The 55,751-nt window shown below is 69.2% G+C and carries 57 protein-coding genes and 1 tRNA gene (2 of these 58 only partly in view); 29 read left to right on the plus strand and 29 right to left on the minus strand.

What is annotated here, in order from left to right:
* Positions 1–186, plus strand: partial view of an enoyl-CoA hydratase/isomerase family protein gene (locus ABZS61_RS08285; RefSeq protein ID WP_356417349.1) — the 3' portion only. It extends 873 nt beyond the left edge of the window; 186 of the gene's 1,059 nt are visible here — the last part of the coding sequence; its start codon lies beyond the left edge, outside the window; the stop codon is at positions 184–186.
* Between the two features lie 33 nt (positions 187–219).
* Here ABZS61_RS08285 and ABZS61_RS08290 read toward each other — a convergent pair whose 3' ends face one another.
* The 4 genes from ABZS61_RS08290 to rhaI all read right to left on the minus strand — a co-directional run bounded on the left by ABZS61_RS08290 (position 220) and on the right by rhaI (position 6,570).
* Positions 220–1,674, minus strand: a complete 1,455-nt coding sequence (locus tag ABZS61_RS08290) for an L-fucose/L-arabinose isomerase family protein (RefSeq protein ID WP_356417350.1) — start codon at positions 1,672–1,674, stop codon at positions 220–222.
* Positions 1,667–3,211, minus strand: coding sequence for a rhamnulokinase family protein (locus ABZS61_RS08295; RefSeq protein ID WP_356417351.1), 1,545 nt, complete (start codon positions 3,209–3,211; stop codon positions 1,667–1,669). Before ABZS61_RS08295 ends, ABZS61_RS08290 begins: the two co-directional genes overlap by 8 nt.
* 80 nt (positions 3,212–3,291) lie before the next feature.
* Complete coding sequence (locus tag ABZS61_RS08300) at positions 3,292–5,337, minus strand: bifunctional aldolase/short-chain dehydrogenase (protein ID WP_356417352.1); 2,046 nt, start codon at positions 5,335–5,337, stop codon at positions 3,292–3,294.
* A 66-nt stretch (positions 5,338–5,403) separates the two neighbouring features.
* Positions 5,404–6,570, minus strand: coding sequence for an L-rhamnose isomerase (gene rhaI / locus ABZS61_RS08305; RefSeq protein ID WP_356417353.1), 1,167 nt, complete (start codon positions 6,568–6,570; stop codon positions 5,404–5,406).
* A 199-nt stretch (positions 6,571–6,769) separates the two neighbouring features.
* Between rhaI and ABZS61_RS08310 the strand changes: the two genes are divergently transcribed.
* Positions 6,770–7,531 carry a metalloregulator ArsR/SmtB family transcription factor gene (locus ABZS61_RS08310; RefSeq protein ID WP_356417354.1) on the plus strand — a complete coding sequence of 254 codons (762 nt, stop codon included), beginning with the start codon at positions 6,770–6,772 and terminating at the stop codon, positions 7,529–7,531.
* An 85-nt stretch (positions 7,532–7,616) separates the two neighbouring features.
* On the opposite strand, the gene ABZS61_RS08315 is transcribed toward ABZS61_RS08310, so the two are convergent.
* On the minus strand, positions 7,617–7,847 hold the full coding sequence (locus ABZS61_RS08315; protein ID WP_329204330.1) for a hypothetical protein: 231 nt from the start codon (positions 7,845–7,847) through the stop codon (positions 7,617–7,619).
* Positions 7,848–7,928: 81 nt separating this feature from the next.
* Positions 7,929–8,426, minus strand: coding sequence for a hypothetical protein (locus ABZS61_RS08320; RefSeq protein ID WP_356417526.1), 498 nt, complete (start codon positions 8,424–8,426; stop codon positions 7,929–7,931).
* 171 nt (positions 8,427–8,597) lie between these two features.
* Between ABZS61_RS08320 and ABZS61_RS08325 the strand changes: the two genes are divergently transcribed.
* The gene (locus tag ABZS61_RS08325; protein ID WP_356417355.1) at positions 8,598–9,452 is read left to right on the plus strand and encodes a pentapeptide repeat-containing protein; all 855 of its coding nucleotides are present in this window, start codon (positions 8,598–8,600) and stop codon (positions 9,450–9,452) included.
* A 36-nt stretch (positions 9,453–9,488) separates the two neighbouring features.
* Here ABZS61_RS08325 and ABZS61_RS08330 read toward each other — a convergent pair whose 3' ends face one another.
* Both ABZS61_RS08330 and ABZS61_RS08335 read right to left on the minus strand, forming a co-directional pair.
* Positions 9,489–10,034, minus strand: a complete 546-nt coding sequence (locus tag ABZS61_RS08330; RefSeq protein WP_356417356.1) for an SRPBCC family protein — start codon at positions 10,032–10,034, stop codon at positions 9,489–9,491.
* A gap of 321 nt (positions 10,035–10,355) precedes the next feature.
* Positions 10,356–11,207 (minus strand): LysR family transcriptional regulator, encoded by an 852-nt coding sequence (locus ABZS61_RS08335; protein WP_356417357.1) that lies wholly within the window; start codon positions 11,205–11,207, stop codon positions 10,356–10,358.
* Between the two features lie 95 nt (positions 11,208–11,302).
* Between ABZS61_RS08335 and ABZS61_RS08340 the strand changes: the two genes are divergently transcribed.
* The 4 genes from ABZS61_RS08340 to ABZS61_RS08355 all read left to right on the plus strand — a co-directional run bounded on the left by ABZS61_RS08340 (position 11,303) and on the right by ABZS61_RS08355 (position 14,545).
* Positions 11,303–12,034, plus strand: a complete 732-nt coding sequence (locus ABZS61_RS08340) for an SDR family NAD(P)-dependent oxidoreductase (protein WP_356417358.1) — start codon at positions 11,303–11,305, stop codon at positions 12,032–12,034.
* A 340-nt stretch (positions 12,035–12,374) separates the two neighbouring features.
* Positions 12,375–12,560 (plus strand): hypothetical protein, encoded by a 186-nt coding sequence (locus tag ABZS61_RS08345; protein ID WP_356417359.1) that lies wholly within the window; start codon positions 12,375–12,377, stop codon positions 12,558–12,560.
* 276 nt (positions 12,561–12,836) lie between these two features.
* Positions 12,837–13,640 (plus strand): alpha/beta hydrolase, encoded by an 804-nt coding sequence (locus ABZS61_RS08350; protein WP_356417360.1) that lies wholly within the window; start codon positions 12,837–12,839, stop codon positions 13,638–13,640.
* A gap of 203 nt (positions 13,641–13,843) precedes the next feature.
* Positions 13,844–14,545, plus strand: coding sequence for an SDR family oxidoreductase (locus ABZS61_RS08355; protein ID WP_356417361.1), 702 nt, complete (start codon positions 13,844–13,846; stop codon positions 14,543–14,545).
* Between the two features lie 59 nt (positions 14,546–14,604).
* Here ABZS61_RS08355 and ABZS61_RS08360 read toward each other — a convergent pair whose 3' ends face one another.
* A complete protein-coding gene (locus tag ABZS61_RS08360; protein WP_356417362.1) occupies positions 14,605–15,435 on the minus strand; it encodes an NAD(P)-binding domain-containing protein in 831 nt (276 codons plus the stop codon).
* A 15-nt stretch (positions 15,436–15,450) separates the two neighbouring features.
* On the opposite strand from ABZS61_RS08360, the gene ABZS61_RS08365 reads away from it, so the two are divergent.
* The 3 genes from ABZS61_RS08365 (at position 15,451) to ABZS61_RS08375 (ending at position 18,325) form a co-directional block, all read left to right on the plus strand.
* On the plus strand, positions 15,451–16,002 hold the full coding sequence (locus ABZS61_RS08365) for a glycoside hydrolase family 25 protein (protein ID WP_356417527.1): 552 nt from the start codon (positions 15,451–15,453) through the stop codon (positions 16,000–16,002).
* A gap of 211 nt (positions 16,003–16,213) precedes the next feature.
* Positions 16,214–17,944, plus strand: coding sequence for a cytochrome c oxidase subunit I (ctaD, locus tag ABZS61_RS08370; protein ID WP_356417363.1), 1,731 nt, complete (start codon positions 16,214–16,216; stop codon positions 17,942–17,944).
* A 39-nt stretch (positions 17,945–17,983) separates the two neighbouring features.
* Complete coding sequence (locus ABZS61_RS08375; RefSeq protein WP_356417364.1) at positions 17,984–18,325, plus strand: hypothetical protein; 342 nt, start codon at positions 17,984–17,986, stop codon at positions 18,323–18,325.
* Between the two features lie 50 nt (positions 18,326–18,375).
* Here ABZS61_RS08375 and ABZS61_RS08380 read toward each other — a convergent pair whose 3' ends face one another.
* Entirely contained in the window at positions 18,376–18,753 is a 378-nt protein-coding gene (locus ABZS61_RS08380) for a VOC family protein (protein WP_356417365.1), read from the minus strand.
* A 68-nt stretch (positions 18,754–18,821) separates the two neighbouring features.
* Between ABZS61_RS08380 and ABZS61_RS08385 the strand changes: the two genes are divergently transcribed.
* Entirely contained in the window at positions 18,822–19,328 is a 507-nt protein-coding gene (locus tag ABZS61_RS08385; protein ID WP_356417366.1) for a DinB family protein, read from the plus strand.
* Between the two features lie 36 nt (positions 19,329–19,364).
* Here the strand turns inward: ABZS61_RS08385 and ABZS61_RS08390 are convergent, their stop codons facing one another.
* The 3 genes from ABZS61_RS08390 to ABZS61_RS08400 all read right to left on the minus strand — a co-directional run bounded on the left by ABZS61_RS08390 (position 19,365) and on the right by ABZS61_RS08400 (position 23,376).
* Positions 19,365–21,218: an FUSC family protein gene (locus tag ABZS61_RS08390; RefSeq protein ID WP_356417367.1), complete on the minus strand. Its 1,854-nt coding sequence runs from the start codon at positions 21,216–21,218 to the stop codon at positions 19,365–19,367.
* A 141-nt stretch (positions 21,219–21,359) separates the two neighbouring features.
* Positions 21,360–22,946 carry a sigma-70 family RNA polymerase sigma factor gene (locus tag ABZS61_RS08395; RefSeq protein WP_356417368.1) on the minus strand — a complete coding sequence of 529 codons (1,587 nt, stop codon included), beginning with the start codon at positions 22,944–22,946 and terminating at the stop codon, positions 21,360–21,362.
* Between the two features lie 235 nt (positions 22,947–23,181).
* Complete coding sequence (locus ABZS61_RS08400) at positions 23,182–23,376, minus strand: antitoxin (RefSeq protein ID WP_356417369.1); 195 nt, start codon at positions 23,374–23,376, stop codon at positions 23,182–23,184.
* 328 nt (positions 23,377–23,704) lie between these two features.
* Between ABZS61_RS08400 and ABZS61_RS08405 the strand changes: the two genes are divergently transcribed.
* Positions 23,705–24,508: an SAM-dependent methyltransferase gene (locus ABZS61_RS08405; protein ID WP_356417370.1), complete on the plus strand. Its 804-nt coding sequence runs from the start codon at positions 23,705–23,707 to the stop codon at positions 24,506–24,508.
* A 55-nt stretch (positions 24,509–24,563) separates the two neighbouring features.
* Positions 24,564–25,889, plus strand: a complete 1,326-nt coding sequence (locus ABZS61_RS08410) for an FAD-binding protein (protein WP_356417371.1) — start codon at positions 24,564–24,566, stop codon at positions 25,887–25,889.
* Between the two features lie 24 nt (positions 25,890–25,913).
* Here ABZS61_RS08410 and ABZS61_RS08415 read toward each other — a convergent pair whose 3' ends face one another.
* The 3 genes from ABZS61_RS08415 to ABZS61_RS08425 form a co-directional block, all read right to left on the minus strand.
* Positions 25,914–26,909, minus strand: coding sequence for an MASE1 domain-containing protein (locus ABZS61_RS08415; RefSeq protein WP_356417372.1), 996 nt, complete (start codon positions 26,907–26,909; stop codon positions 25,914–25,916).
* Between the two features lie 63 nt (positions 26,910–26,972).
* Entirely contained in the window at positions 26,973–27,806 is an 834-nt protein-coding gene (locus tag ABZS61_RS08420) for a PP2C family protein-serine/threonine phosphatase (RefSeq protein WP_356417373.1), read from the minus strand.
* Positions 27,807–27,899: 93 nt separating this feature from the next.
* Entirely contained in the window at positions 27,900–28,379 is a 480-nt protein-coding gene (locus tag ABZS61_RS08425) for a MarR family transcriptional regulator (RefSeq protein ID WP_356417374.1), read from the minus strand.
* A gap of 111 nt (positions 28,380–28,490) precedes the next feature.
* Between ABZS61_RS08425 and ABZS61_RS08430 the strand changes: the two genes are divergently transcribed.
* Positions 28,491–28,901 (plus strand): organic hydroperoxide resistance protein, encoded by a 411-nt coding sequence (locus tag ABZS61_RS08430; protein WP_356417375.1) that lies wholly within the window; start codon positions 28,491–28,493, stop codon positions 28,899–28,901.
* A gap of 71 nt (positions 28,902–28,972) precedes the next feature.
* On the opposite strand, the gene ABZS61_RS08435 is transcribed toward ABZS61_RS08430, so the two are convergent.
* Positions 28,973–29,045 (minus strand) — tRNA-Trp (locus ABZS61_RS08435).
* A gap of 163 nt (positions 29,046–29,208) precedes the next feature.
* Here ABZS61_RS08435 and ABZS61_RS08440 point away from each other — a divergent pair.
* On the plus strand, positions 29,209–29,370 hold the full coding sequence (locus ABZS61_RS08440; protein ID WP_356417376.1) for a hypothetical protein: 162 nt from the start codon (positions 29,209–29,211) through the stop codon (positions 29,368–29,370).
* 141 nt (positions 29,371–29,511) lie between these two features.
* Positions 29,512–30,144 carry an SGNH/GDSL hydrolase family protein gene (locus ABZS61_RS08445; RefSeq protein ID WP_356417377.1) on the plus strand — a complete coding sequence of 211 codons (633 nt, stop codon included), beginning with the start codon at positions 29,512–29,514 and terminating at the stop codon, positions 30,142–30,144.
* A gap of 181 nt (positions 30,145–30,325) precedes the next feature.
* On the opposite strand, the gene ABZS61_RS08450 is transcribed toward ABZS61_RS08445, so the two are convergent.
* Positions 30,326–30,883 carry an ATP-binding protein gene (locus ABZS61_RS08450; RefSeq protein WP_356417378.1) on the minus strand — a complete coding sequence of 186 codons (558 nt, stop codon included), beginning with the start codon at positions 30,881–30,883 and terminating at the stop codon, positions 30,326–30,328.
* A 205-nt stretch (positions 30,884–31,088) separates the two neighbouring features.
* On the opposite strand from ABZS61_RS08450, the gene ABZS61_RS08455 reads away from it, so the two are divergent.
* Both ABZS61_RS08455 and ABZS61_RS08460 read left to right on the plus strand, forming a co-directional pair.
* Complete coding sequence (locus ABZS61_RS08455) at positions 31,089–31,325, plus strand: DUF397 domain-containing protein (protein WP_356417379.1); 237 nt, start codon at positions 31,089–31,091, stop codon at positions 31,323–31,325.
* A 97-nt stretch (positions 31,326–31,422) separates the two neighbouring features.
* A complete protein-coding gene (locus ABZS61_RS08460) occupies positions 31,423–32,322 on the plus strand; it encodes a helix-turn-helix transcriptional regulator (RefSeq protein ID WP_356417528.1) in 900 nt (299 codons plus the stop codon).
* Between the two features lie 35 nt (positions 32,323–32,357).
* Here ABZS61_RS08460 and ABZS61_RS08465 read toward each other — a convergent pair whose 3' ends face one another.
* Entirely contained in the window at positions 32,358–33,173 is an 816-nt protein-coding gene (locus ABZS61_RS08465; protein WP_356417529.1) for an SAM-dependent methyltransferase, read from the minus strand.
* A 426-nt stretch (positions 33,174–33,599) separates the two neighbouring features.
* On the opposite strand from ABZS61_RS08465, the gene hemC reads away from it, so the two are divergent.
* Positions 33,600–34,535, plus strand: coding sequence for a hydroxymethylbilane synthase (hemC, locus tag ABZS61_RS08470; protein ID WP_356417380.1), 936 nt, complete (start codon positions 33,600–33,602; stop codon positions 34,533–34,535).
* 157 nt (positions 34,536–34,692) lie between these two features.
* Entirely contained in the window at positions 34,693–36,183 is a 1,491-nt protein-coding gene (locus tag ABZS61_RS08475) for an FG-GAP repeat protein (RefSeq protein ID WP_356417381.1), read from the plus strand.
* A gap of 207 nt (positions 36,184–36,390) precedes the next feature.
* Here the strand turns inward: ABZS61_RS08475 and ABZS61_RS08480 are convergent, their stop codons facing one another.
* On the minus strand, positions 36,391–36,978 hold the full coding sequence (locus ABZS61_RS08480) for a TMEM175 family protein (protein ID WP_356417382.1): 588 nt from the start codon (positions 36,976–36,978) through the stop codon (positions 36,391–36,393).
* Positions 36,979–37,283: 305 nt separating this feature from the next.
* Here ABZS61_RS08480 and ABZS61_RS08485 point away from each other — a divergent pair, with 305 nt between their 5' ends.
* Positions 37,284–37,727 carry an SRPBCC family protein gene (locus ABZS61_RS08485; RefSeq protein WP_356417383.1) on the plus strand — a complete coding sequence of 148 codons (444 nt, stop codon included), beginning with the start codon at positions 37,284–37,286 and terminating at the stop codon, positions 37,725–37,727.
* Positions 37,728–37,758: 31 nt separating this feature from the next.
* Here the strand turns inward: ABZS61_RS08485 and ABZS61_RS08490 are convergent, their stop codons facing one another.
* The 4 genes from ABZS61_RS08490 to ABZS61_RS08505 all read right to left on the minus strand — a co-directional run bounded on the left by ABZS61_RS08490 (position 37,759) and on the right by ABZS61_RS08505 (position 41,421).
* Complete coding sequence (locus ABZS61_RS08490) at positions 37,759–38,961, minus strand: right-handed parallel beta-helix repeat-containing protein (protein ID WP_356417384.1); 1,203 nt, start codon at positions 38,959–38,961, stop codon at positions 37,759–37,761.
* Between the two features lie 69 nt (positions 38,962–39,030).
* Positions 39,031–39,462 (minus strand): VOC family protein, encoded by a 432-nt coding sequence (locus tag ABZS61_RS08495; protein WP_356417385.1) that lies wholly within the window; start codon positions 39,460–39,462, stop codon positions 39,031–39,033.
* A gap of 192 nt (positions 39,463–39,654) precedes the next feature.
* A complete protein-coding gene (locus ABZS61_RS08500) occupies positions 39,655–40,740 on the minus strand; it encodes a tyrosine-protein phosphatase (RefSeq protein WP_356417386.1) in 1,086 nt (361 codons plus the stop codon).
* A gap of 189 nt (positions 40,741–40,929) precedes the next feature.
* Positions 40,930–41,421 carry a MarR family winged helix-turn-helix transcriptional regulator gene (locus tag ABZS61_RS08505; RefSeq protein ID WP_356417387.1) on the minus strand — a complete coding sequence of 164 codons (492 nt, stop codon included), beginning with the start codon at positions 41,419–41,421 and terminating at the stop codon, positions 40,930–40,932.
* A gap of 78 nt (positions 41,422–41,499) precedes the next feature.
* Here ABZS61_RS08505 and ABZS61_RS08510 point away from each other — a divergent pair, with 78 nt between their 5' ends.
* Entirely contained in the window at positions 41,500–41,868 is a 369-nt protein-coding gene (locus tag ABZS61_RS08510) for a DoxX family protein (RefSeq protein WP_356417388.1), read from the plus strand.
* A gap of 174 nt (positions 41,869–42,042) precedes the next feature.
* On the plus strand, positions 42,043–42,861 hold the full coding sequence (locus ABZS61_RS08515) for a maleylpyruvate isomerase family mycothiol-dependent enzyme (protein WP_356417389.1): 819 nt from the start codon (positions 42,043–42,045) through the stop codon (positions 42,859–42,861).
* A 48-nt stretch (positions 42,862–42,909) separates the two neighbouring features.
* Here the strand turns inward: ABZS61_RS08515 and ABZS61_RS08520 are convergent, their stop codons facing one another.
* Positions 42,910–44,457 carry a PH domain-containing protein gene (locus ABZS61_RS08520; protein ID WP_356417390.1) on the minus strand — a complete coding sequence of 516 codons (1,548 nt, stop codon included), beginning with the start codon at positions 44,455–44,457 and terminating at the stop codon, positions 42,910–42,912.
* Positions 44,458–44,844: 387 nt separating this feature from the next.
* Here ABZS61_RS08520 and ABZS61_RS08525 point away from each other — a divergent pair, with 387 nt between their 5' ends.
* The 3 genes from ABZS61_RS08525 to ABZS61_RS08535 all read left to right on the plus strand — a co-directional run bounded on the left by ABZS61_RS08525 (position 44,845) and on the right by ABZS61_RS08535 (position 46,927).
* Positions 44,845–45,273, plus strand: a complete 429-nt coding sequence (locus ABZS61_RS08525) for a pyridoxamine 5'-phosphate oxidase family protein (protein ID WP_356417391.1) — start codon at positions 44,845–44,847, stop codon at positions 45,271–45,273.
* 152 nt (positions 45,274–45,425) lie between these two features.
* Positions 45,426–45,938 (plus strand): DUF4396 domain-containing protein, encoded by a 513-nt coding sequence (locus tag ABZS61_RS08530; protein WP_356417530.1) that lies wholly within the window; start codon positions 45,426–45,428, stop codon positions 45,936–45,938.
* 404 nt (positions 45,939–46,342) lie between these two features.
* Positions 46,343–46,927: a TerD family protein gene (locus ABZS61_RS08535; RefSeq protein WP_351174759.1), complete on the plus strand. Its 585-nt coding sequence runs from the start codon at positions 46,343–46,345 to the stop codon at positions 46,925–46,927.
* Positions 46,928–47,249: 322 nt separating this feature from the next.
* On the opposite strand, the gene ABZS61_RS08540 is transcribed toward ABZS61_RS08535, so the two are convergent.
* On the minus strand, positions 47,250–47,693 hold the full coding sequence (locus tag ABZS61_RS08540) for an Lrp/AsnC family transcriptional regulator (protein ID WP_356417392.1): 444 nt from the start codon (positions 47,691–47,693) through the stop codon (positions 47,250–47,252).
* A 102-nt stretch (positions 47,694–47,795) separates the two neighbouring features.
* Between ABZS61_RS08540 and ABZS61_RS08545 the strand changes: the two genes are divergently transcribed.
* Complete coding sequence (locus tag ABZS61_RS08545) at positions 47,796–48,761, plus strand: SMP-30/gluconolactonase/LRE family protein (RefSeq protein WP_356417393.1); 966 nt, start codon at positions 47,796–47,798, stop codon at positions 48,759–48,761.
* A gap of 157 nt (positions 48,762–48,918) precedes the next feature.
* Positions 48,919–49,740: a MerR family transcriptional regulator gene (locus ABZS61_RS08550; protein WP_356417394.1), complete on the plus strand. Its 822-nt coding sequence runs from the start codon at positions 48,919–48,921 to the stop codon at positions 49,738–49,740.
* Positions 49,741–50,186: 446 nt separating this feature from the next.
* Here the strand turns inward: ABZS61_RS08550 and ABZS61_RS08555 are convergent, their stop codons facing one another.
* Positions 50,187–50,981, minus strand: coding sequence for an integrase (locus ABZS61_RS08555; protein ID WP_356417395.1), 795 nt, complete (start codon positions 50,979–50,981; stop codon positions 50,187–50,189).
* A 361-nt stretch (positions 50,982–51,342) separates the two neighbouring features.
* Here ABZS61_RS08555 and ABZS61_RS08560 point away from each other — a divergent pair, with 361 nt between their 5' ends.
* On the plus strand, positions 51,343–54,291 hold the full coding sequence (locus ABZS61_RS08560) for a family 16 glycoside hydrolase (RefSeq protein WP_356417396.1): 2,949 nt from the start codon (positions 51,343–51,345) through the stop codon (positions 54,289–54,291).
* Positions 54,292–54,428: 137 nt separating this feature from the next.
* Here ABZS61_RS08560 and ABZS61_RS08565 read toward each other — a convergent pair whose 3' ends face one another.
* A complete protein-coding gene (locus ABZS61_RS08565; RefSeq protein WP_356417397.1) occupies positions 54,429–54,800 on the minus strand; it encodes a hypothetical protein in 372 nt (123 codons plus the stop codon).
* Positions 54,801–55,030: 230 nt separating this feature from the next.
* Positions 55,031–55,751, minus strand: partial view of a low temperature requirement protein A gene (locus tag ABZS61_RS08570; protein WP_356417398.1) — the 3' portion only. It continues 563 nt past the right edge of the window; the window shows 721 of its 1,284 coding nt (coding positions 564–1,284); its start codon lies off the right edge, out of view; its stop codon occupies positions 55,031–55,033.

Genomic DNA, 55,751 nt, shown 5'->3' on the forward strand with positions numbered 1-55,751 from the left:
GAGTTCCGGGTCTCCTGCCGGGCCTTCGCCGGGCCCGATCTGGTGGAGGGCGTACGCGCCCAGATCATCGACAAGGACCGTCGTCCGACGTGGCACCCGGCCGAGCCGGGCGACGTCACCGACGCGGACGTCGCCCGCCACTTCGAGCCGCTCGGTGAACTCGAACTCGGGCTGGCCTCAGGCTGAACCGGCGTCACCTCCGAGCGGTACGAACGCCGCTCAGAGGTCGCCCGGCCCGGTGACCGCGCGGAAGGGAATGCCGAGAAGTCCGGCGGTCGCCTTGAAGTCCTTCGCGCGGTGACCCGTGCAGAGGGTCCAGTGGTGCCCGATGCCCGTCGAGGACCAGGCGTCCGTCCACTCACCTGGGTCGAAGCCGAAGTCGACACGGGACGTCGTGTTGCCGATCTTCAGCAACGGGCCCGGGACGACCTCGCCCTCGGAGACGACGAACACGAACGAGCCGTCCGCCTCCTGCCCGATCCCGAACGTGGTCACCGGGCCGTGCTTCACGTCGCACTCGACACTGACGCCCCAGCCGCGCTTCCCGTGGTAGACGCCGAGTCCCCGCAGCAGGGGGTCCTCGGCGCTGATCGCCAGATGGGCCGGGCCGTCGTGGCCCATCTCGACGACTCCGTCACGGAAGTTCAGGGCCTGCAGTTCGGTGAAGGACCCGCCGGCGCCGAGCGTGTCCGCTATCAGCATGGCGAGGCTGGTGCGGAGCTCGTACTCACCGGCGACCGGGACGCCGCGGGCGGTGAGAAGGGAAGCGCCGAGGATCATCCCGGCACCGAGCCGCTCGTGGATCTCACCGTCGAGGCCGCGATGGTAGTAGGCGAGGCTGTCGAGCGAGAAGTCCTCGACGAGACGGTCCAGTCCCACGGACACCCGGGCAGCCCAGTCGAGATCACCCTCGTCGACGGACTCGTCGAGGGTGAACACACGCCGGGCCAGCGCGACGCGCTCGGCAGCCTCCTCATCGGTCACTGCCGCGACCCGTACCCGCAGGTCATCGAACTCCAGCACCTCGACATGGCCGCCGAACCGGGAGGACACCAGCGTCATGTCCGTCGACACATCGAGCATCCCCGGATAGAGATGGCCCATCAGCCCGTGCCGGCCATGGCGCATCGCACCCCGTACACCTGCCGCGGAGATCCACCGGCGGATCCGGTTCCACGCGTTCTCGTCCCGCAGATGTCCGGAGACCGAGCGGAAAGCGATCCCGCTGCGGCGGAACACGTTGGCGACCTCGGGCAGCGGGCACTGACCGCAGTAGGCAAGCCACTTCCCCGTGTCGGTGTTCGAATGGTCCATCGCCTCGGTCGGCTGAAGATCGATGACCAGCACCGGCGTGTGGGTGCGCTGGGCGATCGGCAGCACCATCGAAGCGGTCAGATAGGTCGTCAGGAACGTGACGACGATGTCGCAGTCGGCCCTGCGGAGCTGCTCCGCCGCGTCGGCCGCCTCCTGGGGATCGGAGATGAAGCCGGCGTTGACCACCTCGCATCCCATGGCCTCGAACCGCTCGGTGACGTAGCGAGCCGAGTCCCGGAGCTGGTCCAGGAGACCAGGGAACTGCGGCCAGTAGGCGGCCAGCCCGCCGGAGACCAGGCCCACGCGGGTACGGCGGCGTGCGGTGCGGACGAGAGTGGCGTCGAGTGCTTCGTCAGCCATCGGTATTCCTTCCATCGTCTTCTGCGGAGCGGTCGGCGGCGGTCGGGGTACCCGCCGCACGCGTCGCATCCAGGCGGTCAGCGGCCCGGTCCCAGCCCGCCTGGTCCCCCTGCGGGCTGTAGTGGCGCAGTTCCTGGGTGCGCGCGACGAGCCGGCGCATATCGGTCAGGCTGCCCACCAGGCCGTGGGCCCGCGCCTGGAGCAGCACGTTGCCGAGCGCGGTCGCCTCGGCAGGACCCGCGGTGACCGGCAGACCGGTCGCGTCGGCGGTCCACTGGCACAGCAGTTCGTTGCGTGAACCACCCCCGACCAGATGGATGCGGGTCAGCTCACGGCCCGCCAGCCCGGCGGCCTGCCGCAGTGTTCGGCGATGCGCCAGAGCGAGACTCTCCAGCACACAGCGCACGTACCCGCCGGGGCCGTCCGGCGGCGCCTGCCCGGTCCGGATGAGAGCGGAGTCGATGCGCGAGGGCATGTCACCCGGGGCGAGGAACGCCGGATCGTCGGGATCGATCACCGCGGCGAACGGCCGGGCTCGGACCGCGTCCGCGAGGAGCTGCGGCAGGCTCGGGGACCGGCCGTCCCGCTCCCAGGTACGCCGGCACTCCTCCAGCAGCCACATGCCCATGATGTTGCGGAGATAGCGGACGGTGCCGTCGACCCCGCGCTCGTTGGTGAAGTTCGCGGCCCGCGACTCCTCCGTCAGAACCGGCGTGTCCAGTTCCAGACCGGCCAGCGACCAGGTACCGCACGACACGTACGCGAACCCGGGTTCGGTGGCCGGGACCGCGGCGACGGCCGACGCCGTGTCGTGCGAGGCGACCGTCGTCACGGGCGTGCCCGCGGGCAGACCGGTGAATTCGGTGACGTGCGGCAGCAGCGTCCCCGCCGGGTCACCCGGTTCGCGCAGCGCGGGGAACAGCGAACGCTCCAGCCCCAGTCGCCCGATCAGGGCATCGGACCAGCCCCCGGTACGGGCGTCGAACAGTCCGGTCGTCGACGCGTTGGTCACCTCCGCGCCCACCGTGCCGGTCAGCCAGTACACCAGCAGATCAGGCATGAGCAGTAGCGTCCGCGCCGCCTCCCACTGTGCGGTGGAACGATGGGCGGCGAGCTGGAAGACGGTGTTGAACGGCAGATGCTGCAATCCGCTCACGCCGTACAGCTCCTGTGCCCCGACCCGGGCCAGCACCTCGTCGGCAACCCGGACGTTACGGCTGTCCCGGTAGTGGAACGGCACTCCGAGCAGCGCCCCGTCGGAGTCCAGGAGACCGTAGTCCACGGCCCATGTGTCGATGCCGACAGAGGCGAAAGGCCCGCTGCGCGCCGCTTTCCGGAGTCCGTCCAGCATGCCCTGGTACAGGGCGAGCACGTCCCACAGAAGCCCGTCGGGCAGCCGGACCGGAGTGTTGGCGAAGCGGTGCGCCTCGGTCAGCACCAACGCGTCGGCACCGACCCGGCCGGTGATCACCCGGCCGCTGGTGGCACCGAGGTCGACCGCGGCGAACACCGGGTCGTGTCGTGAAGTCGCAGACATGGCAATCTCATCCGATCCGGGCGGGGCCGTGGCCCGCCCGCGTGCAGAGCAGACGGGGCGAGACACGGCTCATCGCGTGGTCAGCGCAGGAAGGCCGCCGCCACACCGGCGTCGACGGGAATGTGAAGGCCGGTGGTGTGGGTGAGATCCCCACCGGTCAGCGCGAAAACGGCGTTGGCGACGTGCTCGGGAAGAACTTCCCGCTTGAGGAGCGTGCGCTGGGCGTAGAACTCGCCGAGCTTCTCCTCCTCGATGCCGTACGTCGCCGCGCGCTGGGCGCCCCACCCCGCGGCGAAGATCCCGGAACCGCGCACCACCCCGTCGGGGTTGACGCCGTTGACCCGGATACCGTGCTCGCCGAGCTCGGCGGCCAGCAGTCGCACCTGGTGGGCCTGGTCGGCCTTGGTCGCCGAGTACGCGACGTTGTTCGGACCGGCGAACACGGCGTTCTTCGACGCGATGTAGATGATGTCGCCGCCGAGGTTCTGGGCTTGCATCGTGCGGGCGGCCTCGCGCGACACGAGGAAGGAACCGCGCGCCATGATGTCGTGCTGGAGGTCCCAGTCCCGCGCGGTGGTCTCCAGCAGCGGTTTGGAGATGGAGATCCCGGCGTTGTTCACGACCAGGTCCACGCCGCCGAAGGCGAGCACCGCCGACCTGAACGCCTCGGCGATCTGCTCCTCGCTGGTGACGTCGACCGTCACCGCGACGGCTCTGTCCGGCCCGCCGAGCTCGTCGGCGACCACCGCCGCGTTCTCGGCGTCGAGGTCGGCGACGACGACACAGGCACCCTCCGCGACCAGCCGGTGCGCGATGGCCTTGCCGATGCCGGACCCCGCGCCGGTGACCAGGGCGACCCGGGTGGCGAGCGCCTTCGGCGGCGGCATACGGCGGAGCTTGGCCTCCTCCAGTTCCCAGTACTCGATGCGGAACTTCTCGGACTCCTCGATCGGAGCGTAGGAGGAGACGGCCTCCGCACCCCGCATCACATTGATCGCGTTGAGGTAGAACTCTCCGGCGACCCGAGCGGTCTGCTTGTCCTTGCCGAAGGAGAACATGCCCACACCGGGCACCAGCACGATGGCCGGGTCCGCACCCCGCATCGCGGGGGACTCGGGTGTCGCGTGACGGTCGTAGTAGGCGCGGTACGCCCCCCGGTACTTCTCGTGGAGCATCTCGAGGCGGGCGACCGCCTCGTCGAGCGGGGCGTCGGCCGGCAGGTCGAGGACCAGCGGGCTGACTTTCGTACGGAGGAAGTGGTCCGGGCAGGACGTACCGAGTGCGGCGAGGCGCGGGTGCTCGGCGCGGGAGAGGAAGTCCAGCACCGGTTCCGCGTCGGTGAAGTGCCCCACCTGCGGACGGTCCGTGGACGCCAGACCGCGGATCACCGGAGCCAGCGCCGCGGCCCGCTCCCGGCGTGCCTCCCGCGCCAGTGCCCCCCGTCCGGGCAGTACGGGGCCGAACGGCTCCGCCCTGCCGTTGACTTGGAGGAACGTCTCAGCCGTGCGGATCATCCAGAGGGCGTTGCGCTCGCACTCCTCGGAGGTGCTGCCCCAGGCTGTGATTCCGTGGCCGCCCAGGACGACGCCGACCGCCTGAGGGTTGGCCTCCTTGACGGCCGCGATGTCGAGACCGAGCTGGAAACCGGGCCGGCGCCAGCCCACCCATGCGACCTTCTCCCCGAAACACTCCGCGGTGAGCTTCTCGCCGTCGGCCGCGCACGCCAGGGCGATACCCGAATCCGGATGCAGGTGGTCGACATGCGCGGCCTCGACCAGTGCGTGCATCGCGGTGTCGATGGACGGGACGGCGCCGCCCTTGCCGTGCAGGCAGTAGTCGAACGCCGAGACCATCTCGTCCTCGCGCTCCACCCCCGGGTACACGTCCTTGAGCGCGCGCACCCGGTCCAGCCGGAGCACGGCGAGGCCGGCCTCGGTGAGCGTGCCGAGGTCACCGCCCGAGCCCTTGACCCAGAGCAGCTCGGCCTCGCCGCCGGTGACCGGATCGGTCCCGGTCGCCTTGGCCGAGGTGTTGCCGCCGGCGTAGTTCGTGTTGCGGGGGTCGGAGCCGATCCGGTGGGCGCGCTCCAGGAGCGCGGCGACTTCGGCGTGCGTCGCGGACGTCATGAGGGTTCCTTCGGGGTGGTGGCGGGCGGGTTCCGGACGGTGCGCGGGACGAGAGGAGCGACGGGCTCAGGCGCCCCAGCCGGCCTGCTCGCCGCCGACCCTGTCGGCGGCGATGCGCCCCTGGTTGCCGGAGGCGAGGTAGGCGGCGAACGGGTCGCGGGCCAGGCCGAGCTCCTCGCGAACGTTCGCGAGCAGCGGTCGTACGTCGGTGTTGTACGCGTCCATCAGTGCGCCGTTGGCTGCGAGGACGTCGCCGGAGCGCTGCGCGGCGGCGAGTGCCTCGACATCGATGAGCAGCGCCTTCGCGGTCGCTTCCTGCACGTTGGTGACCGAGCGGATGACTGCCGGGATCTTGGCCTCGATGTTGTGGCACTGGTCGAGCATGAAGTTCACGTTCGTCTCGGGCTTCATACCGCCGTTCCGGACCACTTCGTACATGATCCGGAAGAGCTGGAACGGATCGGCGGCGCCCGCCATCAGGTCGTCGTCCGCGTAGAAGCGGGAGTTGAAGTCGAACGCGCCGAGCTTCCCCTCGCGCAGCAGGAACGCCACGATGAACTCGATGTTGGTGCCCGGCGCGTGGTGGCCGGTGTCCACGACGACCTGGGCCTTCGGGCCGAGCTTGAGGCAGTGGGCGTACGAGGTGCCCCAGTCGGGGACGTCGGTGGTGTAGAACGCGGGCTCGAAGAGCTTGTACTCCAGCAGCATCCGCTGGTCGTCGCCGAGCCGCTCGTAGACCTCGGCAAGCGCCTCGGCCAGTCGGTCCTGGCGGCCCGAGATGTCGTCCTGACCGGGGTAGTTGGTGCCGTCCGAGAACCACAGCTTGAGGTCGGGGGAACCGGTGGCGTCCATGATGTCGACGCATTCGAGCAGGTGGTCGGTGGCCTTGCGGCGGACCTTGGGGTCCGGGTGGGTGACCGAGCCCAGCTTGAAGTCGTCGTCCTGGAACACGTTGGAGTTGATGGCGCCGATCCGCAGCCCGAGCCCTTCGGCGTACCGGGTCAGTGCCGCGTAGTCCTCGACCCTGTCCCACGGAATGTGCAGCGACACCTTCGGGGCGACCCCGGTGAAGCTGTTCACCTGCGCCGCGTCCGCAAGCTTCTCGAACGGGTCGCGCGGGACTCCGGGCTGGGCGAAGACCTTGAAACGGGTCCCGGAGTTGCCGTAACCCCAGGACGGCGTCTCGATGACCTGAGACTTCAGGGCTGCCTTGACGGCCGACACATCGGACATGAACACCTCGTAATCAGAGTCATCCGGCGACCGGTCAGGATCGAGGATGTGAATCGTTTCATCCAGGACGTACGCTAGGTTCGGCCGATGCTGCCAGTCAAGCAGCTAGTCAAGTTTCTTGTTGATTGAATCAATTCACCGAAAGCGCTTGCTGTTCTTGCGTTTGACAGGTGACCAAAAGGTCACATATTTTGGATTCATGGACGCGGTGTTCAAAGCCCTGGCAGACCCGACGCGGCGCAGTCTGCTCGACGAGCTGTTCCGTGACGACGGGCAGACACTGAGTGCGCTGGAAGCCCGGTTCGAGATCACGCGGTTCGCCGTGATGAAGCACCTCAAGCTGCTCGAGGCGGCGGGTCTCGTCGTCACCAGGCGGCGAGGCCGGGAGAAGCTCCACTTCCTGAACCCGGTGCCCATCCGGCTCGTCCACGACCGGTGGGTGAGCAAGTATGCGGAGCCCTGGGCCGCAGGGCTCAGCGGCCTCAAGAGCCGACTGGAGAGTCCCATGGAGAAGATCTTCGAGATTTACATCCGCACCACTCCCGAGCGCCTCTGGGAAGCCATCACGGACCCCGACATCAGGAGCAAGTACAACTTCGGTGCCCGTGTCACCTCGGACTGGACGCCGGGATCGCGTTTCGAGATGGGTGCCCCGGGCGCCCCCGGCCCCCTCGGCGAGGGGCAGAACCTCGAGGTGGACCCGCCACGCAAGTTGGTCCAGAGCATGGTGGCGCTCTGGAGTGAAGAGGTGAAGAACGAGGGGCCGACCCGCGTCACGTGGGAGATCGAGCCCGTCGGTGACTCCTGCCGGCTGACCGTCACCCATGACGAGCTGCGCGACGGCGCCAACGACGAGCTCTACGGCGGTTGGCCGATGATCCTCTCCGGCCTGAAGACCTGGCTCGAGACGGGTGAGCTGCTCACCACGCCGGGCTCCCTCATGTACACGGGCAACAGCTAGGGGAACACCCCGCCGAAACCGCCGCACGACGGATGCCGCGCTCCCTGCCGGGGAGCGCGACATCCACCGTGAGAGCCCCCAGTGGTCAGCGGCCGGACGAACCGGTCAGACTCGGCTGAAGCGCCCGCACGAGAGCGAAGAGCCTGTCCTCGTTGCCCGAGAGGCCCGCGCTCCGCAGCGCCTCGTCGGCCTCCTCGATCGGGGAGGCGAGCAGCGGCATGTACAGCGGGGCGTCAGCCGGGTCCGCGAGCGCGGCGCGGGTGGCCGCAAGTAACCGGACGTACGCCTGGGCCGCGGCGATCTCGTCATTGCGCATCTCAGCATCTCCTGGTCAGAGGTGTCGGACCGTCAAGCATCCCCCATGGGTCTGACAATGCTCGCCCGAGCCCTGGGGCGATCAGGATCGGACGTCCGGCGTGCGAGGGCCTGAGGCCGGTGGTTCGACCTCCAGGAAACGCCGCCGGCGCGGACCGCGGTACGACAGAGCTGTCCAGCCCAGGCGCGACAGCACGGTGACGCACCCGGCCAGAGCGCGCTCCTCCTCATGGGCGGCACCGCTGCCGGGCGGGCCCACCCACTCCACTCGTACGGAGCCGGGGGACTCGCCCTCGCACACTCGGTACCCCGTGGACGTGCGCTCCCCGGACGATCCGATCGCCGAGGCGGCTACGTCCGCGGCCTCCAGAGCCAGTGCCACGGCCCGGACCGGCCGGTGCAGCTCCCACTGGGCGGGTACTCGCTCGGGATCCGTGCGGCCCGTATTGGTCAGCCGCCGGATCTGCAGCATCCCTTCGAACGCGGTGCGCACCACGCCCGCACGCTCGCTGACAGGTACGGACAGCGGCGGCAGGTCCCCGGTGAGAGGCTCGAACGCGGCTTCCCGCGAGGCGCCCATATATATCCCCTTCGCCGGTGCGGTGGAGCGCACCGCGGTGCACAGCAGTGCTCCACGGTGCTCTGCGGCCAAGTGTGCGTCGCCCCACTGACAACCGCGGCCGGGCCGGGAGTTGTCAGGCATCGGTAGGCTCGGCATACCCGCCTGCTCCCCCCGGAGGAATCACGTACCGTGCCCGACCATGAGTCAACCGGCGTTCCGGCCACCGAGCGGGAGGACCTGCGCGCCGACTGTGCGAACTGCTTCGGTCTCTGCTGCGTCGCGCTGACGCTGACAGCGTCAGCGGACTTCGCGATCAACAAGGACGCCGGGGAGCCCTGTCGCAATCTGCAGGACGACTTCCGCTGCGGCATCCACACGCAACTGCGGCCCAAGGGGTTCTCCGGATGCACGGTGTACGACTGCTTCGGCGCCGGGCAGAAAGTCTCCCAGGAAACCTATGAGGGCCGGGACTGGCGTGCCTCTCCGGACACCGCCCAGCAGATGTTCCAGGTCTTCCCCGTGATGCGCCGGCTCCACGAACTGCTCTGGTACCTCACCGAGGCCCTCGCACTGCCTGCCGCCGGGCCCCTGCACACGGAACTCCGCAGCGCCCTCGACGGCACGGAGCGCCTCACCCGCGGCCCGGCCGAAGTCCTCTCGGAACTCGACGTGTCGGCACACCGCGACGAGGTCGCGTCGTTGCTGCTGCGCACCAGCGAGCTCGTACGGGCCGTTGTTCCCCGGCGCAAGAAGCGCAACCACCGAGGTGCCGACCTCATCGGATCCCGCATGCGGGGCGCCGATCTGAGGGGTGCGGACCTGCGGGGGGCCTACCTCATCGCCGCAGACCTGCGTGGGGCCGACCTGCGGCTCGCCGACCTGATCGGCGCGGATTTCCGAGACGCCGAACTGTCGGGCGCGGACCTCACCGGAGCCCTGTTCCTCACCCAGGCCCAGCTCAACGCGGCGAAGGGCGACATTGCCACACGGCTTCCGCCGTCCCTGACGCGTCCAGCGCATTGGTCCGGCCCGGGCACGGCGTAGGGCTGAACACCCTGGTGATCGCCGTCCCGCCCGGGTTCACGCGGGGTGCGGGCCGTCTTCCCCGTGTGCGGCGGCAGCCGCACCGTCCTGCTCCAGCGCAGTCTTCAGCCGTTCCAGCGTGGTGTGGATGTTGCCGCGCTGGAACTCCGCGAACGTCTGCCCGCGTGTGGCGATCCGGTCGAACGTGTTGGCCAGCAGATCGGGCCATGACCGCCGGTCGTCCGTCCAAATCTCCGTGACCCGGGTGGAGCCCTCGACCGCCTCGAAGCGGTACTCCCACGTGGCGATCGGCCCGCGCAGCCGTGGCCGCCTGGCCCCGATGGCGTGGACGCGGAACGCGAACCGCTCGCCCTCATCGGCGGCTGTGACCGTGCACTTCGTCGTCCAGCGGAAGGCTCCGCGCTTGTTGCGACCCTCGAAGACCATGCCGACGTGGGCGCCCCGGTGTTCCCCGAGCACCGTCGCGCCCCTGTTCTCCGGGCTCCAGCGCCCCATCGCTGTGGGGTCGCTGAGCTGTTCGTACACGGCCGAGGGGGCCGCGTGGATCACGATGCTGTCCGACACGGACATGGTGCGGGGCATGGGGGACTCCTTGTCCACGGCCGTCCTGGGAAACCTTCCGCAGGCCGGGCGGATCGCGGGCGAGCGGATGGCGTTGGTCGTTCGTCGAACAGTGTGGACTACACGCGGAACCGACCGGGACACCGGACCCGATGTGACTCGTAGCGGTAGTTGTCACTTCGCAGCGGTATCCGCCACGGGCCGTCGGGAGTCGCCAATTCATACGGTGTGACTCTGCGGGCCCAACTGTCGCGTCAGCATGGAATCCGTTGTCCAGGACGGGCTATGACCTCAAATGATCAGCCAGGACACGGTAGTGGAACCTGGCCAGGCGCAGGAGAACTACCGGAGACGGGTCGCAGTCCGGACGAGGTCGGATACGGCTCTGGAGCGACTGTGCGGCGGCCAGGCGATCACGGTGGTGACTTTCGGCGCGTCCAGTACGGGCACGGCGGCGAGGTCGCCGTGCAGTTGAGCTCGGCACGACTCCGGTGAGACGGCGCAAGCACGGCCGAGCGCGACGAGCTGCAACAACTGCGCGTGGTCGCGCACCTGCGGGCCGGGGCCGGGCGGATAGGTGCCGTCGGGGTCGGGCCAGCGTGGCAGGGGGAGGCCGGGCAGCCCGGTGATATCGGCCATGTGCACATGGGTCTGGCCGGTGAGCGGATGCCCGGCCGGCAGGATCACAACCTGGCCCTCCGTGCTGAGTTCTTCGGTGTCGACCCCGGCCGTCGAGTCGAACGGCCGGTGCAGTAGCGCCACGTCGGCCCGGCCCTCGCGCAGATGTCGTCCCTGCTCGGCCGGGCCGCAAAGAATGACCTCGACGGGGACCGCGCCGGGTTCGGCGGCGTACGCGTCCAGCAGGGTCGCCAGCAGTTCGCGGGACGCGCTGGCCTTCGTGACCAGGACCAGGCCAGGACGGCCGTTCGGGGGAAGGGCGGCGCGGCGGGTCCGGCGCTCGGCCGCTTCGACCGCGTCGAGGGCTGCCTGGCCCTCGGCCAGCAGCACCGAGCCGGCTTCGGTCAGCGTGACGGTGCGGCTGGTCCGATCCAGCAGCGCTGCCCCGAGTCGGCGTTCGAGCTGCTGGATCGCCCGTGACAGAGGCGGCTGTGCGATCCCGAGCCGCTGCGCGGCGCGCCCGAAGTGCAACTCTTCGGCGACAGCGACGAAATAGCGCAGTTCCCTGGTCTCCATCCGGCCAGGATACTCCGGATCAATACCTGGAAGGTATCGTTGCCCACCCAATCGGTCTTGGACCCCCGCCGGGGTCCGAGAGCAGCATGGTCCCCATGAGCGAACGAACGACTGCGCTGGTCACCGGCGCAAACAAGGGAATCGGCTACGAGATCGCCGCAGGCCTGGGAGCCCTCGGCTGGAGCGTCGGGGTCGGCGCCCGCGACGATCAGCGTCGCAAGGCCGCGGTGGAGAGACTGTGCGCGGCCGGCGTCGACGCGTTCGGCGTACCGCTGGACGTGACCGACGACGCGAGCGCGACTGCCGCCGCACGGCTGATCGAGGAACAGACCGGGCGCCTCGACGTGCTCGTCAACAACGCCGCCATCACAGGCGGCATGCCCCAGGAACCCACCCGAGTCGACACCGCCACCATCCGCACGGTCGTGGAGACCAACGTCATCGGCGTCATCCGCGTCACCAACGCGATGATGCCGCTGCTGCGCCGTTCTGCCTCACCGCGGATCGTGAACATGTCCAGCAGTGTCGGCTCCCTCACCCGGCAGTCAGGGACCGCTGGTGAGCTGACCAGCGGTCCGGTGGCCGTGGCGTACTCGCCGTCCAAGACGTTCCTGAATGCCGTCACCCTCCAGTACGCCCGGGAGCTGAGCGGCACGAACATCCTGATCAACGCAGGCTGCCCCGGCTACGTCGCGACCGAACTCAACGGCTTCCGGGGCGTGCGCACCCCCGACCAGGGCGCGGCCATCGCCATCAAACTCGCGACCCTGCCCGACGACGGCCCGACGGGCCAGTTCTTCGAGGACGCCGGCGTAGTGCCCTGGTGATGTGCACGGGTTCTCCTGGTCGAAAACCGATCTACCAGGGGCTTCATCCGTCCGCCAGGCCAATTGGCCATCCAACAGGAGAGATTGACAACAGCTCACCGTACGGCTGGCCGCCGCCCCGGCCCGCCCCGGCCCGCCCCGGCCGGTGAAACTACGTACTCGACTACGTAGTTCTACTGGCGCCTCGGGAAGGCAGAGTTGGGAGACTCACCCCATGAGTTTCCTGACCGAGCCGTGGTGTCACGCCAGGGAGCTTGCTGACTCCTACTGGGCAACCGTCCAACGGGCAGCGAACGCTGTCTGGTCAATAGAGCCCGCCTGAACATGGGAGAGTCCTCCATTGGTTTCCAAGATTCGTGTCCTTCTGGGCATGCTCGTGCTCCTGGCGCTGGCCCTCGGGGCCATCGGCCTGCTCGCGGTCATGAAGGCCGATGCCATCTGGTTCACGATCATTCCTCTCGGCATCCTCGTTATCGGCGCGTCCGTCGTCCAGTCGCTCGGATGGTTCAACAAAAAGGACGGGTGACTGGACCGGCGGCTCGCGGGGCACCCAGCTTCTGACAGCGAGTCTGAGACTCTCCTGCCCAACTGATGAGCTGGTGGTGGACGGCGCGCTACCGGTCCTCGAAGACGATGGTCGCCGAACACGCTGTCTCCTCCGTCTCCTCCTGAGCCGCATCTTCACGTGGGTCGCCGTCCGGTGCAGGTCGTGGTCTCCGGCTCGAGATTTCGCGACTTCCGGCCCCGGTGGCGCCGCCTTGCGGACGGCTTCGTGGGGGTCTCTGCGCGCTAGGGTGTCGCGGTGACGTGGACCGAGCGTGTGGTTGAACGGGAAGGCGTGCGGCTCGCATGCCGGGACTGGGGCGGGGACGGGCCAGGGATGGTGCTGTTGCACGGGCTGGCCGGCCATGCCGGCGAGTGGGATGCGCTGGCAGGCCGCCTGAGCTCGGCGTACCGGGTGGTCGCAGTCGACCAACGCGGTCAAGGCGCCAGCGACCGATTCCCTGCTGACGTCTCCAGGGATGCCTTCGTCGAAGACGTCGTCGCCGTGGCAGAGCAACTGGGCTTGGAACGCGTTGTCCTCGTCGGACAGTCGATGGGCGGACACGCGGCTATCCTGGCCGCCGCGAGGCATCCTGAACTGGTCCGCGCGCTGGTGGCCATCGAGGCCGACGTGGCCGGTCCCGACCCCGAATGGCCGATTCATATCCGCCGGTGGTTCGACTCGTGGCCCGCATCCTTTCCCTCGCGCGATGCTGCGGTCCCGTTTTTCGGTGGCGGAGCGATCGGCAGGGGCTGGGCGGACGGTCTGGAGGAACGCGGTGGGCAATGGTGGCCCCGCTTCGACCGGGACGTGATGGTCCAGTCCGTGGCGGACGCTGCCCAGCACTCCTTTGCGCACGAGTGGGAGCGTGTCACCTGCCCCACTCTGCTCATGCTGGCGCAGTCGAGCTTCATCTCGACCGCACGGGTCGACGAACTGATGCGCCGCCGCGTCCCGACCGTGTCCGTCAGCGTCCGTGAGACCCGTCATGACCTGCACCTGGAGAAACCCGACATCGTGTACGGCCTGGTCTCCCAATTTCTCGCCGGTCTGTCTGCGTAAGGACGCGCCGGGACCTTCGCCGGTGTGGCTGCGCTCAGCCGGCCCGCCTGCTGGATCGAGCTCGGCACCGCCAACTCCGTACCAGCATGCTCAGCACCAAGTGCACTTTGGAGGAGATGACTTGACTTCGAGTGCGCTCAAAATGGTGGAATCCCCGGCATGCCCGCACGGGACGCGGCAAGGACGACGAGGGGGAGCCGACCATGAGTGGATCACCGGTCACGCTGATCACTGGAGGCGGCAGCGGAATCGGCGCCGCGACAGCCCGCCGGCTGCTGGGCCGGGGCCACCGGGTGGCCGTCACCGGGCGCAGCGAGGACCGGCTCAGTCCCTTCGCCGAGGAACTCGGCAAGCCCGACGCGCTGTTGACGCTCACCGGCGACGCGGCCGACCACGAAGCGGTCCAGTCCGCCGTCGATGGGACGGTCCACCAGTACGGAAGGCTGGACGCCGTCGTCGCCAATGCGGGATTCGCCACCCACGACACCCTGGCGGACGGCGACCCCGAGGCCTGGCGGGAGATGGTCCTCACGAACGTCCTGGGACCGGCCCTGCTGATCAGGGCGGCGCTCCCGGCACTGAAGGAGACGCGGGGGCGCATCGTTCTGGTCGGCAGCGTCGCAGGCTTCGTCCACACCCCGGGAAACATCTACGGGGCGACCAAGTGGGCGGTCACCGGGTTGGCGGAGAACACCCGGCGCATGGTCACGGGCGACGGTGTGGGCGTGACCCTGGTCGCGCCGGGCCGCGTGGAGACCCCGTTCTGGGACGGCCTCGGCAGCCTGCCCGAGGGGCATCTGCTGACGGCCGACCAGATCGCAGATTCCATCGTGTGGGCCATGAGCCGACCCGAGGGTGTCGACGTCAACAACGTCATCATCCGGCCGATCGGCCAGCCCGTCTGACGACAACCCCGTGCCGTGACCCCGAACAGGGAGCGCGGCACGGGACCGGGGGCGAAGGCTCAGGCGCGCCACTCCGCGGTACGTTCCGACGACGCGTCCGCCAGTGCCTTCAGGATGGCGTCCGCGTCGCCCCGGTTCCCGTAGACGGGTGTCCCCGGCTGCTGGCGCCACGACTCGTCCAGACCGCCGGTGTCCACGGTGTCGAAGCCCAGCTCGGAGATGAGCTCCCGTACCGCCTGCTTGGCGGCCGGGTCGTCACCGGAGACCGGGAGCGCCTGGCGGCCGGGGGTCCCCTGGGGGAGTCCCCTGTCGAGGATGTCCTGGGCGTACGTGCCGTTGAAGGCCTTGATCACCGGGTGGCCGATCTGCTGTTCGGTCCACCGGCTCTCCGGCAGGCCGTCCTCGATGGCGGCGATCCGTCCGTCACGCTGCGGGTAGTAGTTGCCGGTGTCGATGACAGCGGCGCCGGGTGCGGCCCCGTCGATGAGCCCGGCGGGCAGGTCCGGGACTCTGCCGAGAGGGACGGTCACCACGACGATCTGGGCGTCGCGAGCCGCCTGCGCCGCTGTGACCGCGGTGGCACCCGTCTCGTCGACGAGTGCCTGGAGCGTGTGGGGTCCGCGCGAGTTCGCGACGGACACGTCGTGTCCGAGCTCGGTAAGACGCCGCGTCAGGTTGCCGCCGATGTTGCCAGCCCCGATGATGCCGATCTTCATGGATCCGACCTTCCGATGCCTGCTGCTTTGGGTGAGAACGTCTCGCGGGACCACCAACCCCGTTCGGGCGGCGACTATTCCGACCGCACCGAATCGGTTCTGCGGGCCGGCGGGCGGATGGAACCCGTACACGCGGGCACGCATGGGAGGAGAACCGGAACCGCAATGCCCCATGTGGAGGTGACGCCTGTGCTGCACGGCGTCGATGTCAGTTCCCACCAGACGTCCTTCGACACGGACGGTCTGGACTTCGTCTTCATAAAGGCGACCGAAGGACGTTCGTACATCAATCCGCGCCTCGCCGGCCAGACGGCACGCGCCAGGGGAGCCGGGTGCGTGGTCGGCTTCTATCACTTCCTGTGGCCGGGAAACGTCAAGGAACAGGCGGCGTACTTCGTCGCCGGTGCGCCTGAGAAAGCCGGTGACCTACTGGCCGTCGACTGGGAGACGACCGGCGAGGGTACGCGTGCGAGCAACGGGGAAAAGGACCGCTTCATCCGTGAGGTGAAGCGCCTGCGGCCCGACCACCGTGTCCTGCTGTACTGCAATCGCTCCTTCTGGCTGAATCACGACACGACCTCGTACGCGGGCGACGGTCTCTGGATCGCCGACTACGTCACGGCGGGAAAGCCCCGGATCGAAGCGTCCTGGCGCATTCATCAGTACACCGACCGGCCGCTGGACAAGAACGTGGCCGACTTCTCCTCGCGCGCGGCGTTGCAGGCTTGGGCCCAGGGCTGAGCACCCTCCGTTCGCGGGACCCTCCGGGGGGAGGTACCTGCCCTCTGCCCGCGGTCCGTGCGTCAACAAGGGCGTCGTGGCCGTCGGCCAATGGAGTGTCCTTTGCCAGCCACTGGTGCAGTGCGGACGGAGATGTCCCGCAGTACCGCCACGGGGGAGTCCATCCTGGTCGCCGAGTCCGCAACCGGCCGTCGACCGAAGGAGTGCCGTAGTGACGACGAGGGGCCCCGCAGAATCGGTGGAAGCCGATACCGCGTTTCAGGACGAGTTGCCCCTACGGCGGAAACAGCCGGGGAATGTGGTCATCAAGTGGCTGACCACCACTGACCACAAGACGATCGGCACGATGTACCTGCTCACGTCGTTCGCCTTCTTCCTCATCGGCGGTGTTCTGGCGCTCGTGATGCGTGCCGAGCTGGCCCGGCCCGGTAATCAGATCGTGTCGAACGAGCAGTTCAACCAGGCGTTCACGATGCACGGCACGATCATGCTGCTGATGTTCGCGACGCCGCTGTTCGCCGGGTTCGCGAACTGGATCATGCCGCTGCAGATCGGCGCGCCCGATGTGGCGTTCCCGCGGTTGAACATGTTCGCGTACTGGCTGTACCTCTTCGGCTCGATCATCGCGGTGGCCGGGTTCCTCACCCCGCAGGGCGCGGCCGACTTCGGCTGGTTCGCCTACTCCCCGCTCACCGATGCGGTCTACTCGCCCGGAATCGGTTCCGACATGTGGATCATGGGTCTGGCCTTCTCCGGCTTCGGCACGATCCTCGGCTCGGTCAACTTCATCACCACGATCATCTGCATGCGCGCCCCCGGCATGACGATGTTCCGCATGCCGATCTTCGTATGGAACGTCCTTCTCACCGGTGTTCTGGTCCTGCTGGCTTTTCCCGTCCTGGCGGGAGCCCTGCTCGCCCTCGAGGTCGACCGGAAATTCGGTGCGCACATCTTCGACGCGGCCAATGGCGGCGCGTTGCTCTGGCAGCACCTCTTCTGGTTCTTCGGTCACCCAGAGGTGTACATCATCGCCCTGCCGTTCTTCGGAATCGTCTCCGAGATCTTCCCGGTGTTCAGCCGGAAGCCGATGTTCGGCTACATCGGACTCATCGCGGCGACGATTTCCATCGCCGGCCTCTCCGCGACTGTGTGGGCGCACCACATGTACGTCACGGGCGGTGTGCTGTTGCCGTTCTTCTCGTTCATGACCTTCCTCATCGCGGTACCGACCGGTGTGAAGTTCTTCAACTGGATCGGCACGATGTGGAAGGGATCGCTCTCCTTCGAGACACCGATGCTCTGGTCCGTCGGCTTCCTCGTCACCTTCCTCTTCGGCGGCCTCACGGGCGTCATCCTGGCTTCGCCGCCCCTGGACTTCCACGTCTCCGACTCGTACTTCGTGGTGGCGCACTTCCACTACGTCGTCTTCGGCACCGTGGTCTTCGCGATGTTCGCCGGATTCCACTTCTGGTGGCCGAAGTTCACCGGCAAGATGCTGGACGAGCGGCTCGGGAAAATGAGCTTCTGGACGCTGTTCATCGGCTTCCACGGCACGTTCCTGGTGCAGCACTGGCTCGGCGCGGAAGGTATGCCCCGCCGTTACGCGGACTACCTCGCGGCGGACGGCTTCACCGCGCTCAACACCATCTCGACGATCGCCTCATTCCTGCTCGGCCTGTCGGTGCTGCCCTTCCTCTACAACGTGTGGAAGACCGCCAAGTACGGCAAGAAGGTCGAGGTCGACGACCCGTGGGGTTACGGCCGTTCGCTCGAATGGGCCACGTCCTGCCCGCCACCGCGGCACAACTTCCTCACGCTGCCGCGGATCCGTTCCGAATCGCCCGCGTTCGACCTGCACCACCCCGCGGTCCGTGCGCTCGAAGAAGTGGTCAACCGCCCCGCGGACTCGAAGACGGTGGCGCCCGGGGACAAGCAGGCATGAGGCGGAGCCCGATCAACGGCCGGACGAGAGGAGGACCGCATGGAACCCGACAAGGACAGTGCCCGCGGCCTTGCCCAGATGGAGGGCTATCTGCTGTGGAACGCCGAAGTCGAGGAGGCCCGCCGAGGAGCCACCCGCTTCACCGAGCAGCTGCCCTGGCTGACCACCGCCCAGCTGGAGGACGTCGAGCGCGTCTACGTCGCCGACCGAGTGGCCCTCTCCCGGCAGTCACTCCTGAGGATCGCCGACCGCGCCGGAGAACTCCGCGGTGAGTACAGCGCACGGTACGAGCGGCTCAGAGCTCGCTGCGTGGCAGCGTCCTTCCTGGCTGTCGGCGCGGCGAGCGGTACCTGCACGGCCCTCACACTGATCAGCCGGTGACCGCGGCCCCGGGCGGTCTGTGCGGCACCCGGGGCGACGGCCGGCCGCGGTCAGTGACGCACCAGACAAAACGGATGCCCCGCCGGATCGGCGTAGACGCGCCAGCTCCGTGAGGCGGGCCGGTCGTCCAGCACGGTCGCGCCGAGCGCGAGCACCTGCTCCTGGGCGCGATCCAGGTCGGGGACGCCGAAGTCCAGATGGGACTGCTGCGGGTGCTCGGGATCCGGCCACTGCGGCGGGTGGTACGGCTCGACCCGCTGGAACGCGAGCACGAACCCGGCCGGTGCATGGACAGTCGCCCAGCCCTCGTCGTTCTCCCATCGAGGATCGGGCTGATTCACGCTGCCTCCCAGCACGGCCGCGTAGAAGTCGGCGAGCACGACGGGTTCCGGGCAGTCCAGCACCACACACTGCAGTTCGGCGATCATGGTCCGCATCCTACGAGCCGGCCCGAAACCCTGAACAGGTCACGCCCGGCCCCTGACAGGATGCCGGGATGAACGATCACCGGCGTACCGAACCCTCCCGAACGGCCGACGACCGCACCTCGCTCACCGGCTTCCTGCAGTACCAGCGCGAGACGCTGGAACTGAAGTGCGCCGGACTGACCGCGGACCAGCTGCGGCACAAGGCCGTCGCTCCGTCCGGCCTGTCCCTCATCGGACTGGTCCGGCACACCGCCGAGGTCGAGCGGATATGGTTCCAGGCCGTGTGGAACGGCGAAGACCCCGGGTCCTACTGGCCGGGTACCGTCAACGGCACCTTCGCCGAGTTCGACAGCCACGGAGCCGACCCCGTCGAGGCGTTCACCGTCTGGCGCACCGCCTGCGCGCGGTCCCGCGAGATCGTCGCCGCCGCCGAGTCGCTCGACACCACCGTCGAGTGGCGGGACGAGCTGTTCTCGCTCCGGTACATCCTCACCCACATGATCGAGGAGTACGCCCGGCACAACGGACATGCCGACCTGCTCAGGGAGCGGATCGACGGTTCCACCGGGGAATGAGCGAACGCCGACGGCCCCCGGACGCACGGCCGTTGATCAGGCGGCCGGAACCACCTGGCGCGGCTCGGGCCACGCCCGGTCGAGCGCGGACAGTTGCGCGGCGAGCTGTTCGGCGTACGAGGCCGGAAGTGAGTCGGCGGGGTGCCCCAGCTGCACGGCGCAGGCCGTCGTCGTGTCGATGAGCTGCTCCAGGGCACTCGCAACGTCCCCGGATCCGGCCGTGTGCCGGGCCACCGCCGGAAGTTCGGCCGCCGACAGGTCGATGGCTGTGCGTGCCGCGGCCAGCGACCGGTAGGCGTCGCGCCGCAGCGCGTCCCGCCCGTGGCGGTCCTCCGGAGCACCCAGCACGTGCCGCAGGTACCGGTGCGCCGCGCCCACCGCACTGTCGAGTGCGGCCCGGACCCTGTGACCCCGACTGCCGGGCAGCGGGAGGTGGCCGACGAGCAGCACCGTCGCGCAGGCGAGGAGGGACTCGACGACCCTGCCCCAGGCTGCCGGCGGTTCGCCGCCCAGCAGGACGAGCGCGAGCACGAGCACGGTGACCACGGCTGTCTGCACCGCGAAATGCCGGGTGGCGACGGGAAGCAGCGCACCGCAGAGCGCGACCACTGCGACCAGAGTGAAGGGACCGGGCAGCAGCAGGGCCAGTACCCCGAAGACGGCGGCACCGGCGACGGTCCCCACAGCCCGGCACAGCACCCGCGACGCCAGCGGTCCCAAGTCGGGCTTGACCAGGAACACGGTCGTGGCGGGCAGCCAGTACCAGTGCTCGTGATGCAGACCCTGTGCCACGACCGTGCTCGCCACGCAGCACAGGGCGACCCGTACCCCGTACTCACGTCCCGCGGCACTCCACGCCCCGCTCACCGCGGAGAGGTACGAACGCCCCTTCCGGGTGCGCACCGGAGCACCCGTGGCGCAGTCGAGAGCCGTTGCGGCCCGCAGGATGGCATCGTCCAGAGCCCGCAGCGCGGCATCGGTACGCGCCGGGGCCGACAGCGGACCGCAGGAGCCGCCCGTACGCACCGCCTCGGCCAGCCGGCGCGGACCGTCCACGATCTCGGCGGGCAGCGAGACCCCCGCCCAGGCCAGGGCTGTCGCGGCCTCGGCGAGCGGGAGCGCCGCAGCGTACTGGGCGTGCAGCCTGCGCTCGGCCGACGAACGTGACCGCCGACGCAGTCTCGGCCCCGTCAGGGCGTCCTGCGCGTGGTCGAGTGCCGCGCTCAGTGCGGCGCGCCGGGCGAGAGCATGCGGGCCGCCCGCCGCCTCCAGAAGTCCGGCCACCGCCCCGTACACGGCGGCGACCGCCTCCCGCTCCCCGTCGAGGCGGTACGGACCGCCGCCGGGCCGTACCGGGGACGGCAGGACCAGGCGGAGCACGACGAGCCATCCCGCACCGGCCAGGAACAGCAGGGCACGCTGCGGACCCGGCTCGGGCAACGGCATGCCGGCCCCGATCACAACTGCCACCAGAAGCTGCGTACCGCACGCGGACGCGACCGGACCCGTCGAGCTGAGCGCTCCCGCGATCAGCCCCAGCACCCCGAGCAGGAGCGGCAGAACGACCACGGACGGGCCGGTTCCTGCGGCGGCCGCGGTCATGGTGCCGAGCAGCAGACCGGCCGAACCCGCAAGGGCAGGGATCCCGAGCCGGGAGACCGCGGCGCGCCGGCTGCCCGGACGGTCGTTGATTCCGGCCAGCATCGCCCCCAGCGCTGCCGGGATCCCGGCCGTAGGCCGATCGGCCAGAACCGCCGCGAGCAGCGGGGCCGCGGCCAGGGACCCCCGCAGGACCGCGTTCCACGGGACCGGCCCGCGCTGAGCCCGCAGCACATGGGCGAGCCACGGAGGGAGGGGAGGGACGGTGGCGAGAAAAGCAGGTGTGAACACCGGGCTCCTGTCCGCGCAGGGAGATCATCAGATCGCCGGCGGACTCCTTCGGCCTGGGCGCCTCCCCAGCGTAGATCCTTTACGTGGAGGGGGTGCTACCTGCTTGTTTCCGGAATATGACGGCCTGCCGGACGCCCGACGTCACAGGGCCGCTCCGAAGTTCTGCGTCCAGACAGGGCCGCCGGACGAATCCACACGGCCGACGCCGATCTCCTTGAAGGCGCAGTTGAGGATGTTCGCCCGGTGGCCGGGGCTGTTCATCCAGGAGTCCATCACCGCGGCCGGAGTGCTCTGCCCCTTCGCGATGTTCTCGCCGTACGTGCTCCAGCGATAGCCCGCCGCCGTGATGCGGTCACCGGGGTCCGTGCCGTCGGGGGATGTGTGCGAGAAGTAGTCGCGCGACACCATGTCGGCGGAATGCCGCGACGCGGCCGTCGCCAGTTTGCTGTTGCTGCGGACCGCTGCGCAGCCCTCCTTCGCGCGCTCGGAGTTGACCAGCGCCGTGACCTCCTCGGCGGCCGAAGAGGGGGGCGGGTCCGCGGGCTTCGGCGCGGGTGCGGCCGCCGGCTTCGAGGACGGTGCACGCGTGCTCGGAGCGGCCTTGGGGGTGGGGGAGGCGCTCTTCTTCTTCGTCCGGGACGGCGACGGAGAGGGCGACGCGGAGGTCGGAGAGGGGGAAGGCGAAGCGGACAGGGAATCCGGCGCGGACAGCGAGGGGGAGGGGCCGGCCTGAGGCGCCACGGCCGTCGCCGGACCTTCGTCGTCCCCGTCCGTGTAGAGGTGCACCGCGGTGCCTCCCCCGCCCAGGACCATCACCGCCACCAGCCCTGCCAGCACGGTGTGGCGACGGCGGCGCCGCACCTGGCCACGCCGCCGCTCGGCACGCCCCGGACCGGACAGGTTCGTGGCTCCGGCCACCGGGAGGATGTCCGTACCGGCCACGGACGCTCCCGCACCGGCGGCGGACGCCGCCAGGGGTACGAGAGCCAGTCCCACCAGCAGGCCCTCCGCCGGCACCATGCCCGACCCGTGCCCCGAGCACACCGTGCACTCACGCGCGTGGCGGGCCATGCGCTTGCGCCAGAGGGCGGACGGCACCCCGTCCCATCCGGCGGTGAGGTCCTCCAGCAGGATGCAGCGCGGGCGCGCGGCCAGCGCGCGCACCACCACCCTGGCCCCTTCCAGCTGGGCCTTCATCCGCTGTACGCGTACCGCGGTGTGCTGCGGGGAGAGGTCGAGCGCAGCGGCGACCTCGGCCCGGGACAACTCGCCGGCCGTCTCCAGCCACCACAGCGAGAGCAGTGCGCGGTCGTCCTCGTCCAGCCAGCGAGTGGCCTCGGCGGCCTCGCGCCGCTGTCCGGTCAGACCGAGGCGGACGATGGTCAGCTCGACGAAATCGGCCCCGGGATCGACGACGTCGTACGCGTCCTCCATCCGGTCGGCGGATATGTCCCCGGTTCTTCGCTCACGCCAGTGTCCCCGTATCTGATTCATGGTGATGGCGACGAACCATGACCGGAAACTCCCCGGAGACCGGAGCGAAGGGAGGCCGTTGAGCATGCGCAGCACACTCTCCTGCACCACGTCGTCGACGTCCGCGTGCCCGTTCAGAGCACGGCCGACGATGTTGTAGACCAGCGGCAGGTACGACGCGACGAGTTGGTCCTGGGCCCGCTGGTCCCCTTCTTGCGCCGCCTTGATCAACGCCGTCTCGCGTGCCTCGCCCATGGTGTGCTCACTCTTCCGGGATCCTGTTCCGTCACTGCCCACACTCGGGAGACGGCGTGCGGCGGGGACGATAACAGGAATCCCCGGCCCGGTCTTGCGGGCTTCGCCCCTCACCGCGTGCCCGCGGCCCGGCACACGGCACACCGGACCGCGGTGGCACGAAGGTGTCACCCGGTCCGGCGTGCGGATATGAGTGGTACGGAAGGGGCCGGCAAGGGCGGCCGGCGTTCTCTCGTCAGGTGCGGGGCGGGTTGTCCTTGTCACGGTCGGTGCCGAGCTGCTGCTTGAGCTTGTCCTGGCCGGTGTCGACCTGGCCCCGGTACTTCCCCTGGGTCCTCCCGTCGACCATGTCACCCGCCTTGTCGACGCCCTTGCCGGCCTGGTCCTCGTGCCCCTTCAACATCTTCTTGATCTTGTCCAGTGCGGACATGGCTGGTTCTCCTCCGGTCGGCGTCCCCCTCCCGTCCAGGGTCACCGCACATCGCGGCGACCGCATCCGCGGGAGCCACCCTGACGCTCTTCACACGTCCGGACCCGGTCCGGACGTGTGAAGAGCGTCAGGGTGGGCACATACCGGATGACCAGGAGGAGGTGGTGGCAGTGGGCCGCATCCAGATCGTCCGTCGTCCGCCGCCCCCCACGGGGCCGCCCCCGCTGGACCTGCGCACCCCCTCCGGGCGGACCCTGCCCTACTGAGGAGCGCTCCGGTCGTTCACTCCCTGCCGGTGTCCCGAAGGTGCAGTGTGTGAGGCTTTCGCATGAGCATTCCAGGACAGTCGCCGGCCGACCTGCAGTCGGACCGGCCGCACTCCGCCCGCGTATGGAACTACCTGCTCGGAGGCAAGGACAACTACCCGGCCGACGCGGCGGTGGGCGAGATGATTCTGCGGATGTTTCCCGACATCGCGGGTATCGCCCGTGACCAGCGCGCCTTCCTGGCCCGCGCGGTCCGATTCCTTGCCGGGGAGGCGGGAGTCCGCCAGTTCCTCGACATCGGCACGGGGCTGCCCACGGCGAACAACACCCATGAGGTCGCCCAGTGGGTCGCTCCTGATTCCCGCATCGTGTACGTCGACAACGACCCACTCGTCCTGACGCACGCCAGGGCGCTGCTGACCAGTACACCCGAAGGCGCCTGCGCGTACATCGACGCCGATGTACGCGACACGGACCACATCCTCGAAGAGGCTGACCGGACCCTGGATCTAGGTCGGCCGATCGGCCTCACCCTGCTTGGCATCATGGGCCAGTTGCCTGACGAGGAGGGCCCTGGGGCGCTCGTCGACCGGCTGCTGGCAGGGCTGCCGTCCGGGAGCTATCTGGCACTCGCCGACGGCACCGACACGAGCGACTCGCTGAACAGCGCCATCGAGGCCTACAACGCGAACTCGGCGAGCTCCTACCACTTGCGCAGTCCCGCACGCATCGCCGAGTTCTTCCAAGGGCTGGACATGGTCGAGCCGGGCATCGTGAGGACGTCGGCCTGGCGGCCGGACCCCGGTCAGGACGGGCCCGACTCCCCGCAGAGCCACGCGGTCAGCGGTGTCGGACGCAAGGCCTGAGCCGGAGGGCGGCACAGGGCCGAGGGCGGAAGGCCGGAGCGTAAGCTCCCGAGTCATGATCGATCATTCGTCGGACCCCGGGACGGCGGGCACGGTCCCGCAGCGCAACTGGGCAGGGAACATCACCTTCGGGGCGCGGAAGCTGCACACGCCATCCACGACGGCCGAGCTCCGGCGCATCGTCGCCGCCGGGAGTGCGGTACGGGCGCTGGGCACCGGTCATTCCTTCAACACGGTCGCCGACACCCACGGCGACCTGATATCCGTCGCCGGGCTGCCCCGTTCGATCGAGATCGACAGGGAGGCCGCCACCGCGACGGTGAGTGCGGGGCTGCGCTTCGGCGAACTCACCGAGACGCTGCACCGCAGCGGATTCGCTCTGCACAACCTGGGATCGTTGCCCCACATCTCGGTCGCGGGCGCCTGCGCGACGGGCACCCACGGGTCGGGCGCCGGCAACCGTTCCCTCGCGGGTGCGGTGCGTGCGCTGGAGCTCGTCACGGCGGACGGCAGCACGGTCACGCTGCGGAGGGGGGACCCCGAGTTCGATGGCGCCGTGGTCTCCCTCGGCGCGCTCGGCATCGTCACCCGCCTCACGTTGGACCTCGTGCCCGCGTTCGACATCCAGCAATGGGTGTACGAGGGGCTGCCCCAGGAACGCCTGCTCGGCCGCTTCGACGACGTGATGGCCGAGGCCTACAGCGTGAGCCTCTTCACCCGCTGGCGGGACGGACCGATCGACCAGGTGTGGATCAAGCAGCGGGTGACCGGGGACGGACACCGCACGGTGCCGCCCCGGTGGCTAGGCGCGTCGCTCGCGGACGGGCCGCGCCATCCCGTACCCGGCATGCCGGCGAAGCACTGCACGCCCCAGCAGGGCGATCCCGGCCCCTGGCACGCCCGGCTTCCCCACTTCCGGCTGGAATTCACCCCGAGCAACGGGGAGGAACTCCAGTCGGAGTACTTCGTCGCCCGCCAGGATGCGGTCGCGGCCTACGAAGCCCTGGACCGCATCCGGGAGCGCATCGCACCGCTCCTGCAGATCGGTGAGATCCGCACGGTGGCCGCCGACGACCTGTGGCTGAGCCCCGCCCAGGGCACCGACTCCGTGGCCTTCCACTTCACCTGGGTGCCCGACACGACAGCGGTCACGCCCGTCCTGGCGGCAATCGAGGAGGCACTGGCCCCGTTCGGGGCGAGGCCGCACTGGGGCAAGGTGTTCACCACCCCTCCAGGGACGCTGCGCAACCTGTACGGCCACTACGCCGATTTCGAGCGGCTCGCCCACCGGTTCGACCCCACGGGTACCTTCCGCAACGAGTTCCTCGCGCACCACTTCCCCCGTACGGGCAACGGCACCGACGTCGCCGAGACCGGCTGAGTGCGAGCGGACGCCGCCAAGGGGTCAGAGCGAGCCGGGCCGTTCCTCCGGCCCGGCCGCTCCGCGGCGCCGTGCCGGATGCGGTGCGAGCTCCTCCACCAGGGCGGCGAGCTCATCGCACGCGAGTTCCGTCTCGTGGCGGATGTTGTTGTGCTCCGCGACGATCGCCGCCAGGAGCAGTGCGGTGAGAGCCACGCAGCCGTTGAGGACCGCGAGGTTGAGCATGATCTCGAGCCAGGAGTGGGATTCGAACGGCCCCACCCGGTCGGTCCCGGAAATGATCGCCATGACGGAGACCAGGAGAACGCACGGGGCGCTGCCTGCCAGCTGGAAGCGCAGCGCGGCCCAGACGAGCGGCGGGAACACGAGGTAGATCATGGACAGCGGACTCCTGGTGGCGACCACCGCCAGCACCACCGTGACCAACGCCAGTGCCGCGGGCTCCGCCCACCGGTCGCCACGCCGCGGCATGCGTGCCGTGCGCAGGACGAGCAGCAGCGGAGTGACCATGAGCACGCCCATGGCATCGCCGGCCCACCAGGCCGACCAGACGGGCCAGAACTTCTCCGACGGGAGCTTCCCGTTGAGCAGCAGGATTCCGGCACCGATGGTCGCACTGATGAGCATGCTGCCCATCGCTCCCAGGAAGACGAGGGCGACGCCGTCGCGCAGGCGGTCCAGTTCCTTGCGGAAACCCACCGCGCGGAGCGCGAGAGCGGAACACACAGGGGCCAGCGTGCTGCCTGCCGCGATGCCGACAGTGGAGAGGCTGAGCTCGCCGCTGATCGAGACGACGCTGAGCAGTGATCCGACCGCGATCGCGGGCCAGATCCGGATACCCAGGTACAGCAGGGCGGCCACAGCGATGCCCGTAGGGGGCCAGAGCGGCGAGACGACGGCGCCGCTGACGGTCACCTGCCTGAACAGGCCGAGCTGTCCGGACGCGTAGTAGGCAGCGGCGATGCCCAGCATCTGCAGGGCGACCAGGGTTCGACGTCTCGATACCTCGCTGCGGATCACGCATCTCATCAGACACCGCTCACGACGGGAGGCGGCTGTGACACGCGCGGCCCGGCCCCTACGTCACCTGGGGCCCGGCGGGGGAGGTTCGTGACGCAGGACGAGGACGGCCACATCGTCCTCGTGGCCGGTGAGCGCCCCTGCCTGGAGCACTCTGTCGGCCAGCTCGTCGGCCTTCGCCCCGGCGTGGGAGCTCACCAGACGCCTGACCCTCTCCAGACCGTCCCCGATCGACAGCGACGGCCCTTCGACGACCCCGTCGGTGACCAGGACGAAGGATCCGTCGGCGGCCAGCGTGCGCCGCGTGACCGGATAGTCCTGGTGGGCGTCGATGCCCAGCGGGAGCCCTCCCGCGTCCGCCGTGATCCCCGACCGCCCGTCGGAGGTGGCCCACACACTGGCCACATGGCCGGCCCGCGCACTCCGGAGGTCCCCGGTCGCGGGGTCCAGCCGGAAGAACGAGCAGGTGGCGAAGAGACTGGAGTCCACCGAGAGAATCAGGTCGTTCGTCCGGCCCATGACCTCGCCCGGATCAGTGGCCGTCATGGTGATGGCGCGCATGGCGATGCGTATCTGCCCCATGAAGGCCGCCGCCTCGACGTCGTGGCCCTGTACATCGCCTATGGCCAGTCCGAGGGCCCCGTCCGGGAGCAGGAATGCGTCGTACCAGTCGCCGCCGATGTCCAGCCCGTCGCGGGCGGGAGCGTATCGGGCGGCGATCTGGAGCCCCGGCAGCGAGGGAAGCGCAGCAGGCAGCATCTTGCGCTGCAGGGCGCCGGCCAGCTCGACTCGCGCCTGATGCAGCTCCACCTCCTGCCGGGCACGGGCAGTCAGGTGCTGCAGTGTGCTGAGCAGGTCCTCGGCGCTCGCTGATCTTGGAGTTCCACGCCGGTTCATGGGCCGCTCCGCGGTGCGTAAGTACGTGCATCCTATTTCGGTGCGGAAACTCCTGCGACCGCTGCGGTTGCGGTGCGAGGGCGACGAGCGGGCTCAGCCGTTCCGGCTCAGGGAGGCCGTGAGCCGTCCGAGGGCCTCCTGCAGGACGAGGATCTCCTGGACCGACATGCCCGTGGCGCCGAGGATTGTGCGCGGAACGGGCAGCGCGCGCTCGCGCAGCCCGGTTCCCGCCTCGGTGAGGTGGACGGTGACCGACCGTTCGTCCTCCGGGCTGCGCTCGCGTCTGACGAGTCCGGCCGCTTCCAGCCTCTTGAGAAGCGGGGACAGCGTTCCGGAGTCCAGGTGCAGCCGCTCACCGATCGTCTTGACCGGGAGTGGGCCGTGCTCCCACAGGACCATCATCGCGAGGTACTGGGGGTAGGTGAGGCCGAGTTCCTTGAGGGCTTCGCGATAGACGCCGCCGAAGGCGCGGGAGGCCGCCTGGAGCGAGAAGCAGACCTGGTGGTCCAGCCGGAGGAGCTCGGAGTCCGGCAGGTCCGTCAGGTCGGGAGCGGGGATCGGCGGTGGCGTCATGGGTCCAGAGTAACCTGCCGCCCATCATTGAGTTGTGCACAATTAAGTAATGTGCAATTCTCTTGGAGGTGGCCGGCCCGCGGTCGCCGTCGTACGAGAGAAGGTCACTCCATGGACGCGCTGTACACCGCTGTCGCCACCGCGAACGGCCGCGAAGGCCGGGCAGTGAGTTCGGACGGCCAGATCGACCTCGGCCTCGCCCTGCCGCCGGCCCTCGGGGGCAACGGGAAGGGCACCAACCCGGAGCAGCTGTTCGCCGCCGGATACGCGGCCTGCTTCGCCAGCGCGATGAGCTCGGTCGGCCGTGAGATGAAGCTCGACACCAAGGACGTCTCCGTGACGGCCGAGGTGTCGATCGGGAAGGACGACACGGGCTTCGGCCTTGCGGTGGTCATGCGCGTCGAGCTTCCGGAGGCTCTCGAGGGCGAGACCGGCCGTCGGCTGGTCGAGGCCACGCACGCCTTCTGCCCGTACTCCAAGGCCACGCGCGGCAACATAGACGTCGAGCTCGTCATCGAGTGACCGAACCGGCCCGTACGGGACCGCCGCCCCTCGACCGCACGCGCGGTCGAGGGGCGGCGGACTCGTGTGAGCAGGGGAGACAGGAGTCGAACCTGCGGCATCCGGTTTTGGAGACCGGCGCTCTGGCCTCTGAGCTACACCCCTTCGGTGTGATCATCCTGGCAGCGGTCATCGTCTGCGGACAAGCGGTTTTCCAGGGCGTGGCGCCCGATACCCGATGCGCCCCTCGGTGGCCGGATGGGGACGCGTAGACTCTGCTCCCGTTTCCGCTGATTGGCGGGCATTACCTATCGATGGGCAATTCGCCGTGAGTTTCGTAGACAGATCCGAAGCGCCGATCTACGCCGGCCTCGTGGAGGAACAGGGTGACGTTCCCGCCGAGGTGCGACGGGTGGCGGAGGAGACCCTGCGAGAGGTGGACCGGGCACTCGACTTCAGTGCGGTGCGTGCACCCGCGTCCTTCCGGTAGCCCTCGATCCGGTGCCGGGCGGTCTCGGTGGACGGAAGCGGGCCGCTCCGGAGGCGAAGCCCTTGCTAGGTTGCAGCTGCCGCCACCGCAAGGCGGACAAGGCACCCGCGCCTCGGCGTTCTTCACCCTTCGGAGCATTGTGTGACCATCAGCCTGCACGGCTCAGCCACCGTCCTGTTCCAGGGGGACAGCATCACCGACGCGGGCCGGACGTCCGACCCGGGCCACCCCCTGGGCCGGGGCTACGCGCGGCTGGCCGCCGATCTCGTACGGATTGCGCGGCCGGAGAGTGACATCACCTTCATCAACCGGGGGATCAGCGGCGACCGGACCTCGGATCTCCGGGCGCGGTGGCGCGAGGACGCCGTCGACCTCGAGCCCGACGTGGTGTCCGTGCTGATCGGCGTGAACGACACCTGGCGCCGCTACGACTCGGGTGATGTCACCTCGTTGTGTTCGTACGAGGACGACTACCGGACCATCCTCACGCAGGTCCGGGAAGGTTCGGACGTGCAGCTGATTCTCGTCGAACCCTTCCTGGTTCCGGTCACGCCCGAGCAGTGGGCCTGGCGCGAGGACCTCGACCCCCGGATCCACGCGGTCCGCCGCCTGTCCGAGGAGTTCGACGCCACGCTGTTGGCCGCCGACGGTCTGCTCAACCAGGCCGCGCGGGCCGCGGGCGGCGCCGGGCACATCGCCGGGGACGGCGTCCACCCGACCCCGCTCGGGCACGCGGTCCTGGCCGAGGCCTGGACGGCGCTCGTCCGCCTGTAGTTCCCAGGACCTGGGCGCTGCTCCGGAGGACCACGCCGGCCTTCCCCGGCCAGGTCCCACGCATCGGTCCTCACCCGATCGGGCCTGATCTCGTCGGTCCCGCCGGGCCGGTCGGATCAGGGAGGGCCGGTCGGATCAGACCGAACCGGGCCGGTCGGATCCGACCGAACCGCCGGTCGGATCAGATCGAGCCGGGCCGGACGGTGCCAGGCCCCGAGGAGGCACCCTGGGCAACGGGAATCCGCGCCCAGACGGTCTTGCCCGCGCTCGTCGGAAGGGACCAACCCCACGAGCTGCTCAGGGCGTTGATGATGCGCAGACCCCGGCCGCGCTCCAACGACTCGTCGTCGTCGCGCAGTACGGGGACCTCAGGGCTCGGATCGTTCACCGCGCAGACCAGTGTGCTGTCCTGACGTGCGAGGCCGAGCCACGCCGTGGACCGCACGGCGGGCTCCCCGGACGCGGGCAGCGCGTGACACACGGCGTTGCTGACCAGCTCACCCGCGACGAGCGCGATCTCGTCCGAGAAGGACCGCAGACCCCACTGTTCCAGTGCGTCGCGGACGAACAACCGTGCCCGCTGCAGACTTTCGGCATCGGCGGCCAGGCTGTGAGTGGTGAATCCGGCTGCCCCGATGCCGAGGTCCCGCGCCCAGCTCCGGCGAAGGGCGCTATCACTTCCAGCCAGATCCGACGACTCGACATCCTCTGCGCGAGGGGGTGCCTTCTCCGCATGCATGAGCGCTGATCACCCTCCGGTGAAGGCCGATTGGTGGTGCCAAGGGGGTCGGACGCCCACTAGTATCCTCGCCGTCCGCCCTTCCGTGCAATTGCATCCGAAATTGCACCCCCGGGTGTGAGCAGGGGACAACTGTTCACCCGGTGCGGGCCCTGGCCGCGCGCCAGGAGTGGTCCGAGCAACTGCCGCACAAGGAGTGCACCGCATGCAGCACATTGACAACGGCATCCCCGCCAACCACCTCACCGATGTGACCTGGGTGAAGAGCCAGCACAGCAACCCCAGTGGCAACTGCGTCGAGATGGCGCTGCTGCCCGGCGGCGACGTGGCTGTGCGTAACTCCAGGCACCCCCAAGGGCCCGCCCTCGTCTACACCGAGGCCGAGGTGCGAGCCTTCCTCGCAGGCGTCAGGGACGGCGACTTCGACCGCGTGATCGGCTGAAAGCACGTCATGTCTTCGTGCTGACCCGGTCCTTCCCGGCCTCCCTGATGGCACACTGGCGTGGAGACGTCCGCCCTCAGGAGCCCGCATGCCCGGCATGAAACCGCTGCAGCCTTCACCGAAGTCGGCGCCGGCCCCGGCCGCAGGGTCAAGTCCCACGGCCCTGCGTCTGGTTCTGGGTGCCCAGCTTCGACGGATGCGCAGCGAGGCGGGCATCACCCCCGACGATGCCGCCGCCCGTATCCGCTGTTCCACGGCGAAGATCAGCCGGATGGAGACGGGGCACTCACCGTGCAAGGAACGCGACGCCGTCGATCTGCTGGCGCTGTACGGCGTCACCGATCAGGACCGGGCGACCGAGTTCGTCGAACTGGTGCGCGTGGCCGGACAGCGTGGCTGGTGGCGCAGCTACGCCGATGTGCTGCCGGACTGGTTCGAGCCCCTGGTGGGTCTGGAAGAGGCGGCCGCGTCGATCCGGACCTACGAGGGGCACTACATTCCCGGGCTCCTGCAGACGGCCGACTACGCCTACGCCGTGGTGCGTTCGGGCCATGCCATGGAGCCGGAGGAGACGACGAGGCGGCGCGTCGAGCTGCGGCTCAAGCGACAGGAGCTGCTGCACCGTCGCGATGCGCCCAAGCTCTGGGTGCTCCTGGACGAAGCGGTTCTCATGCGGCCCACAGGTGGCGCGCGCGTGATGCGTGAGCAGCTGGAACACCTGCTGGAAATGACCGAGCTGCCCAATGTGATCGTGCAGGTCGCCCCGTTCGACGTGACGGCACACACGTCGCCGGGCAACGGCATCACGTACCTGCGGTTCGCGATGAGCGGACTCCCCGACGTCGCCTACATCGAGCACCTGACCAACGCCACGTCCGTGAACAAGCCGGAGTCCACCGACGAGTACCGGTGGATCCTGGACTCCCTCAGCGCCCAGTCCCCGAGCCCCGTCGAGAGTCGGCACCTGCTGGGGCAGGCGCTCAGGCGCTACACCTGAGCGGAGCCGGCGGATCGGCGGGCAAGCCCGTCACGTCACCACTTGCGGCCGACGCCGCCGAACTCGATCCACTCCTGGGTCTCCTGCTTCGGTGCCAGATCCGAGTCGGGCCGCCAGGTCGACACCTCGACCAGGCCAGGCTCCAGCACCTCCAGCCCTTCCAGGAAGACACGTACGTCCTCCTGCCGACGTACCCGCCCCCACCGGTTGCCCGTGCTCTTCGCCATGAAGTCCGTGACGAAGTCGCGGGTCGCGGCGTCCTCGCTCACGAGCTGGCACACCACCAGGAAGCTCCCCGGAGCCAGCCGGTCCGCGACCCGGCGTACCAGCGCGGCGGGTTCGTCCGAATCGGGGATGCAGTGCATCACGGACACGAACAGAGCGGCCACGGGTTCGTCGAAGTCGATCAGGCGCGTGACCTCGGGATGCTCGAAGATCGCTTCGGTCTCACGCATGTCGGCCTGGATGACGGCGGTCCGGCTGTTCTCCTCGAGTATCGCCTTGCCGTGGGCCAGGACGATGGGGTCGTTGTCGATGTACACGACGCGGGCCTCAGGGTCGACGAGCTGTGCGACCTGGTGGACGTTGTCCTGGGTCGGCAGGCCGGATCCGTGGTCGATGAACTGCCGGATCCCGTACTCGGACGCCAGGTGGTGCACCACACGCCGGAGGAACCGCCGGTTGTTCACGGCGAGGACCTTGGTGCTCGGAACAACCTCCAGCAGCTGTTCGCAGGCAACCCGGTCGGCCGGGTAGTTGTCCTTGCCGCCCAGGTAGTAGTCGTACATCCGTGCCACGCTCGGCACGTTCACGTCGATGTTCTTCGGAATGGAGGTGTCCCCGTTGCTCATCCAGCCCCTCGCCAGGTCAAAGAGAGAATTCTCGTAGCCGTGAGGGGTCATGCTAGGGACCTCGTCGTAGGGCTGACAGCCCTCGGGGGAGTGATGGGGCGGCGTACGGAGGTGAATCGGCCAGATACCGCGGCTGCGGCGTGCCGGCTCCGCCCGGCTTTCCGGCGCCGAAGCACGCAGGGTCAGAGGGTAATTCGCGCCAGGATGTGAAGTCTCCCTGGTCGGAGGGTCGACGGGGACTGGTCATGAGCATCACCGGCGGCCTTCCGGGCGTGCACGCATACAACGACTGTGCTCGGGGCGCCGCTTCAATGCGGCCGGAAATCGCCTGACGTTCCGTCTGTTTCCACGAGGAGCCGGAACTCCTGGTCAATGTTCCTGCGGCGGACCATCGCGGCTCCAGTCCGGCGCACTATCGTGAACGCCATGTCCGCCCCTGAGCTGATCCGCATCGTCTCCCGCGACTCACCCATGGCCCTGGCCCAGGTCGAACGCGTCCGGACCGAACTGGCGGCGCTCCATCCCGCCACCGCCACCGAGGTGATCCCCGTCAGGACGACGGGCGACAAGTGGATGGGCGACCTCGCCCTGGTCGAAGGCAAGGGTGCCTTCACGAAGGAGGTCGACGCCGCTCTGCTCGCAGGCGAGGCGGACCTCGCCGTGCACTGTGTCAAGGACGTCCCCGCGGACCGGCCGCTGCCGGCCGGCACGACGTTCGCCGCCTTCCTCGAACGGGACGACATCCGTGACGCCCTCGTCCACCCGGGGGGACTCACCCTCGGACAGCTCCCGCCCGGTACGAGAATCGGCACCTCCTCCGTGCGCCGTGTCGCCCAACTCGCCGCCTCCCACCCCCATCTGGACTGCGTGCCCTTCCGGGGAAACGCCAACAGGCGCCTGGCCAAGCTCGCTGCGGGCGAGGCCGATGCCCTCCTCCTGGCCGTCTCCGGACTCCGGCGCATCGACCGCGCCGACGTGATCACCGAGATCCTCACAGCGGACGCCATGTGCCCCCCGATCGGCGCCGGAGTCCTCGCTCTCCAGTGCCGGGAGGACGACACCGCCACCATCGAAGCGGTCAGCGGACTCAACCACCCAGGTACTTTCCGGGAGACCACGGCGGAGCGGATGTTCCTCCACGTCCTGCAGGGCCACTGCAACTCGCCGATCGCCGGCTACGCCACGGCTCACCGCAACGGAGATCTCTCCCTTCGCGCCTGTGTGTTCACCCCCGACGGCAAGACGGTGCTCAACGCGCACGAGTGGGCAGGCCCCCTCGACGCCGCGACCCTCGGCACCTCCGTGGCCGTCGCCCTGCTGCGTCAGGGCGCACGCGAGCTGATCGACAACATCGCTCACTGACCTCCCGCAACGGCGAGGCCGCCCCGGCGACATGCGAGCGCCTTGCCGTACAACCCTTCTGCCTCACGCGCGGTCAAACAAGGCGCCAGGAAGGAACGGGCCCTTCCGGACATCCCCCCGGCGCCTGCCCGGTCGTCCCGGAGTCAAGGAGCCGCTCGTGCGCACACACCGTTCGGCCGCCGTCGCCGCGGCCGCAGTTCTCGTCTCGGCGGGAGCGGTCATCGCCGCACCCACTGCCTACGCCGGCACCCCCGGCGGAACGCACGCCAGTGACCGCAACAGTGATTTCAACGGCGACGGCTACGAGGACGTGCTCGTCGGCGCTCCGGGCGGGACCGTCAGCGGGAAGAAGAGCGCGGGATACGTGACCGTGCAGTACGGCGCGTCGGCCGGCATCGGCACGAGCCGTACCGCGCTCATCAGCCAGTCCACGTCCGGAGTCGCGGGATCCGCAGAGACGGGCGACCGCTTCGGTGCTGCCCTGGCGTCCGGTGACCTCGACGGGGACGGCTACGACGACGCGATCGTGGGCACCCCGGGAGAGGACCTCGCGGCCGCCGCCGACGCAGGCCGTCTCACCGTCCTGTGGGGTTCGCCGAAAGGGCTGACCGGTGCCGCCAGCGACTGGCTGGATCCCGCCGAGCCCGCCGCCGGGAGGAAGTTCGGCAGCGCCCTCGCCGCAGCCCGCTTCAGCCCCGAGATCCCCGGTGACCACCTGGCCGTACTCGATCGCGACGAGCTCCACCTGTACGCGTACGACACAGCGTCCGAGGCAGGCAAGGCGCCCCTGCGACGCACCGAGCAGAGCGGCCCCGCCGCGAGGGCGCAGGGACGGCAGATCCTGCCCAAGTCCCTGACCACGGGCGACTACGACAACAACGGTCTCGCCGACCTCATCGTCTCCGGGGTCAGCGGGGGAGCGGAGCCCGGCTACGGCTGGTCGTCCTTCTTCTCCGGCCAGGACGAGGGACTGGTGTACGAGCGCGACCTGCGCGGAGGCCCCGCCGGGGCGTCCGGAGACATCAACAACGACGGCTACGACGACCTCGTCACCGGCGAGCCGAACAGCCCCGACGACGGTGGCGAGACGCTGAGCGGTGGCCTGGTCGGTGTCTACTACGGCAGCCCTGACGGCCCGATCGGCATCGACGGAGCGGGCAGCCCGCCGCAGTGGTGGACACAGGACTCGGCCGGCGTGCCCGGAACGGCCGAGCGCGGCGACGGCTGGGGCACCGACCTGTCCGTGGCCGACACCGACGGCGACGGCTACGCGGACGTGGCTGTCGGCGCGGCCGGCGAGGACATCGGCACGATCACGGACGCGGGAGCGGTCTGGGTGCTGCGGGGTGCCGCAGCCGGCCTGACCGCCACCGGTGCCGCCTCCTGGGACCAGAACTCCGCCCGGATACCGGGCGCGGCGGAGAAGGGCGACCGCTGGGGCGGCCAGGTCAGGCTGACCGACCCGAACAGGGACGGCCGCTTCGGACTGCTGGCCTCCGCCCCCGGTGAGAACACGGGCGACGGCGTGGTGTGGGTGCTCTCGGCAGGACCCGGCGGGATCACCGCCGCCGGATCCTGGACGTACGGCGCCGGCTCGCTCGGCGCACCAGCCGTGGACGCCGCGTTCGCTGCCGCGATCGACGAGTAGTCCACAGCCCCGCAGCAGCGGGCGGCCCGGCGGAACCCCATGTTCGCCGGGCCGCACCGCGACTCGGATGCCGAGCCGCACGGACAGTGTCGAGGAACCGTTCGAGAAGAGGGACGGTACCGCGATGAGGTCGTCGGTATCGACGGCCGCCGGGAAGTCCGGGTGCCCCTCGAACACGGCAGGCAGAAGGGGAACCGACCTGGGCGTTCAGCCGGTGGCGTAGCGTCTCCCGACCGCCATCTTGAGGGGAGCCAGAGCCAGCCACGACCACATGGCGGCAACGGGGGAGACGAAGAAGGCGATCGGCACGGTGGCCCCGAACACCAGGATGGTCGAGGCCAGGTCCGCCGCGATGCCGCGACTCGTGTGCGGGTGCCGGCGGACCGAGAGGAACAGCGCGAGCTGCAGCAGGTCCACGACCGCGATGGTCAGCGCGTAGAGAGCGACGGACAGGGGCTCTGACGCGTACTCGGAAAGCATCGCAGTAGGGAAGGGAACCAGTGCGATGACTCCCAGCCCCGCGAGCGCGAGCCGTTCGGACAGCGGGGTCACCCGCTGGGCCAGCTGAACGATCCGGCGATGGTCACGCCAGAATCCGGCCAGGATGGTGAAGCTCAGCGCGTACGCGCCGAGCTTGGGCAGCCAGTCGCCCACCGCGTCATGGAACCGGTCCGGGTCCAGCCCCGCGGGTACCGAGACGTCGAGCACCAACAGGGTCATGGCGATGGCGAAGATTCCGTCGGACAGGGCGATCAGCCGGTCCGGGCTCTTCTCGTCGGCTCTGACTCCGGTCACCCGACACAGAGTGAACCCGAGCGAGCGCAGAGCCCTTCATTACGCCGACAGCGGGCAAGCCACGGTCAGGGGCTCGCTGCCACGACCGCCGTCGCGGACACCCATGTGCAGTACCGGCCCCCGCCCGCGCCCCGCCCGGTCCATTCGCCGGTCCGGCGCGGCAGGAACCGACCTACGGGACCGGCCGGAAAGGCCGGATCGGCTGCCGGGGGTTCGCGGAGCGCGGATCCTGGGAGGAGCATGCACCCGGGGCGCGCCACACCGATGCCCCTGGGCACCACGCCCGCCAGGCACGAGGAGAATCCATGGCTCAGTTCGAGGCGACGGTCGAGATCGACCGCCCTGTCGAAGAGGTATTCGCATTTCTCGCAGACGGCGAGAACGACAGGAAGTTCAGCCCGCGTGTGCAGGACATTTCCAAGACCCCGGCTGGACCGACTGCCGTGGGCACCGTGTTCCGCAGCACGGTGAAGGACGCGGGCATGACGACCCGGAGGGAGTTCCGGATCTCCGCGCTCGTCGCACCGACCCGGATCCGGTGGAACGAAGTGTCCAGCAACCTCGTGACAGCCCGGGAGGGCGGCTACGACCTCGAGGCCCTCGCGGACGGCAGAACCAGGGTGCGCATCTTCAACGAACTCGAGGGCCACCGGCTGGGCAAGCTCCTGGTCGGACTCGCCGTCGCCGGGGCACGAAAGGACGCCCCGGCGTTCGGGCAGCGGATCAAGGCCGCTGTGGAGGCGTCCTGAGAGCGTCCTGCCGCGCCTTCGCCCGAGCCCGTCACATCCGGGCACCCACGGCGGCGCCGTTGCGCGGTACGAACAGCTCCGGCGCGGAGGGGACGGAGCCGTCCGCCGCGCGTGCCCCGGTGACGGCGCCCGTGTCGGTGCTCAGGACCGAAGCCTCGTTCCATGTACCGCCGAGGTTCCATGAGTTGCCGTCGGCGACGGTTCCCGCGCCGACGGCGGCGGCCCGGCCGTCTGCAACGGACAGGTTGCCGGTGAGCACGGCGACCCCTCCGGAGGTGTCCACGTCGAAGCCTGTGCCGGTGTTGCGGAACGTGGTGTTGCCGGCCAGAGTGAGCGCGCCCGGATTGCCGTTGTCGGTGATCCCGTGTTTCGCGTTCTTGAAGGCGAACGAGTTGCGCAGCGTGTGGCCCATCGCCGGGGCCGGCGTTCCGCCGCCGAGTTTGAAGCCGTTGCCGTCGCCGGCGAAGTCGGGGAAGTTCCAGCGGTTGAAACCGTTGCCGTAAGCGATCGTGCTGTCGAGCAGGATCGGGGACGCGAACTTCCAGGCGTCGAAGCCGTCGTCGACGTTGTTCCACAGCCGTGCGCCGCGCACGACGTTTCCCGATCCGCTTCCCTCCTTGATGCCCAGGCCGTCCGCGCTCTCGCCGTTCTTGCGCGGATCGCGGTTGCCGTAACTGTCGAGGTCGAGGATCTGGTTGTCGCTGGAGTCCCCCTGGAGCTGGAAGCCGGTCTCGTAGTTGTCGCGGGTGGTGAGCCGGGAGAAGACGTTGCTGTCGCAGCCGTCGCAGTAGTAGCCGTACGGTCCGTTGACGATCTCCAGGTCCGACACCCGCCAGTGGGATGCCTCCTGGTGGATGGCACCGCGCTCGGCGCGCGGGATGCTGCCGCCGACCGGGGTGTGGGACGCGGGCAGTTGCTCCCCGTCGATGACGACCCGTTCACCTTGGTACGCGCCGAGGGAGATCGGCAGTGACGCCTCACCAGAGGTGGCGATGGTGATGTTGTCCACCAGCGCGTACGTGCCGCCCCGGATCGCGATGGTGTCCCCGGGGCGCGCCTTGTCCACGGCCTTCTGGATGGTCCGCAGGGGGTGGTCGAGGGTACCGGCGGCGGAGTCGTCCCCGTCCACGGCCACGATGATGGCCGACGAGGCGGTGGCCGACCCGGCGGGTACCGCCACCGCTGAAAGCACGGCGCTCAGCACCGCTACCGTGGACATGCTGACGACGCGCATAGGAGTTCCTTCTTCCTGGCCGACGGCTGACAGGAAGACAGTGGTCGCCGATGCTCGAAAGGTTGCCGCTCAGCGCTCGGAGAGCTCCGAAGGGGCCTCCTGCACCACCCAGCCGTTGCCGTCCGGGTCCTCGAACGACATGAACGAGTTCCAGGTGTCGCCCTTGCCGTCCTCCCAGCCCGTCGCGCCGACGTGACGGATCGGCGAGACGTCCACACCCCGCTTGACCAGACCCTCGCGGGCCGCCTCGATGTCCGTGACGCAGAGCTGAATGCCCTGCAGTGCACCCGGAGCCATCTGCTTCATACCGGGCGCGGCGGGCATCCCTTCGAGCATCGCGATCGAGCACCGTGAGCCGGGCGGCGTCAGCTGGATGATGCGCATGCCCGGGGCGACCTCGTCGTCGAGGTCCAGCTTGAAGCCGACTTTGCCGGCGTAGAACTCCTTCGCGCGGTCCATGTCGGTGACAGGGACGGGAATGACCTCGATGGTCAGGTTCATGGGAGTCTCCTCAGAAGGACGGGTGCGGTGGCCCGCAGATACCGGGGCGGGTCCACCGTCGCCCACGAAGGAGCTGCCGCGCACGTCGAAACGCCAGACCGGTCCGCACCAAATGCGCGTGCGTATCCGACGGGCGGCAGCGGACGCCCTCCGGCGCCCGGACACCGGACCGGTGTCCGGGCGCCCGGCGGATCAGCCGACCAGCAGGTCCCGCTTCAGGTCGTGCAGGTCCTTGCTGCTCAGACCGAGCGTGCGCTTCTCGTACGTCCCGAAGGAACCGAACGCCCGGGTGACCTCTTCGAATCCTGAGTTGAGGTACTCGGCGCGTACGTCCAGCAGCGGCTTGTACACCGCCGCCTGCTGCGGAGGTATGGACGCGAGTGCTGCCGCGTTGGCTTCGGCACGGTAGTCGTTGGAGGCGAGGTAGTCCGCCATCACCGTGGTGCGGGGCACGCCCAGCGCCGTGAGGAGGGCGGCGTTCGCCCAGCCGGTACGGTCCTTGCCCGCGGTGCAGTGGAACAGGACGCCGCGTGTGTCGTCGTCCGCGATTCCGGAGAACACCGTGCGATAGGCCGACGCGGCGGTATCGCCGCTGACCATGAACTTCTCGCCGTCGACCATCATCGCGGCCGCCTCTGCGGCGGTCGTCGGCATGGTGGTGAAGCCCGGAGAGCCGGCCAGCACATCGGCGACGACGTGGGTGGCGCCCGCGGGGACGCGGTCGGGGGCGCCGGCGCGTTCCGACTCCGTGCGCAGGTCGTAGACCGTACGGATGGACAGGCGCCGAAGCTTCGCGAGGTCCGCGGCGGTGAGCCTGTCGAGGGCGTCGGACCGGTAGATCTCGCCCATCTTCACCCAGTGCCCGTCCGCGGTGCGATAGCCGCCCGCGTCACGGAAGTTGACAGTTCCCTCGAGCTGTATGAGCCGGTCGGCGAGGCGCAGGGAACCGCCGTGCGCGGGGGTGAGATCGAACCACTGGCGGTCCTTGGCGGGCAGCCCGCGCACCGTGACCCTGCCCGTGGAGCCGCCGGTGGCGACGGTGCGGCCGTCCGCGCGGACGGCAACACGGCGGATACCGGGGGCCGTCCACTCCACGGTGAACGAGCCGTCCTCGTTGGCCGTCACCTCGGCGGAGCTGAACGGGATGCGTGTGTGGGAAGAACGCTCGTGGCCGGTGGGGGAGTGGCCGGCGGCGGTGGCGGCGGGGGCGGCCATGCCGACGAGGAGGGCAGCGGTCAGGGCGGTGGAGGAGGCCCTGACACGAGTCATGTGCGTCATGAGGGCATCGTCGAGAGCGCTGCGAAGATCGGCGGGAACGATCGGTGAACGCAGCCGGAAGACGGGTCGAACGTGTTGCGTTCCCCGGAGTCGGAGTCGGAGTCGGGTGGCGGGCGGGGGACGACCTGGCGTGGGCCCGTGGTCCCCGGTGCTTCGGAGGGTGGGTCGTGAACGGGGCCTTCGGCCGTTTCACGCCTCCGTACAGCTGAAGTCCTCCGGCGAGGTCCGCAGCTTGTCCAGCAGCCGACGCAGGGTCGTGAGTTCGCTGTCGGAGAGGTCCGCGAACAGTTCCCGTTCGACGGTGTCGAGCGCGATGTCCGACGTCCGCAGTCGCGAGGTCCCTTCGGGGGTGATCTCCACGATGTGCCGACGGCGGTCGGCGGGGTCGCGCCTGCGGCGTACGAGATCGTCGCCCTCGAGATCGTTGAGCAGGGCGACGAGGACGCTCGGGTCGACGTCGAGCCTCTCGATGAGTGCCTTCTGCGTGACCGGCCCCTCGGCGAGCTGCAGGAGCGTCATCGTCTTCCGTGGGGTGAGCCCGGTGGCCGCGAGGGCCTTGCGGATCACGGTTTCGGTGATGCCGCCGTGATAGGCGAGCAGGAAGCCGAGGCGGTGGTCCGGGTCGCCGGGCGATGCGGGCGACCCCGCCGGTTCCTGGGTGACCCCGTCGTGAGCTGCCATGGACATACCGTATCAGGGACTCCATTGTGGAACCTGATAAATCATTGATAGGCTTCAATGATATTCAAGCATCCATCATTGAAGATTTTGGGGTCCATCATGTTCATCGCCTACGCGGTAGTCGGCATCCTTCTCGCCCTGGCTCTCAGCGCCTCGGCCGTACTCACCTTCACGCGCAACGAGGCCGTGACGGCCTCGATGGCCAAGGTGGGCGTGCCCGATTCCTGGTTCCCGAGGCTCGCCGTACTCAAGGCCGCGGGCGCTGCAGGGCTTCTGGTGGGTCTCGCGGTGCCCTTCATCGGATCCGCCGCCGCGGTCGGCGTGGTCCTCTACTTCATAGGGGCGGTCATCACCCACGTACGCGCGAAGGACTTCGAGATCGCGGCGCCCGTGATCCTCACCCTGCTGGCCGGCGCCGCGCTCGTGCTGAGAGTGCTGTCGGCCTGAGCCCGGTGCGCAGCGGGGTACCGACCCCAGCGCCTGCTTCACAAGGCCCGCCCGGTGGCGGCCTCCGCCGAGCGCCCTGTCATCCTTCACGGATCCGTCGACCTGGCGTCAGGCAGGCCGACCGCCGAGACCGGGGAGGAGAAAACCTCCCCGGTGAAGAGGGGAGAGCCGGACGTGGAAGCCACGCCTGCCCGAGACGTGCGAGGCGCCCTGCCTCCCCACCTCGCCGATGCCATAGGCGAAACCGCTGCGGAGATTGCTGCACTGCTGCGGGGTCGCACCCACACCGGCGGCCCGGTTCCCGGCTCGACGTGGACGCTCGGCGAGGCCGCAGCCCATCTGGCACAGGCCAACGAGCTGATGGCGGACATCGCCTCGGGTCGCGAGCGCAGTCACGGTGACGGGACTGCCCCGAGTCTGGCGGCGGCCAACGAACGCGCGCTCGCCCGGTTCGGCGAGCGTGCCGGCGGCCCGCTGGCAGACATGATCGTGGCGCAGGCCGATGTGTTCCTCGACGCGACGGAGCGGCGTGCGGCCGAGGAGACGGTGGCCACGCCGCTCGGCCCCATGAACGTGGCCGTCTTCGGCTCCTATCTGCTCACGCACATGCTTGGCCACGGCTACGACCTCGCCCGTGCCGTCGGGCGGCCGCACATGGTCGACCGTGCCCGGGCCGAGCTGTCCCTGCCGTTCATGTTCACGGTCATGCCGCATGTCGTCGATGCGACCGCCGCCGGCCTGACCGCCCGCTTCGAGATCAGGCTGCGCGGCGGGACACGCTTCACAGTGACCTTCACCGACGGCGCGGCGGCCGTGAGCCCGCAGCCGGAGGACGGCACGGACTGCACCATCCGGATCGAGCCGGTCACCTTCCTGCTCATCGCGCTCGGCCGCTGCAACCCGTGGGGAGCCATCGCCCGCGGCCGCATTCTCACCTGGGGCCGCAAGCCCTGGCTCGCCCCGCGGTTCCCGACCCTCTTCAAGGCGCCCTGAAGGGGACCCGTCCGGCCATCCGGCCCCCCGGATCGCTGCAGCGGACGGTCACGCCTCGCAGTTCACGGCGTCCACCGGTGTACCGGCAGCGCGCAGCTCGTGGACGATGCGGGTCAGGTCGGCGGGAGCTGCCGCGAGACGGACAGCTTCGCCCGCGTCGTCGAGTTCCGCGATGTGCCAGCTCCTGGGGACGATGTCGCCGTCGCTGCCCCGGACCCGCCGCACCTTCTGCAGGGTGAGTCGCTCCACCGGTATCCGTCGTGCCGCGAACCTGCCCGGACCGGAGTGCGGGGTCACCGCGGGCGGGCCGTCCCCGAGCACGATGTGGGTGCCGAAGCCGTGCGGGTTGTAGTCGGTGTGTTCCAGGAAGCGAGCCGCCAGGTGCGCTTCCCGTCCCTGCTCTGCGGCCTTTCCCGCCACCCCGTTTCCGGGCTTGCGGACACCCGTGACGCGCCAGGCCAAGATGAGGAGGGCGAAAGTGGCCGACGCGCCCGCTGTCGCCCACGCGACCGTGGCCGGAGACGTGGGCAGGGTCGTGGGGTGGAGGTAGCAGAGCGGCAACAGCCACAGGGCAGTTCCGACGAGCACGCCCCCGAACGGAAGAGCCGACGGGAGGACCTCGTCGTCGGCAAGTCGACGCCCGCGCAGACGCAGCAACGACTGTGCGCCGGGATAGCCCGCGGCGAGGGCGAACGCTGCCGCGATTACGGCCGCCTCTCCGGCGGTGGGGATGTGTTCGCGCCACACGTGACGCTTTCCGGCGACCTCCCGCACCTTGCCGCGCCAGATGGTCAGTTCGACGCTGTCACCTGACCGGAACGCCCGCGCGTCCTCGTGGGAGACGGCGAGCCGCCGCACGGGCCGGTCGTCGGCGAAGTAGAGCCAGCTCTTCTGCTTGGGCCGGTTGGCATCGGTCCTCGCGATCACGGCCGGCAGCGTGGTCAGGCATTCGCGGCGCTCCGTCGCGGGCGTCGCCTCGGTGCACGGGGTCGCCGACTTCCGCTCCCGCTCGTTCGTCGCGGCGCTCGGCACGAACCACGCGGCCACGCCCGCGCACACGAGCAGGAGTACGCACACACCCAGTAGCCCGGCCCAGCCGCGCCCGGCCGTGCGGGAGGAGATGACGGGGAGGTGGGTCGACTCCGGGGCTCCGTGACGGCGGTGCAGCGCGCGGAGCCCGTCCAGCTTCGCGTCGAAGTCCGGGTCATGGAGGGACCGGCTGTGCGGCAGAGGCAGCATCCGCCTGTGTCCGTCGCGCAGCAACACACTGACTCGACGGGCTTCCTCGCCCCGTGAGGTATTCGTGTACTTCACGTGGACGCGCACGTCGGCGATGTCGTACCAGGGAACGCTCCGGCGGCGCAGCAGCGTCCGATGGTGCAGCCCGCGGGCGTCGGCCCTCACCTCGGCGGTGACCCTGTGGAGCGACACGATGCTCACCCCCGCGAGCAGCAGGCCGACGCCGAGTCCCGCGTCCGGACCCCGGAGAGTCATGCGTACGGCTGTCAGACCCGTGCCGACCGTCCCGAGTCCGACGAAGAACCACAGGGTGCGCTTCCAGAGGGCACGACAGGTCACTTCGAGGGCATGGGTCATGCCCGGAATCCTTCATCATCCGGGGTACGCGCGCCTGGGCATGGTTCGGCAGTCTGTCGGCCCGCAACGCTGCCGACCGGACGCATGGGAAGCCGGTCCGTCGCGTGCATCCGGGGCAGAAGCGGCGTGGCCCGTGGGATGGGTGCGTGTGTGCGCGGGTCAAGGGCGTGCGGCAGGTGATGGTTTGGGCGGTCCTGATCTCTGGGCAGGTGCCCTTACGAGGCGTCGATCACAGCGGGACGCCACCCCGGGTCCGCGCCCGGTGCCGGAAGGCCGTCCGCGCCTCCTCCGCGCGACGGGACCGGTCGATACCGATGAAGCGGGGCAGACTTTGCATGATCGGCATCCGACGCCCTGACAAGAAGAGCTTACGAAGGAGTCGAACCCGTGGCTTTGAACCGCGACGAGCGCGAACAGTTTCTGGCCGAGCCTCATGTCGCCGCCCTGGCCGTGGACACGGCGGAGCCCGGACGGGCCCCGCTCACCGTGCCGATCTGGTACCAGTACGAGCCCGGCGGTGACATCTGGATCATGACGGGACGTGACTCCCGCAAGGGGGTCCTGATCGCCGAGGCGGGCCGTTTCAGCCTGATGGTCGACCGAGTCGCACCGACCATTCGCTACGTCTCCGTCGAGGGACCCGTCATCGCGACGACCCCGGCCACCCGCGAACAGCTGGTGGAGATCTCGGCGCGCTACCTTCCTGCTGGGAAGGTCGAAGGCTACGTCGACTTCGCCTGGAAGGAGCACGGCGAGCAGGTGGTCATCCACATGCGACCGCAGCGCTGGCTCAGCTCGGACCTCGGCCAGGTCTGAGCGAGGGTCCCCGCCCGGAGCGAGGCGGGCCCTCGGGGGCCGGCCCCGCCCGGAGCGTTCCCACACCATTGCGGAATACCCCAGGGGGGTATGCGGTTGTGAGGTGTGGACGCTGCAGGAACGGACCACCGGACGGAAACGGGATGAGCGCCATGGACCACACCGCGCACCATGAGGGCAGCACCCACGACCACCACGCGCATCGGAGTCCCGGCGGGAAGGGGGATGGCGAAGTCACCTGGAGGGCCGCGGCCCAGGCCACGCTGCACTGTCTGATCGGGTGCGCGATCGGCGAGATCCTGGGCATGGTCATCGGCACCGCCCTGCTCTGGGGCAATGTCCAGACGATGGTTCTGGCGATCACCCTGGCGTTCGTCTTCGGCTACTCCTTCACCTTGTTCGCAGTCCGCAGGGCGGGCCTGGACTTCAAGACCGCTGTCAAGGTGGCGCTGGCCGCGGACACGCTCTCGATCGCGGTGATGGAGCTCGTCGACAACGGAATCATCGCCCTGGTCCCCGGCGCGATGGACGCCCACCTGTCGGACGCCCTGTTCTGGGCGGCGCTGCTGGGCGGGTTGGCGGTGGCCTTTCTGGTCACCACGCCGGTCAACAGGTGGATGATCGGCCGCGGGAAGGGTCACGCCGTCGTCCACGCCTACCACTGAATTGCCTGGTCGCGATCGACACACGGCGATTCGGTGGTGCGGAACGGGACCGAGGGCATCAGCCATACGATGCTCACCAGAACCTGCGCCCTCCGGCGAGTCGTGCCCGCGACCTCAACTGCGGGAGGCCGTCCACGGAATTGCGACTCGGGGCGACCGGTCCCGCCGGCACTTCGGTCACATCGAGGCCGCCCGTCGGCGCTTCGGCGGGTGGACCGTCCGGACCTTTCGGGCCGTCCCAGGTCCGGGGCGGTGCATCCGCTGATCCGAACGCGCCGGAGAAGAGGACATCTCGGCGGCAGCCCTCGGGGGTAGCGTGCGGAATAGTCCGCCCCGGGTCGGCCGAGCGCCAACGCCGCCAGGCACAATTCATACGTACCAGTCTGACGACCAAGAGGATCACCATGATCACGCTGAAGAAGGAAGACGGCCCGGCCGACCTCGACGGGGTGACACATCTGTCGATCGGGGTGTCCTGGGACCCGACCGTCGGAGCCAGTGGAGGAATCCTGGGCAAGCTCCGGCAGAAGGCCGGAACCGATCTTGACCTGATCGCCATCGCGATGCAGGGTGCGGAGCCTGTACGGCTGGCCGGGCTCGACTCCCTGGACCCGTTGGGCAACGGCTCCCTGGTGCACAGCGGGGACAACCAGACCGGGCGCGGCGACGGCGACGACGAGACAGTGACCGTGGATTTTGCCCGGGTACCGTCCAACATCACCTCCGTGGTGTTCATCGCTGCCGCGTACAAGAAGCGGAGCGCCTTCCAGAACGCCCGGAACATCAGCTTCAAGGTCTATGACGCGACCGGCGGCACCACCCAGCAGGTTGCCGACATCTGGCCGAGCCTGCTCACCGACGACAACGGCTGTGCCGTGGCCAAGGCCATGCGGGACGGAGCGGGCTGGAAGCTCCAGGTGATCAACGAGACCGGCAAGATCAAGCAGGGCGACGAGCGCGCCCTCATGCGCTTCGCCGTGAGCAAGTAGTACGTCCCGACGCTGCCGCGAGTCCCGGACAACGACTGCAAGCAGCTCGAAGTCGTCACGCGCGGAAGCCGACCGCGTGCTCGGCCGGGGTCCGGGAGGAAATCCCCGGACCCCGGCCGCAGCGCGTTCTCTGCGACGTTCGGTCCGGCGTACGTCCGCCGTCGATGGAGCGGCTCCCGATCGTCGGCGGGTGCGGCCGTCGGTTCAGCTCCCCGAACCAGCGCACGATGGCCGGCGTGGCCGCGACGTCGGACCGACGCACTGGTGCGGTCCACCGGGGCCTCCTGGTGCCGGCCCCCGTCGGTGACACGGGTCCCTGCGGCTACAACTCCTGGGGCGGTAGCGGACGTTCGAAGAACGTTTCCAGCACGATGGTGGCCTGCGTCCCGCTGACTCCCTCGATCGCGTAGATCCGGCGCAGCACATCCTGGAGCTGCTCCGTGGTCGCGGTCCTGACCTTCACCAGCAACGAGGCGCTGCCCGCGATGACGTGCGCCTCCTGGATCTCGGGCAGCGCGGCAAAGTGCTCCGCCGCATCGCCCATCCAGGCAGTGGAGTCGACCATCACGTACGCGAGCACACCGCGACCCACCGCCGCCGGGTCCACGTCGATCACGGTGCGCCGAATCACGCCGCGCTCGCGCAACTTCCGGACGCGCTCATGGGCGGCACCGGCGGAGAGGCCGACGGACTGGCCGAGGGCGGCGTAGGACTGGGTGGCGTCCTGCTGAAGCTGCGTCAGCAACGCGCGGTCCACGTGATCCACGACACTCCATTCGATAGGTACGTGAAAAGACCATACGTCATACGGTGATACTTGCGACGAGCCGAACGTGCTTCAGCTCGCATTCTGGAATGGGAGACGCACATGACCACCGAACGCACCGGGTTGTACGAGTGCCTCGACGACCGCTTCCGTACCGGTAAGTGCATGAACGGCGATGACGACCTCGAGGTCCTGTACACCGGCTGCCGCTGGGCGGAGGGACCGATCTACCTCCCGGCCTGGCGCCAGCTCATATGGAGTGACATCCCCAACGACCGCATGCTGCGCTGGGACGAGACCACCAACACCGTCAGCGTCTTCCGTGAACCCGCCGGACACACGAACGGCAACACCCTGGACCTCGAAGGCAGGCTCATCACCTGTGAGCAGGGGAACCGCCGGGTCACCCGCACCGAGCACAACGGCACCCTCACCGTGCTGGCCGATCGCTGGCAGGGCAGGCGCCTCAACAGCCCCAACGACGCGGCCGTGAAGTCCGACGGCTCGATCTGGTTCTCCGACCCGGACTTCGGCATCACCAGTGACTACGAGGGCTATCTCGCGGAGAGCGAGATCGGGTCCTGCAACGTGTACCGGATCGACCCGGCCACGGGCGACGTCAGCCTGGTGGCCGACTGCTTCGGCGCCCCCAACGGGCTTGTCTTCTCCCGTGACGAGCGGCAGTTGTTCGTCTCCGACACCCGGGCAGGCTTCATCCGTGTCTTCGACGTCCGAGCGGACGGCCGCTCCCTCTCGGACGGCGAGGTTTTCGCCACGGCCGACCCCGCGGGCGGAGGCCGCTTCGACAACCTGCGCTTCGACGACGGCGGCCGACTGTGGGTCGCCGCGATGAGTAACGGTGTGCACTGCTACGACCCGGACGGAACGCTGATCGGCAGGCTGAACGTACCGGAGACCGTGTCCAACATCTCCTGGGGCGGAGCCAAGCGAAACCGGCTCTTCATCACTGCCGAGACCAGCCTCTACTCGGTGGTCATGGCTGTCGCGGGGACGCATCCGACGGGACCGGGGCGGCGGCCCTGGCTCGACGTGCCCTCGGCCGCTTGAGGTGTGAGCGAGGGGCAGGGACCTGGTCGCAGGTGAGCTGCTGAACTGCTGAGCTGGTGACACCAAGCTGGTGACACCCCCCGCTCTCCGCTGTTCGCCGGCTGACGAATACCGTCTTGACCCTCACACCGTGTCAGGTGGTCAGCTCGGAGACGTCATGTTCACCATCGGAGACTTCGCCCGCCACGGCCGCGTATCGGTCCGGATGCTGCGTCACTACGACGCGACCGGCCTGTTGCATCCTGCCCATGTCGACCCCGCAACCGGCTACCGCTACTACTCCGCTGCCCAGTTGGCCCGCCTCAACCGGGTGATCGCGCTCAAGGACCTCGGCTTCACTCTCCAGCAGGTGCAGGAAATCGTGGACGAGAAGGTCACCACGGAGGAACTGCGGGGCATACTGCGGCAGCGGCGAGCAGAACTGGAGACTGCGGTAGCCGCCGCGGGGGCGCGGTTGGTACAGGTCGAGGCGAGGCTCCGGGCGATCGAGAGCGAGGGGCACATGCCCACGAACGACGTTGTCATCAAGGCCGTTCCCGCGGTGCGGGTGGCGGAACTGACCGCGACTGCCGCGAGTTTCGAGCCCGAGGCCATCAGCCCGGTCATCGGACCACTCTACGACGAGCTGTTCCGGCGCCTGGGCGCGGCGGGTATCACTCCGACCGGACCGGGGATCGCCTCATACGAGGATGCTCCGGAAGGCGAGGGGCGGATCAGCGTCCATGCCGCCGTGCAGGTATCCGCCCCCCTTCAGGACGGCGCCGTCCGCATCCTCGACCTGCTGCCCTTCGAGCGGGCGGCGACCATCGTCCACCGCGGCTCGATGGACACCGTGCTCCCCACGGCGCAGACCTTGGCGCGATGGATCGACGCCAACGGCTACCGGGCGGCCGGATATCCGCGTGAGATCAACCTGGAGTGCCCGGAGAACCGGGACGACTGGGTGACGGAACTCCAGGTACCGGTGTCCCCGGCCTGAACCTTGTGGCGCCCGCCCCGGGATGCCCTGCGACTGTCAGTCGACGGAATCCATTTCCGGACGGTGGACGCGGCCTCCTGGCTCGTCAGACGGGCACGTCACGTCGGATTGCGTGCACAACCATGAGCGAGCGTGGCGACGGCGTCGGGCAACCACCTGCACGCAGGGTCACACCTGAGGCCAGAGGGACGTGTGGGCCGGTCAATGGTCCAGCAATGTGCGGCCACCCGTCGCCCGTCACCGTCACCCGGTCGTCGTGTGGCGGGACCCGGTGGGAGCACAACCGCATGGGGTCCACCACCGCTGTCGCGGCACCTGTGAGTAGCCCCCAAGGCAAGAGGGCCCGCAGTGCAGGCCGACGGTCGCTCCCACCGCGTTGTGCGCGGTGGGAGCACCCTTCGTCGTGGATGGCCGGGGCCGGGGCGAAGGCCCCTGCCGGCGCCAGGTCAGAGCCCGCCGAGGCCGGTGCAGTACGCGATCGTCGCATCGTCCGCTGCCACCGCGTGGCGATCCTCTGCCTGCCGGACACGGCGGACGATTTCGGCGGGTCCGTTCGACGCCAGTAGGGCCATGACCCCTGGCCAGTCGGTGAGTCCGAACCGGTCCACGATGCGGCTGGCTCCGTTACTGAGCAGGGCGGCAGCGGTCAGTTCGTGGATCGGACAGCTCCCGGTGAGCGCCTCATCCGCCGCCCGCGGGTCGTCCTTGGCCACCCAGAAGCCGCCAGGCCGGTTCCGGTTGGCGCGCAGGTCCCGCAGGACTCGGTGGTACTCCTCGCTGCCATCCGGGGCAGCCTCGAGAGCGGGCAGGAACGACCGGCTGATGATGACCTCCCGGGGATCGGACACGACGAGCGGCGCACCGTCCGCTCTGTCGAGTACGAGGAAGGAGTCACCGAGCACCAGGTACTCGATGAGGCCGTCGGACACGCGCAGGATGGCCACGGTCGCCGACGGAGAGATGGGGTCGGCGACGTCGCACGTGTCCCGGTGATCGCCCGTCACCTGCTCGATGGCCTCGGCGAGCAACACCGGGAGACTGCGGTCCCGCACGAGCGACAGGAGACCGAGGAGTCTGCCTCCCAGGCGGTCGGCGTACCAGGCCACACCGTGTCGACAGGTCGACTCGGAGCCGGGGATGCCGGCGCCGTCGATCAGTACCGCAGCCGTCGGTACGGCGCCGGTGAAGTCCTCGTTCACGCGGCCGGCCCGCGCCTCGGCACTCGTCATCGATACCCGCATGGCCCGCCGCCGTCCTCCCGCCGATGAAGGCGTCGACACTAACAACCGCCGGCCTGATCAGGCTCTCTGCGCCCCGAGGACTATCAACTCCCCACCAGTTTTTCCTCGTTGAGGACAAAGTATGGACGGTTCGGTGCGATGTTCGTACGCTGGGCGTCGATTTCGCGCGGCGGACCGCATGGAACGAAGCGGAACGCCACCGCACCACTCGTACGTGCACGAACTCCACTCCGCGGACGCGGGCCGCCCCGGTCGCGCCGCTTCGCAGCGCCCAGCAGGAGGAAGAGTGACGCCACGCAAGTACCCGAACCTCCGTAGTCATCGCCCCAGAGCACAAAGAATCACCGGGCTGCTCCTCTCGGTGCTTCTCACCAGCGGGCTCGCCGCAGGTACCGCCGGTGCGGACGAGAAGCCCTTCGCGGACCTGCCGCCCCAGGAACCCGGTGTCACGCTCCGCGTCTTCGACGTCCAGTCCCCGCTGGACGCACTCTGCGACCTCAAGCCCGCCCAGACACCCAACGTCGACAAGCTGATCCCCACGGCCGACTGGTCCTCCACCGACGGCTTCGGATTCACCGACAACTTCGTCTCGCAGATCATCGGCAACATCGACGTCCCCGCCGACGGCACGTACGGATTCCGTCTGATCAGTGACGACGGCTCCCGCCTCCTCATCGGCGACCAACAGGTCATCGACCACGACGGACTGCACGGCGCCGAACCCAAGGACGGTGAGATCGCCCTCGCTCCCGGCTACCACGCCCTGCACATCGACCACTTCGACCGCGGCGGCGGCCAGCAGGTCACCCTCCAGTGGAAGCCGCCGGGTGCAGCCGATTTCGCCGTCGTCCCCAACTCCGTGCTCAGTACCGACGCCGACGTCGTCCGGGTCACCGCCCCCGGGCGGAAGGAGTGCGAAGGCACCTACGACACCCCCGGCGACGGCCTTCCGCTGACCTCGGTCAACCCCGGTTACACCCTCACCGATCTGCGTCCCGCAGGCTTCGAGCCCCAGGTCTCAGCGATGGACTGGCTGCCGGACGGCCGCCTCGCCGTGACCACCTGGGGCGGCAGCACCGAGACCAAGGGAGAGGTGTACGTCCTCGACCACGTCACCGGCGACACGGGTCCCGAGCAGGTCACGTACAAGAAGATCGCCGGCGGCCTCAGGGAGCCGATGGGGATCAAGTACGTCGACGGAAAGCTGTACGTCTCGGAGAAACACCAGCTGACCGAGTTGTCCGACATAGAGGGCGACAACACGGCAGACGAGATCCGCAAGGTCGCCGAATGGCCCTACGGAGGGAACTTCCACGAGTTCGCCTTCGGCCTTCTCTACGAGGACGGGAACTTCTATCTGAACCTGTCCGTCGCCATCAACTACGGCGGTGCGACGACAGATCCCCAACCGGCCACGAACCGAGGCACCACCATCAAGGTCAACAAGGCCACAGGGAAGGTCAGCTACCTGGCGGGTGGTCTGCGCACACCGAACGGGATCGGACGGGGCCCCGAGGGAGAACTGTTCGTCACCGACAACCAGGGCGGCTGGCTGCCCGCCTCCAAGCTGGTCCACGTCAAGCAGGACCGGTTCTTCAACCACTACACCAACCCGGACGGCCCCTTCGACGACCGCACGGTCACCAAGCCGGTGCTGTGGCTGCCGCAGAACGAGATAGCCAACTCGCCCAGCACACCGATGCTGTTGAAGCAGGGCCCCTTCGCCGGGCAGCTGCTCTTCGGTGACGTCACCTACGGCGGAATCCAGCGCGCCGACCTGGAGAAGGTGGACGGCGAGTACCAGGGCGCGGTGTTCCGGCACACGCAGGGCCTGGAAGCAGGCATCACCCGCATCAGCACCGGGCCGGACGGCGCCATCTACGCGGGCGGTTTGGGCGCCGACGGCAACTGGGGCCAGGAAGGGAAACTCCGCTTCGGCCTCCAGAAGCTCACACCCAACGGCAAGAGCGTCTTCGACATCAAGACCATGCGCGCAACGCGCGACGGCTTCGAACTCAACTACACCAAGCCCCTGTCGGAGGAGACCGCCGCCAAGCTGACGAGCGGCGCCTACTCCGTCGAGCAGTGGAGGTACGTCCCCACCCCGGCGTACGGGGGCCCGAAGATCGACGAGGAGGCGCTCCCCGTCACCGCCGCCCAGATCTCCGACGACCGCCGCACGGTCAGGATCACCGTGCCCGGCCTGAAGACCGACCGAGTGGTGCACGTACGCTCCCCGCGCCCGTTCGCCTCGGCCGACGGTGAGCAGCTCTGGTCCACCGAAGCCTGGTACACGCTGAACGCCCGCCCGGGCCCCGAGGCTCCCGTCACCGGGTACGACGCCGAGTCCGCGCGACTCTCCGGAGGAGCGGACATCGACACCGAGCACGCCGGTTACACCGGGGGCGGCTTCGTCGACGGCTTCGGCACCGAGGGTGCCACCGCCACGTTCGACGTCGACGTACCCGTGAACGGCACGTACGACGTGGGGCTTCGCTACGCCAACGGCCCCGACCCCTTCACCGGCACCAAGACGATCGGCGTGAGCGTCAACGGCGGGCAGGCGCGGCAGACCGGCCTCCCCTCCACCGGCGCCTGGAACCGCTGGTCCACCGGGACCGAGCGGCTCGAACTGCGCAAGGGCCGCAACACCATCACCTATACCCATCGGCCCGAGGACACCGGCCACGTCAACCTCGACATGATCGAGGTGCGCAGGCCCGGCAGCCGCATCGACCTGTTCTCCGGCGGCAGCGTCTCCACCGGCTGGCAGCACACCGACGGCCGTGGCGTCGAATGGCCGCGTACCGCCGAGAACTCCATCGAGGTGTGCTGTGGCGACATCCGCACCAAGCAGGCCTTCGGCGACTTCAGAATGCATGCCGAATTCCGGGTGCCGAAGCTGCCGGACGACGTCACAGGGCAGGACCGCGGCAACAGCGGCATCTACCTCCAGGAGCGGTACGAGCTCCAGATCCTGGACTCCTTCGGAGTGGAGAAGCTTGCCGCGAACGAGGCCGCGTCCCTCTACAACAAGAAGGCCGCGGACCTGAACGCCGCCACCGCTCCCGAGACCTGGCAGACGTACGACATCGACTTCCGCGCGGCCCGTTTCGACGCCGCGGGCAAGAAGACCGACGACGCCAGGATCACTGTGGTGTGGAACGGCAAGAAGGTCCACGACAACGTGGCCATGGATGGCCCGACCGGGGCCGGCGACGCCGAATCGGCAGCGGCGGGCGCGATCCGGCTCCAGGACCACGGCAACAAGGTCCGCTTCAGGAACATCTGGATCGAACCGCTCGGCTGACAGGACCTGAGGCGGTCCCGTGGCGCGACAGGCCACCGGACCGCCTCGGCATCAGGCTGAGAGGGTTCCGGACATGGGGCGGTTGTGCCGGAGCCGAAGACGGTCACCCGAGTCAGAGATCTCCTGGCCCCGGGTCGCTAGCGGGTCAGCGTCTCGAAGCCTGCGTCTGCGCAGTACTGGACGACGCGGCCCTCCGCCTCGGAGTCACTGCTGTTCATCGCTGCCGCCGTGGCCTCCGCCAAGGTGCGGCCTCCGCCGACGGTCTCGTCCCGGATCGGTCGCATCGCGAGGAAGGCGTCCTGAGCCGCGGCCCCGACCTCGTCGTACCCCGACGGATCCGGCGCGTCCGTGTCTGCGGCGTCCCGCGCCTTCTGCCACGTCCCCAACTGCGTGCAGTAGCGCTCCCGCAGCTCCGTCAGCCGCCGCTCGTCCTCGCCCTCGGTGGAGGAGCATCCCGCCGCCACCGCCACCAGGGCGATGACCGGGACCACCGCTTTCAGTACGCGCACCACATCGACCCCCCGGTTGAAACTGCGTCAGCTCGTCGCTGCCGCCTGCACATCCCGCGGCAGGATACCTGCATGGGACACCTAGGCCACCGCCGGCCGTCGCTTACCGGCCTGCGCATCGTGACCGCAGGCTTCGCGACGCGCTGAGTTCACCGGGCAGCAGCGCCGGATCGGCCGAGGGCGAGCGGTGAGTGGCGACCCGACCGGGGCCGGTGCGCTCCGGCGGTTCGTCAGTGGTGCCCTTCGGCGAGTTCCCGCAGCATGCGGCGCTGGTGGCGATGGCCGATCGTCTCGTAACCGATCACGGTGACGAAGGGTGCGAGCATGATGATGAGCAGACACACCGCGATCGCGACTCCGGCCGCGGAGAGCAGGACGGCTGCGAGGAGTACGGCGAGTGTGACGGAGATCAGGAGCAGGTGGAAGCGGTCTGCGGCGGACAGCAGCAGTGTGTGCAGCAGATAGACCATCAGAAGGTAGAGGCCGACCGGGACGGCCAGCGACAGGACGACGGCGACGTCACCGAGCTCGGAGTGGTGTTCCAGTTGCAGGCCGGCCATGTGCAGTCCGGCGCCTGCACCGGCGATCCCCATGAACAGGGGGATGTGTCCGTAGCCGAAGAGGTATCCGCGGCTGCGGCGGTGCACGAGGACATCACCGAAGGGGGTGGAGAAGTACACCCACCACATGCCGAAGGTCAGTCCGACACCGGCGACGACGACGGCGATGGCGTTCCCGCTCCAATGCAGTCCGTCCACGCCACCGAGAAGCTCGCCCGAGGAGGCGACGGTGCCGACGACACTCTCGCCGAGAACGATGATCGCGAACAGGCCGTAGCGCTCGGCCACGTGGTGAGGGTGCCAGGGGGTCCCGCCCGCACCGCCCTGCGTGAGTACCGGTACTGCCAGTTCCAATGCGCCGAGCACGGCGAAGGCGACGAACGCGACAGCG

The sequence above is a fragment of the Streptomyces sp. NPDC005566 genome, from assembly GCF_040605575.1.
GTDB lineage: Bacteria > Actinomycetota > Actinomycetes > Streptomycetales > Streptomycetaceae > Streptomyces.

Coding starts and splice junctions, on each gene's coding strand:
- ABZS61_RS08290 (WP_356417350.1), bottom strand. CDS start 1,674: ATGGCTGACGAAGCACTCGACGCCACTCTCGTCCGCACCGCACGCCGC.
- ABZS61_RS08295 (WP_356417351.1), bottom strand. CDS start 3,211: ATGTCTGCGACTTCACGACACGACCCGGTGTTCGCCGCGGTCGACCTC.
- ABZS61_RS08300 (WP_356417352.1), bottom strand. CDS start 5,337: ATGACGTCCGCGACGCACGCCGAAGTCGCCGCGCTCCTGGAGCGCGCC.
- rhaI (WP_356417353.1), bottom strand. CDS start 6,570: ATGTCCGATGTGTCGGCCGTCAAGGCAGCCCTGAAGTCTCAGGTCATC.
- ABZS61_RS08310 (WP_356417354.1), top strand. CDS start 6,770: ATGGACGCGGTGTTCAAAGCCCTGGCAGACCCGACGCGGCGCAGTCTG.
- ABZS61_RS08315 (WP_329204330.1), bottom strand. CDS start 7,847: ATGCGCAATGACGAGATCGCCGCGGCCCAGGCGTACGTCCGGTTACTT.
- ABZS61_RS08320 (WP_356417526.1), bottom strand. CDS start 8,426: ATGGGCGCCTCGCGGGAAGCCGCGTTCGAGCCTCTCACCGGGGACCTG.
- ABZS61_RS08330 (WP_356417356.1), bottom strand. CDS start 10,034: ATGCCCCGCACCATGTCCGTGTCGGACAGCATCGTGATCCACGCGGCC.
- ABZS61_RS08335 (WP_356417357.1), bottom strand. CDS start 11,207: ATGGAGACCAGGGAACTGCGCTATTTCGTCGCTGTCGCCGAAGAGTTG.
- ABZS61_RS08340 (WP_356417358.1), top strand. CDS start 11,303: ATGAGCGAACGAACGACTGCGCTGGTCACCGGCGCAAACAAGGGAATC.
- ABZS61_RS08355 (WP_356417361.1), top strand. CDS start 13,844: ATGAGTGGATCACCGGTCACGCTGATCACTGGAGGCGGCAGCGGAATC.
- ABZS61_RS08360 (WP_356417362.1), bottom strand. CDS start 15,435: ATGGGGCATTGCGGTTCCGGTTCTCCTCCCATGCGTGCCCGCGTGTAC.
- ABZS61_RS08375 (WP_356417364.1), top strand. CDS start 17,984: ATGGAACCCGACAAGGACAGTGCCCGCGGCCTTGCCCAGATGGAGGGC.
- ABZS61_RS08380 (WP_356417365.1), bottom strand. CDS start 18,753: ATGATCGCCGAACTGCAGTGTGTGGTGCTGGACTGCCCGGAACCCGTC.
- ABZS61_RS08385 (WP_356417366.1), top strand. CDS start 18,822: ATGAACGATCACCGGCGTACCGAACCCTCCCGAACGGCCGACGACCGC.
- ABZS61_RS08395 (WP_356417368.1), bottom strand. CDS start 22,946: ATGGGCGAGGCACGCGAGACGGCGTTGATCAAGGCGGCGCAAGAAGGG.
- ABZS61_RS08400 (WP_356417369.1), bottom strand. CDS start 23,376: ATGTCCGCACTGGACAAGATCAAGAAGATGTTGAAGGGGCACGAGGAC.
- ABZS61_RS08405 (WP_356417370.1), top strand. CDS start 23,705: ATGAGCATTCCAGGACAGTCGCCGGCCGACCTGCAGTCGGACCGGCCG.
- ABZS61_RS08410 (WP_356417371.1), top strand. CDS start 24,564: ATGATCGATCATTCGTCGGACCCCGGGACGGCGGGCACGGTCCCGCAG.
- ABZS61_RS08420 (WP_356417373.1), bottom strand. CDS start 27,806: ATGAACCGGCGTGGAACTCCAAGATCAGCGAGCGCCGAGGACCTGCTC.
- ABZS61_RS08425 (WP_356417374.1), bottom strand. CDS start 28,379: ATGACGCCACCGCCGATCCCCGCTCCCGACCTGACGGACCTGCCGGAC.
- ABZS61_RS08430 (WP_356417375.1), top strand. CDS start 28,491: ATGGACGCGCTGTACACCGCTGTCGCCACCGCGAACGGCCGCGAAGGC.
- ABZS61_RS08450 (WP_356417378.1), bottom strand. CDS start 30,883: ATGCATGCGGAGAAGGCACCCCCTCGCGCAGAGGATGTCGAGTCGTCG.
- ABZS61_RS08455 (WP_356417379.1), top strand. CDS start 31,089: ATGCAGCACATTGACAACGGCATCCCCGCCAACCACCTCACCGATGTG.
- ABZS61_RS08460 (WP_356417528.1), top strand. CDS start 31,423: ATGAAACCGCTGCAGCCTTCACCGAAGTCGGCGCCGGCCCCGGCCGCA.
- ABZS61_RS08465 (WP_356417529.1), bottom strand. CDS start 33,173: ATGAGCAACGGGGACACCTCCATTCCGAAGAACATCGACGTGAACGTG.
- hemC (WP_356417380.1), top strand. CDS start 33,600: ATGTCCGCCCCTGAGCTGATCCGCATCGTCTCCCGCGACTCACCCATG.
- ABZS61_RS08485 (WP_356417383.1), top strand. CDS start 37,284: ATGGCTCAGTTCGAGGCGACGGTCGAGATCGACCGCCCTGTCGAAGAG.
- ABZS61_RS08490 (WP_356417384.1), bottom strand. CDS start 38,961: ATGCGCGTCGTCAGCATGTCCACGGTAGCGGTGCTGAGCGCCGTGCTT.
- ABZS61_RS08495 (WP_356417385.1), bottom strand. CDS start 39,462: ATGAACCTGACCATCGAGGTCATTCCCGTCCCTGTCACCGACATGGAC.
- ABZS61_RS08500 (WP_356417386.1), bottom strand. CDS start 40,740: ATGACGCACATGACTCGTGTCAGGGCCTCCTCCACCGCCCTGACCGCT.
- ABZS61_RS08505 (WP_356417387.1), bottom strand. CDS start 41,421: ATGGCAGCTCACGACGGGGTCACCCAGGAACCGGCGGGGTCGCCCGCA.
- ABZS61_RS08520 (WP_356417390.1), bottom strand. CDS start 44,457: ATGACCCATGCCCTCGAAGTGACCTGTCGTGCCCTCTGGAAGCGCACC.
- ABZS61_RS08530 (WP_356417530.1), top strand. CDS start 45,426: ATGGACCACACCGCGCACCATGAGGGCAGCACCCACGACCACCACGCG.
- ABZS61_RS08535 (WP_351174759.1), top strand. CDS start 46,343: ATGATCACGCTGAAGAAGGAAGACGGCCCGGCCGACCTCGACGGGGTG.
- ABZS61_RS08545 (WP_356417393.1), top strand. CDS start 47,796: ATGACCACCGAACGCACCGGGTTGTACGAGTGCCTCGACGACCGCTTC.
- ABZS61_RS08550 (WP_356417394.1), top strand. CDS start 48,919: ATGTTCACCATCGGAGACTTCGCCCGCCACGGCCGCGTATCGGTCCGG.
- ABZS61_RS08555 (WP_356417395.1), bottom strand. CDS start 50,981: ATGCGGGTATCGATGACGAGTGCCGAGGCGCGGGCCGGCCGCGTGAAC.